The sequence below is a fragment of the Pseudomonas sp. ATCC 13867 genome (genome assembly GCF_000349845.1).
Lineage (GTDB): Bacteria > Pseudomonadota > Gammaproteobacteria > Pseudomonadales > Pseudomonadaceae > Pseudomonas.
This window is the reverse complement of sequence record NC_020829.1, coordinates 5,650,465-5,696,307: the sequence shown is the minus strand read 5'-3', so window position 1 is coordinate 5,696,307 and position 45,843 is coordinate 5,650,465. Positions and strand designations below refer to the sequence as shown.

46 protein-coding genes (1 of these 46 only partly in view) are annotated in these 45,843 nt (G+C 63.9%); 34 read left to right on the top strand and 12 right to left on the bottom strand.

Annotated features, from left to right (window positions below; all coding sequences use genetic code 11):
* Positions 1–521 precede the first annotated feature (521 nt).
* From rpmH to H681_RS25345, 21 genes are all read left to right on the top strand, one after another.
* Positions 522–656 carry a 50S ribosomal protein L34 gene (gene rpmH, locus H681_RS25445; RefSeq protein WP_003100258.1) on the top strand — a complete coding sequence of 45 codons (135 nt, stop codon included), beginning with the start codon at positions 522–524 and terminating at the stop codon, positions 654–656.
* Between the two features lie 14 nt (positions 657–670).
* Positions 671–1,078: a ribonuclease P protein component gene (rnpA, locus tag H681_RS25440; protein ID WP_015479780.1), complete on the top strand. Its 408-nt coding sequence runs from the start codon at positions 671–673 to the stop codon at positions 1,076–1,078.
* The gene (gene yidD, locus H681_RS25435; RefSeq protein ID WP_015479779.1) at positions 1,071–1,319 is read left to right on the top strand and encodes a membrane protein insertion efficiency factor YidD; all 249 of its coding nucleotides are present in this window, start codon (positions 1,071–1,073) and stop codon (positions 1,317–1,319) included. Before rnpA ends, yidD begins: the two co-directional genes overlap by 8 nt.
* A gap of 2 nt (positions 1,320–1,321) precedes the next feature.
* The gene (gene yidC, locus H681_RS25430) at positions 1,322–3,070 is read left to right on the top strand and encodes a membrane protein insertase YidC (protein WP_015479778.1); all 1,749 of its coding nucleotides are present in this window, start codon (positions 1,322–1,324) and stop codon (positions 3,068–3,070) included.
* A 106-nt stretch (positions 3,071–3,176) separates the two neighbouring features.
* Positions 3,177–4,544 (top strand): tRNA uridine-5-carboxymethylaminomethyl(34) synthesis GTPase MnmE, encoded by a 1,368-nt coding sequence (mnmE, locus tag H681_RS25425; RefSeq protein WP_015479777.1) that lies wholly within the window; start codon positions 3,177–3,179, stop codon positions 4,542–4,544.
* A gap of 549 nt (positions 4,545–5,093) precedes the next feature.
* Entirely contained in the window at positions 5,094–6,986 is a 1,893-nt protein-coding gene (mnmG, locus tag H681_RS25420; RefSeq protein ID WP_015479776.1) for a tRNA uridine-5-carboxymethylaminomethyl(34) synthesis enzyme MnmG, read from the top strand.
* Positions 6,986–7,636, top strand: a complete 651-nt coding sequence (rsmG, locus tag H681_RS25415) for a 16S rRNA (guanine(527)-N(7))-methyltransferase RsmG (RefSeq protein ID WP_015479775.1) — start codon at positions 6,986–6,988, stop codon at positions 7,634–7,636. The genes mnmG and rsmG overlap by 1 nt, the downstream gene beginning before the upstream one ends.
* An 18-nt stretch (positions 7,637–7,654) precedes the next feature.
* Entirely contained in the window at positions 7,655–8,443 is a 789-nt protein-coding gene (locus H681_RS25410) for a ParA family protein (protein WP_015479774.1), read from the top strand.
* 15 nt (positions 8,444–8,458) lie between these two features.
* Entirely contained in the window at positions 8,459–9,331 is an 873-nt protein-coding gene (locus tag H681_RS25405) for a ParB/RepB/Spo0J family partition protein (RefSeq protein ID WP_015479773.1), read from the top strand.
* A 150-nt stretch (positions 9,332–9,481) separates the two neighbouring features.
* On the top strand, positions 9,482–9,889 hold the full coding sequence (locus tag H681_RS25400) for a F0F1 ATP synthase subunit I (protein WP_015479772.1): 408 nt from the start codon (positions 9,482–9,484) through the stop codon (positions 9,887–9,889).
* Positions 9,890–9,905: 16 nt separating this feature from the next.
* On the top strand, positions 9,906–10,775 hold the full coding sequence (gene atpB, locus H681_RS25395) for a F0F1 ATP synthase subunit A (protein ID WP_015479771.1): 870 nt from the start codon (positions 9,906–9,908) through the stop codon (positions 10,773–10,775).
* 107 nt (positions 10,776–10,882) lie between these two features.
* Positions 10,883–11,140 carry a F0F1 ATP synthase subunit C gene (gene atpE, locus H681_RS25390; RefSeq protein ID WP_003457994.1) on the top strand — a complete coding sequence of 86 codons (258 nt, stop codon included), beginning with the start codon at positions 10,883–10,885 and terminating at the stop codon, positions 11,138–11,140.
* A 52-nt stretch (positions 11,141–11,192) separates the two neighbouring features.
* Entirely contained in the window at positions 11,193–11,663 is a 471-nt protein-coding gene (locus tag H681_RS25385) for a F0F1 ATP synthase subunit B (RefSeq protein ID WP_015479770.1), read from the top strand.
* A 12-nt stretch (positions 11,664–11,675) separates the two neighbouring features.
* Positions 11,676–12,212 carry a F0F1 ATP synthase subunit delta gene (locus tag H681_RS25380; protein ID WP_015479769.1) on the top strand — a complete coding sequence of 179 codons (537 nt, stop codon included), beginning with the start codon at positions 11,676–11,678 and terminating at the stop codon, positions 12,210–12,212.
* A gap of 18 nt (positions 12,213–12,230) precedes the next feature.
* Positions 12,231–13,775, top strand: coding sequence for a F0F1 ATP synthase subunit alpha (gene atpA / locus H681_RS25375; RefSeq protein ID WP_015479768.1), 1,545 nt, complete (start codon positions 12,231–12,233; stop codon positions 13,773–13,775).
* A gap of 52 nt (positions 13,776–13,827) precedes the next feature.
* Positions 13,828–14,688, top strand: coding sequence for a F0F1 ATP synthase subunit gamma (atpG, locus tag H681_RS25370; protein WP_015479767.1), 861 nt, complete (start codon positions 13,828–13,830; stop codon positions 14,686–14,688).
* Between the two features lie 30 nt (positions 14,689–14,718).
* Positions 14,719–16,095 carry a F0F1 ATP synthase subunit beta gene (gene atpD / locus H681_RS25365; protein ID WP_015479766.1) on the top strand — a complete coding sequence of 459 codons (1,377 nt, stop codon included), beginning with the start codon at positions 14,719–14,721 and terminating at the stop codon, positions 16,093–16,095.
* 182 nt (positions 16,096–16,277) lie between these two features.
* Entirely contained in the window at positions 16,278–16,703 is a 426-nt protein-coding gene (locus H681_RS25360; protein ID WP_015479765.1) for a F0F1 ATP synthase subunit epsilon, read from the top strand.
* A 117-nt stretch (positions 16,704–16,820) separates the two neighbouring features.
* Positions 16,821–18,188, top strand: coding sequence for a bifunctional UDP-N-acetylglucosamine diphosphorylase/glucosamine-1-phosphate N-acetyltransferase GlmU (gene glmU, locus H681_RS25355; RefSeq protein WP_015479764.1), 1,368 nt, complete (start codon positions 16,821–16,823; stop codon positions 18,186–18,188).
* Positions 18,189–18,319: 131 nt separating this feature from the next.
* Positions 18,320–18,907, top strand: a complete 588-nt coding sequence (locus H681_RS25350; RefSeq protein WP_015479763.1) for a MarC family protein — start codon at positions 18,320–18,322, stop codon at positions 18,905–18,907.
* An 8-nt stretch (positions 18,908–18,915) separates the two neighbouring features.
* Positions 18,916–19,698: an N-acetylmuramoyl-L-alanine amidase gene (locus H681_RS25345; RefSeq protein WP_015479762.1), complete on the top strand. Its 783-nt coding sequence runs from the start codon at positions 18,916–18,918 to the stop codon at positions 19,696–19,698.
* On the opposite strand, the gene H681_RS25340 is transcribed toward H681_RS25345, so the two are convergent.
* Complete coding sequence (locus tag H681_RS25340) at positions 19,695–21,488, bottom strand: KinB sensor domain-containing domain (protein ID WP_015479761.1); 1,794 nt, start codon at positions 21,486–21,488, stop codon at positions 19,695–19,697. The two genes, H681_RS25345 and H681_RS25340, sit on opposite strands and share 4 nt — an antisense overlap.
* Complete coding sequence (algB, locus tag H681_RS25335) at positions 21,485–22,831, bottom strand: sigma-54-dependent response regulator transcription factor AlgB (RefSeq protein ID WP_015479760.1); 1,347 nt, start codon at positions 22,829–22,831, stop codon at positions 21,485–21,487. Before algB ends, H681_RS25340 begins: the two co-directional genes overlap by 4 nt.
* Before the next feature lie 220 nt (positions 22,832–23,051).
* Between algB and H681_RS25330 the strand changes: the two genes are divergently transcribed.
* The 5 genes from H681_RS25330 to H681_RS25310 all read left to right on the top strand — a co-directional run bounded on the left by H681_RS25330 (position 23,052) and on the right by H681_RS25310 (position 25,579).
* Complete coding sequence (locus H681_RS25330; protein ID WP_015479759.1) at positions 23,052–23,891, top strand: BON domain-containing protein; 840 nt, start codon at positions 23,052–23,054, stop codon at positions 23,889–23,891.
* Positions 23,888–24,322 carry a PA2169 family four-helix-bundle protein gene (locus H681_RS25325; RefSeq protein WP_015479758.1) on the top strand — a complete coding sequence of 145 codons (435 nt, stop codon included), beginning with the start codon at positions 23,888–23,890 and terminating at the stop codon, positions 24,320–24,322. Before H681_RS25330 ends, H681_RS25325 begins: the two co-directional genes overlap by 4 nt.
* A gap of 208 nt (positions 24,323–24,530) precedes the next feature.
* On the top strand, positions 24,531–24,800 hold the full coding sequence (locus tag H681_RS25320) for a hypothetical protein (protein WP_015479757.1): 270 nt from the start codon (positions 24,531–24,533) through the stop codon (positions 24,798–24,800).
* 109 nt (positions 24,801–24,909) lie between these two features.
* Positions 24,910–25,071: a DUF1328 domain-containing protein gene (locus tag H681_RS26190; protein WP_015479756.1), complete on the top strand. Its 162-nt coding sequence runs from the start codon at positions 24,910–24,912 to the stop codon at positions 25,069–25,071.
* Between the two features lie 34 nt (positions 25,072–25,105).
* Positions 25,106–25,579, top strand: a complete 474-nt coding sequence (locus H681_RS25310) for an inhibitor of vertebrate lysozyme family protein (RefSeq protein WP_015479755.1) — start codon at positions 25,106–25,108, stop codon at positions 25,577–25,579.
* A 192-nt stretch (positions 25,580–25,771) separates the two neighbouring features.
* Here the strand turns inward: H681_RS25310 and H681_RS25305 are convergent, their stop codons facing one another.
* Positions 25,772–26,431, bottom strand: a complete 660-nt coding sequence (locus H681_RS25305; protein ID WP_015479754.1) for a DUF3313 domain-containing protein — start codon at positions 26,429–26,431, stop codon at positions 25,772–25,774.
* Between the two features lie 639 nt (positions 26,432–27,070).
* Here H681_RS25305 and gltP point away from each other — a divergent pair.
* From gltP to H681_RS25275, 6 genes are all read left to right on the top strand, one after another.
* A complete protein-coding gene (gene gltP / locus H681_RS25300; protein WP_015479753.1) occupies positions 27,071–28,420 on the top strand; it encodes a glutamate/aspartate:proton symporter GltP in 1,350 nt (449 codons plus the stop codon).
* A gap of 108 nt (positions 28,421–28,528) precedes the next feature.
* Complete coding sequence (locus H681_RS25295) at positions 28,529–29,758, top strand: nucleoside recognition domain-containing protein (protein WP_015479752.1); 1,230 nt, start codon at positions 28,529–28,531, stop codon at positions 29,756–29,758.
* Positions 29,759–30,021: 263 nt separating this feature from the next.
* Positions 30,022–30,765, top strand: coding sequence for a CsgG/HfaB family protein (locus H681_RS25290; protein WP_442961247.1), 744 nt, complete (start codon positions 30,022–30,024; stop codon positions 30,763–30,765).
* A 40-nt stretch (positions 30,766–30,805) separates the two neighbouring features.
* A complete protein-coding gene (locus H681_RS25285) occupies positions 30,806–31,159 on the top strand; it encodes a DUF4810 domain-containing protein (RefSeq protein ID WP_370600376.1) in 354 nt (117 codons plus the stop codon).
* Positions 31,160–31,163: 4 nt separating this feature from the next.
* On the top strand, positions 31,164–31,817 hold the full coding sequence (locus tag H681_RS25280; protein WP_015479749.1) for a DUF799 domain-containing protein: 654 nt from the start codon (positions 31,164–31,166) through the stop codon (positions 31,815–31,817).
* Positions 31,818–32,039: 222 nt separating this feature from the next.
* On the top strand, positions 32,040–32,594 hold the full coding sequence (locus tag H681_RS25275; RefSeq protein ID WP_015479748.1) for a GNAT family N-acetyltransferase: 555 nt from the start codon (positions 32,040–32,042) through the stop codon (positions 32,592–32,594).
* Between the two features lie 21 nt (positions 32,595–32,615).
* On the opposite strand, the gene H681_RS25270 is transcribed toward H681_RS25275, so the two are convergent.
* Positions 32,616–33,989 carry a M16 family metallopeptidase gene (locus tag H681_RS25270; protein WP_015479747.1) on the bottom strand — a complete coding sequence of 458 codons (1,374 nt, stop codon included), beginning with the start codon at positions 33,987–33,989 and terminating at the stop codon, positions 32,616–32,618.
* 196 nt (positions 33,990–34,185) lie between these two features.
* On the opposite strand from H681_RS25270, the gene H681_RS25265 reads away from it, so the two are divergent.
* Positions 34,186–35,142 (top strand): NAD-dependent epimerase/dehydratase family protein, encoded by a 957-nt coding sequence (locus H681_RS25265; protein WP_015479746.1) that lies wholly within the window; start codon positions 34,186–34,188, stop codon positions 35,140–35,142.
* 73 nt (positions 35,143–35,215) lie between these two features.
* Here the strand turns inward: H681_RS25265 and H681_RS25260 are convergent, their stop codons facing one another.
* Positions 35,216–36,253: an AraC family transcriptional regulator gene (locus tag H681_RS25260; RefSeq protein WP_041712282.1), complete on the bottom strand. Its 1,038-nt coding sequence runs from the start codon at positions 36,251–36,253 to the stop codon at positions 35,216–35,218.
* A gap of 97 nt (positions 36,254–36,350) precedes the next feature.
* The gene (locus H681_RS25255) at positions 36,351–38,063 is read right to left on the bottom strand and encodes a Na/Pi cotransporter family protein (RefSeq protein WP_015479744.1); all 1,713 of its coding nucleotides are present in this window, start codon (positions 38,061–38,063) and stop codon (positions 36,351–36,353) included.
* Between the two features lie 373 nt (positions 38,064–38,436).
* On the opposite strand from H681_RS25255, the gene H681_RS25250 reads away from it, so the two are divergent.
* Positions 38,437–38,922: an LEA type 2 family protein gene (locus H681_RS25250; protein WP_015479743.1), complete on the top strand. Its 486-nt coding sequence runs from the start codon at positions 38,437–38,439 to the stop codon at positions 38,920–38,922.
* Between the two features lie 93 nt (positions 38,923–39,015).
* Here the strand turns inward: H681_RS25250 and H681_RS25245 are convergent, their stop codons facing one another.
* From H681_RS25245 to H681_RS25220, 6 genes are all read right to left on the bottom strand, one after another.
* Positions 39,016–39,774, bottom strand: a complete 759-nt coding sequence (locus H681_RS25245) for a TerC family protein (protein ID WP_015479742.1) — start codon at positions 39,772–39,774, stop codon at positions 39,016–39,018.
* Positions 39,775–39,789: 15 nt separating this feature from the next.
* Positions 39,790–41,094: a CitMHS family transporter gene (locus tag H681_RS25240; protein WP_015479741.1), complete on the bottom strand. Its 1,305-nt coding sequence runs from the start codon at positions 41,092–41,094 to the stop codon at positions 39,790–39,792.
* Positions 41,095–41,357: 263 nt separating this feature from the next.
* The gene (locus tag H681_RS25235) at positions 41,358–42,332 is read right to left on the bottom strand and encodes an AEC family transporter (protein WP_177324591.1); all 975 of its coding nucleotides are present in this window, start codon (positions 42,330–42,332) and stop codon (positions 41,358–41,360) included.
* 79 nt (positions 42,333–42,411) lie between these two features.
* The gene (locus tag H681_RS25230) at positions 42,412–44,805 is read right to left on the bottom strand and encodes a carbohydrate-binding family V/XII protein (RefSeq protein WP_015479739.1); all 2,394 of its coding nucleotides are present in this window, start codon (positions 44,803–44,805) and stop codon (positions 42,412–42,414) included.
* Between the two features lie 178 nt (positions 44,806–44,983).
* Positions 44,984–45,454 (bottom strand): nuclear transport factor 2 family protein, encoded by a 471-nt coding sequence (locus H681_RS25225; protein ID WP_015479738.1) that lies wholly within the window; start codon positions 45,452–45,454, stop codon positions 44,984–44,986.
* 268 nt (positions 45,455–45,722) lie between these two features.
* Positions 45,723–45,843 carry the 3' portion of a GlxA family transcriptional regulator gene (locus tag H681_RS25220; protein WP_015479737.1) on the bottom strand. The gene runs 890 nt beyond the window's last position, so only the last 121 of its 1,011 coding nucleotides appear in the window; its start codon lies off the right edge, out of view; it ends in the stop codon at positions 45,723–45,725.

The following is a 45,843-nucleotide window of genomic DNA, read 5'->3' as shown; positions in this document are numbered from 1 at the left end:
GGATATCCCCCAAAGAAGGCGCAAAGCGAAATAGGCCGATATTGTAGCCGCGCCTGAACAACTTATCCACATGAGATGCGGCTACGGACACAAGCAAAATCAAGATGTTAATGACTGTGCCGATTGTCGGATAAGCGCGCCGCGAGCCTTGTGGATAACAGCTGGATGACCCAGGGGATGAGCCTGGTGATCAGCCTGTGGAAAAATCGGCTGTGGAAAAACAACCATCCTGTCCCCAGCTTTCCAACCGTCGGGACACAAGCCACCCACCAGTTCCAGACAGGGTTTTCATTCTCCAGGAACCTGATAGCCCGTGGCCTCCAGCAAGTTATTCACAGGCAACGCGCTCAACAGTCATAATCAAAGCATCTATCTTTCAAAAGAGAATTTCGCCTTTTCTCTATTCAATTTGTATCCGGTGCTGGTTGGAAATTGACCTGACCGCCTGATTTCACTAGAATCGCCGGTCTCTTTAAACGGGGTCACTGCGACCTCATGTCGTCAAACCCAGGTACCGAATCATGAAACGTACTTTCCAACCCAGCACCCTCAAGCGCGCTCGCGTCCACGGTTTCCGCGCTCGCATGGCCACCAAGAACGGTCGTCAGGTTCTGTCGCGTCGCCGCGCCAAGGGCCGCAAGCGTCTGACCGTCTGATTTGTCCGACACAGGTGGTGAGTCAAGGCTTCGACCGGGATAAGCGTCTTCTGACAGCCCGGCAATTCACCGCAGTCTTCGACTCCCCCACCTCCAAGGTTCCCGGCAAGCACATCCTGCTGCTGGCGCGCGAAAACGGTCTCGATCATCCCCGCCTCGGCCTGGTGATCGGCAAGAAGAACGTCAAGCTCGCCGTCGAGCGTAACCGCCTCAAACGCCTTCTCCGCGAATCCTTCCGCCATCACCAGCAGAAGCTGGCCGGCCTGGATATCGTGGTCATCGCGCGCAAGGGCCTCGGCGATCTGGAGAATCCGGAACTGCACCAGCAGTTCGGTAAGCTCTGGAAGCGCCTGTTACGCAATCGGCCCAGCCCGGAACCCACGACAGAATCTCCGGGAGTGGCCGACAGTTCCCATGCGTAGACTGGCGCTGTTACTGATCCAGTTTTACCGCTACGCCATCAGTCCCATGATGGGCAGGCACTGTCGTTTCTACCCCAGCTGTTCCTGCTACGCGCAGGAAGCCATCGAAACCCATGGCTTCCTGCGTGGTGGCTGGCTGGCCGCTCGTCGCCTCGGCCGCTGCCACCCCTGGCACCCCGGTGGTTATGATCCGGTACCGCCAGACCCATCCAAGCCCGCCCCTTCCTCGACGGCCGAGTAACCATGGACATCAAACGTTCAATCCTATTCGTCGCCCTGGCAATCGTGTCCTACGCGCTGGTCCTCCAGTGGAACAAGGACTACGGCCAGCCTGAACTGCCAGCGCAGACCGCGACCTTCAACCAGACCGAAGGCCTGCCGGACACGTCAGTACCTGCCGGCGGCGCGACCAATGCCGACGTACCGACCGCCCAGAATGCCCAGGCGACCCTGCCCACCGAGCAGAAACCGGCGGCCGTCAGCGACCAGCTGATCCGCGTGAAGACCGACGTGCTGGACCTGGCCATCGACCCGCGCGGCGGTGATGTGGTGAAACTGGGCCTGACCCAGTACCCGTTGCGCCAGGACCGCCCGGACGTGCCGTTCCCGCTGTTCGAGCGTGATCAGCAACGCACCTACCTGGCCCAGAGCGGGCTGACCGGCGCCAATGGCCCGGATGCCGCCGCCGGTGGCCGCCCGCTCTACGCCTCTGCCAAGCCCGTCTACGAACTGGCCGACGGCCAGGAGCAGATGGTGGTCGACCTGACTTATGCACAGGACGGCATCAGCTACATCAAGCGCTTTACCTTCCATCGCGGCCTGAAAGGCGACTGCACCGAGAAGGAAAAAGCCCAGAAGAAGCTCGAGTGCATCAACCCCGATGCCTATCAGGTCGGCGTGAGCTACCTGATCGACAACCAGAGCGACAAGCCGTGGAACGCTTCGCTGTTCGCCCAGCTCAAGCGTGACGCCAGCGTCGATCCGTCCTCCACCACTGCCACCGGTGTGTCGACCTACCTTGGCGCCGCGGTCTGGACTCCTGAAAAGCCCTACGTGAAAGTGTCCATGAAGGACATGGACAAGGAGCAGTTCAAGGAATCCGTCCAGGGCGGCTGGGTTGCTTGGCTGCAGCACTACTTCGTGACCGCCTGGGTGCCCGCCAAGGGCGACACCCACAACGTGATGACCCGCAAGGACGCCCAGGGCAACTATATCGTCGGCTACACCGGTCCCAACCTGACCGTTGCCCCCGGTGCCAAGGGCGAAACCAGCATGACCCTGTATGCCGGTCCCAAGCTGCAGAAGTACCTGGGCGAGCTGTCCCCGGGCCTGGAGCTGACCGTCGATTACGGCCCGCTGTGGTTCATTGCCCAACCGATCTTCTGGCTGCTGCAACATATCCACAACCTGGTCGGTAACTGGGGCTGGTCGATCATCCTGCTGACCGTCGTCATCAAGCTGGCCTTCTTCCCGTTGTCCGCCGCCAGCTACCGCTCGATGGCCCGCATGCGTGCCGTGTCGCCGAAGATGCAGGCACTGAAGGAACAGCACGGCGACGATCGCCAGAAGATGTCCCAGGCGATGATGGAGCTGTACAAGAAGGAGAAGATCAATCCGCTGGGCGGCTGCCTGCCGATCCTGGTGCAGATGCCGGTCTTCCTGTCCCTCTACTGGGTACTGCTGGAAAGCGTCGAGATGCGCCAGGCGCCGTGGCTGGGCTGGATCGTCGACCTCTCGGTGAAGGATCCGTTCTTCATCCTGCCGATCATCATGGGCGCCACCATGCTGGTCCAGCAGATGCTCAACCCGACGCCTCCGGACCCCATGCAGGCGAAGGTCATGAAGCTGATGCCGATCATCTTCACCTTCTTCTTCCTGTGGTTCCCGGCCGGTCTGGTGCTGTACTGGGTTGTGAACAACTGCCTGTCCATTGCACAGCAGTGGTACATTACCCGCCGGATCGAAGCTGCGACAAAGAAGGCTTCCGCCTGATACCGCGACCGTAGACGATCGACAAGACGCCCCCTCGTGGGGCGTTTTGCTATGTGGATAACTTTGCTTTCCCGCGAGCCACGAACACAACCGCGAGACCGCCGACATGAATGCAGCCCGTGAAACCATCGCCGCCGTCGCCACCGCCCAGGGCCGTGGTGGGGTCGGCATCGTCCGCGTCTCCGGTCCCCGCGCCCGTGCTATGGCCATCACCCTGAGCGGCCGCGAACCACAGCCACGCTACGCCCACTACGGACCGTTCCACGCAGACGATGGCGATGTCATCGACGAAGGGCTGCTGCTGTTCTTCCCTGGGCCGAACTCTTTTACCGGCGAAGACGTGCTGGAACTGCAGGGCCACGGCGGCCCGGTGGTAATGGACATGCTCCTGCAGCGCTGCCTGGAACTGGGCGCCCGCCAGGCCCGCCCTGGCGAGTTCAGCGAACGCGCCTTCCTCAACGACAAGCTCGACCTGGCCCAGGCCGAGGCCATCGCCGACCTGATCGAGGCCAGTTCGGCCCAGGCTGCACGCAACGCCGTGCGTTCGCTGCAGGGCGAGTTCTCGCGCCGCGTACACCACCTGACCGACCAACTCATCCAGCTGCGCATGTACGTCGAGGCAGCCATCGACTTCCCCGAGGAAGAGATCGACTTCCTCGCCGACGGCCACGTTCTTTCGCAACTGGATGGCGTACGTGCCGAACTGGCGACCGTGCTGCGCGAAGCCGGCCAGGGCGCGCTGCTGCGCGATGGCATGAGCGTGGTGATCGCCGGACGTCCCAACGCCGGCAAATCGAGCCTGCTGAACGCCCTGGCGGGCCGTGAAGCGGCCATCGTCACCGATATCGCCGGTACCACCCGCGATGTATTGCGCGAACATATCCACATCGACGGCATGCCGCTGCACATCATCGATACCGCCGGCCTGCGCAGTACCGACGACCATGTGGAAAAAATCGGTGTGGAACGCGCGTTGAAGGCCATCAACGAGGCAGATCGCGTTCTACTGGTGGTGGACTCCACCGCCCCCGAGGCCTGCGATCCCTTCGCACTCTGGCCGGAGTTCCTCGACAGCCGGCCTGATCCCGCCCACGTGACCCTGATCCGTAACAAGGCTGATTTATCCACAGAGAGCATCGGCCTCGAGGAGAGCGCCGATGGCCACGTCACCATCACCCTGTCCGCCCGCTCGGGCAATGGCCTGGACCTGCTGCGCGAGCACCTGAAAGCCTGCATGGGCTTCGAACAGACCGCGGAAAGCAGCTTCAGCGCCCGTCGGCGCCATCTGGAAGCCCTGCGCCAGGCCGGTAGCAGCCTCGAACACGGTCGCGCCCAGCTCACCCTGAGCGGCGCCGGCGAACTGCTGGCTGAGGACCTGCGCCAGGCTCAACAGGCCCTGGGGGAAATCACCGGAGCCTTCACACCTGACGATCTGCTGGGCCGCATCTTCTCCAGTTTCTGCATCGGCAAGTAATCCACAGCACAGACTTTCGACACCGGTGACGGATTCATTCCGTCGCCGCGACTGCTCCTGCCCGATGACTTTCTTCCAGAACGGCTATCCACAGCCATGAAATGCGGGCAAGCCCCTTCATTGCTAGCTTTCAAAGCATTCCAGATGTATTTCACAGGCATCCGCGAACCCTGTGGAAAACTAACGTACAGCTACGTTGAAAACCCCCCTCTCAAGCCGTGGATAAATCCACCTGTTGATAACGTGATGCTTAATCCACAGGCTAGAAACCGGAGATCCCCCGTCGCCTGACAGCATCGACACAGGGTTGTTATGCCGTGAAAGACTGATGGAACATGGCCTCAAGATGGTTATCCACAGAAATCGGCTTCACCATACATAAACACAAGCTCTAAAAAGATTTAAAAAAGTTCCTCTCTTTTATTTTCTATAGAAGCCTTCAGTACCGATTGGCTATTTTTTGTTCAGGTGCCTTCAATCGAAAGCCCTTAACCCCTATACTGTCCGGCTCTCTCTATTTCTCCTTGATCGACAGGCACGAGGTGCGTGGTGGATTTCCCTTCCCGTTTTGACGTGATCGTGATCGGCGGCGGCCATGCCGGCACTGAGGCCGCACTCGCGGCCGCACGCATGGGCGTGAAGACGCTGCTGCTCACCCACAATGTGGAAACCCTTGGCCAGATGAGCTGCAACCCCGCCATCGGTGGGATCGGCAAAAGCCATCTGGTCAAGGAAATCGATGCGCTGGGCGGTGCCATGGCACTGGCCACCGATAAAGGCGGCATCCAGTTCCGCGTGTTGAACAGCCGCAAGGGCCCGGCAGTCCGTGCCACTCGCGCCCAGGCTGACCGCGTTCTCTACAAGGCCGCCGTGCGTGAGATCCTGGAGAACCAGCCGAACCTGTGGATATTCCAGCAGGCCTGCGATGACCTGATCGTCGAACAGGATCAGGTGCGCGGCGTCGTGACCCAGATGGGTCTGAAATTCCATGCGGATAACGTCGTCCTCACCGCCGGCACTTTCCTTGGCGGACTTATCCACATCGGTCTGGAGAACTACTCCGGTGGCCGTGCCGGTGATCCGCCCTCGATCGCCCTGGCGCGCCGCCTGCGCGAGCTGCCACTGCGTGTCGGCCGTCTGAAGACCGGTACTCCGCCGCGTATCGACGGCCGCAGTGTCGATTTCAGCGTGATGACCGAGCAGCCCGGCGATACGCCGATCCCGGTGATGTCCTTCCTGGGCAACAAGGAAATGCATCCGCGCCAGGTCAGCTGCTGGATCACCCATACCAACTCGCGGACCCACGAGATCATCGCCTCCAACCTCGATCGCTCGCCGATGTATTCCGGCGTGATCGAAGGGGTCGGCCCGCGCTACTGCCCATCGATCGAAGACAAGATCCATCGCTTCGCCGACAAGGACAGCCATCAGGTCTTCCTCGAGCCGGAAGGCCTGACCACCCATGAGCTGTACCCGAACGGCATCTCCACTTCGCTGCCCTTCGACGTGCAGCTGGATATCGTCCGTTCCATTCGGGGCATGGAGAACGCCCATATCGTTCGCCCCGGCTACGCCATCGAGTACGACTACTTCGATCCGCGCGATCTGAAGTACAGCCTGGAGACCAAGGTCATCGGCGGCCTGTTCTTCGCCGGCCAGATCAACGGCACCACCGGCTACGAAGAAGCCGGCGCCCAGGGCCTGCTCGCCGGTACCAACGCCGCATTGCGCTCGCAAGGCCGTGACAACTGGTGCCCGCGCCGCGACGAGGCCTACATCGGCGTGCTGGTCGACGACCTGATTACCCTCGGCACCCAGGAGCCGTACCGCATGTTCACGTCGCGCGCCGAATATCGGCTGATTCTGCGCGAAGACAACGCGGACCTTCGCCTGACCGAGAAGGGCCGCGAGCTGGGCCTGATCGACGATGCCCGCTGGGCGGTGTTCGAAGCCAAACGCGAAGGCATCGAGCGTGAAGAACAGCGCCTGAAGAGCACCTGGGTTCGCCCGAACACGCCCCAGGGCGACGCCATCGCCGAGCGCTTCGGTACTCCGCTGGCCCATGAATACAACCTGCTGAACCTGCTGGCCCGCCCGGAAATCGACTACCTCAGCCTGGCCGAAGTGATCGGTGCTGGCGCGGAAGATCCGCAGGTCGCCGAGCAAGTGGAAATCCGCACCAAGTACGCCGGCTACATCGACCGCCAGCAGGAAGAGATCGCTCGCCTGCGTGCCAGCGAAGACACCCAGTTGCCTGTGGATATCGATTACCAGACCATTTCCGGTCTCTCCAAGGAGATCCAGCTGAAGCTGGGCAATGCCCGTCCGCAAACCCTGGGACAGGCCGGGCGCATCCCCGGCGTCACGCCGGCGGCGATCTCCCTGCTGCTGATCCATCTGAAGAAGCGCTCCTCCGGTCGTCAACTGGAGCAAAGCGCCTGATGTCCCTGGTCACTGCCCGCCATGCCGACGAACTCGCGCGTGGCATCCAGACGCTCGGCCTGGATATCGACGCTGCCGCCCAGCAGCGCCTGCTGGATTACCTGGCCCTGCTGGCCAAATGGAACAAGGCCTACAACCTCACTGCCGTGCGCGATGTGGATGAAATGGTTTCCCGCCACCTGCTCGACAGCCTGAGCATCGTTCCGCAGTTCGAAGCGGCCGGCGGCGAGCGCTGGCTGGACGTAGGCAGCGGCGGCGGCATGCCCGGCATCCCGCTGGCCATCCTGTTCCCCGGCAAATCCCTGACCCTGCTGGACAGCAACGGCAAGAAGACCCGCTTCCTCACCCAGGTGAAGCTGGAGCTCAAGCTCGACAACCTGCAGGTTATCCACAGTCGGGTGGAAGCCTTCCAGCCCGAGCAGCCGTTCAACGGTATCGTCTCCCGGGCTTTCAGCAGCCTCGAAGACTTCACCAACTGGACACGTCACCTCGGCGACACCCAGACCAACTGGCTGGCCATGAAAGGCGTACACCCCAGCGACGAGCTCGCGGCACTCCCGGAAGATTTCCGGGTCGAAGCCGAACACGCTCTGGCGGTGCCGGGTTGCCAAGGCCAGCGCCATCTGCTGATACTGCGCCGCATTGCATGACGGGGAGTGGGGAAAACCATGGCTAAGGTATTCGCGATCGCCAACCAGAAAGGCGGCGTCGGCAAGACCACGACCTGCATCAACCTCGCCGCATCGCTGGTAGCCACCAAGCGCCGCGTGTTGCTGCTCGACCTCGATCCACAGGGCAACGCCACCACCGGCAGCGGTGTGGATAAGTTGTCATTGGAGCATTCCATCTATGACGTGCTGACCGGCGAATGCGATCTGGCCCAGGCCATGCAGTTCTCCGAGCACGGCGGCTACCAGCTGCTGCCCGCCAACCGCGACCTCACCGCTGCGGAAGTGGTACTGCTGGAGATGGACATGAAGGAGCATCGCCTGCGCCAGGCGCTGGCGCCGATCCGCGAGAACTACGATTACATCCTCATCGACTGTCCGCCGTCGCTGTCGATGCTGACCGTCAACGCCCTGTCCGCCGCGGATGGCGTGATCATTCCGATGCAGTGCGAGTACTACGCGCTGGAAGGTCTGACCGACCTGATGAACAGTATCCAGCGCATCGCCGAGCGGCTGAACCCGGCGCTGAAGATCGAAGGCCTGCTGCGGACCATGTACGACCCGCGCATCAGCCTGACCAACGATGTCAGCGCGCAACTGCAGGAACACTTCGGCGACAAGCTCTATACCACCGTGATCCCGCGCAACGTGCGACTGGCCGAGGCACCCAGCTTCGGCATGCCGGCGCTGGTCTACGACAAGCAATCCCGCGGTGCCCTCGCCTACCTGGCGCTGGCCGGCGAGCTGGTGCGTCGCCAGCGCGCCGCCCGCACCACCGCCCCCGCCTAAGATTAAGGAACCCGCATGGCCGCCAAGAAACGAGGTCTCGGACGCGGGCTGGACGCCCTGCTCAGTGGCTCCAGCGCCGCTACCCTGCAGGAAGAAGCCGTTCAGGTCGACGACAAGGAACTCCAGCACCTGCCGCTGGACCTGATCCAGCGTGGCAAGTACCAGCCGCGCCGCGACATGGATCCCCAGGCCCTGGAAGAACTCGCCCAGTCCATCAAGGCCCAGGGCGTGATGCAACCGATCGTGGTGCGCCCGATCGACAAGGGCCGCTACGAGATCATCGCCGGCGAGCGCCGCTGGCGTGCCAGCCAGCAGGCCGGCCTGGACAAGATCCCGGCGATGGTTCGCGAAGTGCCGGACGAAGCCGCCATCGCCATGGCGCTGATCGAGAACATCCAGCGCGAGGACCTCAACCCCATCGAGGAAGCCGCCGCGCTGCAACGGCTGCAGCAGGAGTTCCAGCTGACCCAGCAGCAAGTCGCCGACGCCGTGGGCAAATCCCGCGTGACCGTGGCCAACCTGCTGCGCCTGATCGCCCTGCCGGACGAGATCAAGACCCTGCTGTCCCACGGCGACCTGGAAATGGGCCATGCCCGCGCCCTGCTCGGATTGCCCGAGAATCAGCAGGTCGAGGGTGCGCGACATGTTGTCGCACGCGGCCTCACCGTGCGCCAGACCGAAGCCCTGGTGCGCCAATGGCTCAACGCCCCGACGGAACCTGTCAAACCGGTCAAGAGCGACCCGGACATCAGCCGTCTGGAACAGCGCCTGGCCGAGCGCCTGGGCGCTCCGGTGCAGATTCGCCACGGACAGAAGGGCAAGGGCCAGTTGGTGATCCGCTACAACTCCCTCGATGAACTCCAGGGTGTTCTCGCCCACATACGCTGATACGAACGTAGCATGTAGGGGTCGTCGGAAATCACTACCTGACGGTTGAACGGGTATGCCGCGCCCCCTATACTCTGCGCGCAATTTTGTCGGCACAAAGTATGCCAAGTTGTTGATTTGCGAAGCCGACGCCAGAGGACTGTGAGACAGATGGAACCCCGCAAGCCCGATCGCCTGCCCTTCCATCAACAACCGGCTTTTCGCCTGTTGCTCGTCCAACTGGTGGTGCTGCTGCTCGGTGCAGCGACCCTGTGGTTCGTCCAGGGATCGGTCGCAGGCTATTCCGGCCTGTTGGGTGGCCTGATTGCGTGGTTGCCGAATCTGTACTTTGCTCGCAAGGCGTTCCGTTACAGCGGCGCCCGCTCTGCCCAGCTGATCGTCCGGTCTTTCTATGCCGGTGAAGCCGGGAAACTGATTCTGACGGCAGTGCTCTTTGCACTGGCGTTCGCAGGTGTGAAGCCGCTGGCGCCCCTGGCGCTGTTCGGCCTCTACCTGCTGACCCTCGCGGTCAGCTGGTTTGCACCCCTGCTGATGCGAAACACATTTACAAGACCTTAGAGCGATTGAGGCAAACATGGCAGCAGAAAGCGCTTCGGGTTACATCCAGCACCACTTGCAGAACCTGACCCTGGGTCGTCTGCCGGATGGTTCCTGGGGGTTCGCCCACACCGCCGAACAAGCCAAGGAAATGGGCTTTTGGGCATTCCACGTTGATACCCTGGGTTGGTCCGTATTCCTCGGCCTGGTGTTCATCCTTATCTTCCGCATGGCGGCCAAGAAGGCTACCAGCGGTCAACCCGGCGGCCTGCAGAACTTCGTTGAAGTTATGGTGGAGTTCGTCGACGGCAGCGTGAAGGACACCTTCCACGGCCGTAACCCGCTCATCGCACCGCTGGCGTTGACCGTGTTCGTCTGGATCTTCCTGATGAACCTGATCGACCTGGTGCCCGTGGACTTCCTGCCGCTGGCGGCCCAGGCGGTCACCGGCAACGAGCACCTGTTCTTCCGCGCCGTGGCCACCACCGACCCGAATGCCACCTTCGGCATGTCGATCGCGGTGTTCGCGCTGATCATCTTCTACAGCATCAAGGTCAAGGGTATCGGCGGCTTCCTCGGCGAACTGACCCTGCACCCGTTCCACAGCAGCAACATGGTGGTCCAGATCATCCTGATCCCGGTGAACTTCCTGCTCGAGTTCGTGACCCTGATCGCCAAGCCGGTATCCCTGGCACTGCGTCTGTTCGGCAACATGTACGCCGGCGAGCTGATCTTCATCCTGATCGCCGTGATGTTCGGTTCCGGCATCCTCTGGCTGGGCGGCATGGGCGTCGTGCTGAACTGGGCGTGGGCCGTGTTCCACATCCTGATCATCACCCTGCAGGCCTTCATCTTCATGATGCTGACCATCGTCTACCTGTCGATGGCCCACGAAGACAGCCACTGATCCAAAAGATTCTGTACGCCCCCTCTCCTGGTGGGAGGGGGTGAAAGAAGTTTCACCACTTAACTTGCTTCACCTTTAACCAACACGACAAAAAGTCGGGAGGAAAAATGGAAACTGTAGTTGGACTCACTGCTATCGCCGTTGCTCTGCTGATCGGTCTGGGCGCTCTGGGTACCGCCATCGGCTTCGGCCTGCTGGGCGGCAAGTTCCTGGAAGGCGCTGCTCGCCAGCCGGAAATGGTTCCGATGCTGCAGGTGAAAATGTTCATCGTCGCCGGTCTGCTCGACGCCGTGACCATGATCGGTGTTGGTATCGCTCTGTTCTTCACCTTCGCTAACCCGTTCATTGCTCAGGTTGCCCAGTAATTTCCGCAGTGCGGAAATCTGTGACTGAACAACGAACGAGCGAGGTATTGGCGTGAACATTAATGCAACTCTGATCGGCCAGGCCATCGCGTTCGCCATCTTCGTCATCTTCTGCATGAAGTTCGTATGGCCGCCGGTCATCGCGGCTCTGCACGAGCGTCAGAAGAAGATCGCCGACGGCCTGGACGCTGCCAACCGCGCGGCTCGTGACCTGGAACTGGCCCACGAGAAAGCGGGTCAGCAACTGCGCGAAGCCAAGGCTCAGGCAGCCGAAATCATCGAGCAGGCGAAGAAGAGCGCTAACCAGATCGTTGACGAAGCCCGTGATCAGGCCCGTGCCGAAGGTGATCGCATGATTACCCAGGCCAAGGCTCAGATCGAGCAGGAACTCAACAGCGTCAAGGACGCCCTGCGTGCCCAAGTGGGTGCCCTGGCTGTCTCCGGCGCCGAGAAGATCCTGGGTGCTTCGATCGATGCCAACGCGCAAAAGCAGCTGGTTGATCAACTGGCCGCCGAGATCTAAGCAGAGGGCGATATGGCAGAACTGACCACATTGGCTCGTCCATACGCGAAGGCGGCTTTCGAGTACGCCCAGGCTCATCAGCAACTGGCCGACTGGTCCGCTGCTCTGGGTGTGCTGGCTGCAGTGTCGCGGGACGACACCGTGCGCCAGCTGCTCAAGGAGCCCCAGCTGACCGCGGCAGCCAAGGCTGACGCGCTGATCGACGTGTGTGGCGACAAGCTCAATGCTCCGGCCCAGAACTTCGTCCGGACTGTGGCTGAAAACAAGCGGCTCGACCTGCTGCCGACCATCTTCGTGATGTTCGAGCAACTCAAGGCCGAGCAGGAAAAGCTGGTCGAGGTCGAGGTCACCAGTGCCTTCGTCCTGGACCAGGAACAGCAGGACAAACTCGCCAAGGCTCTCAGCGCCCGGCTCAGTCGCGAAGTGCGACTTCATGCGTCGGAAGACGCGAGCCTGATCGGCGGCGTGGTGATCCGCGCCGGTGACTTGGTAATCGATGGCTCGGTGCGCGGCAAGCTCGCGAAACTGGCCGAAGCGTTGAAATCTTGAGTTTGAAGGGGCAGCGGCATGCAGCAACTCAATCCTTCCGAAATTAGTGAAATCATCAAGGGGCGCATCGAGAAACTCGACGTCGCCTCGCAAGCGCGCAACGAAGGCACCATCGTCAGTGTTTCCGATGGCATCGTGCGCATCTTCGGTCTGGCCGACGTCATGTACGGCGAGATGATCGAATTCCCGGGCGGCGTCTACGGTATGGCGCTGAACCTGGAGCAAGACTCCGTCGGTGCTGTGGTACTGGGTGAATACCAGGACCTCAAAGAAGGCATGAACGCCAAGTGCACCGGCCGCATCCTGGAAGTACCGGTTGGTCCGGAACTGCTGGGTCGCGTCGTCGATGCCCTGGGTAACCCGATCGATGGCAAAGGCCCGATCGATGCCAAGCTGACCGACGCCGTCGAGAAAGTGGCGCCGGGCGTGATCTGGCGTAAGTCGGTAGACCAGCCGGTTCAGACCGGTTACAAGTCGGTCGACGCCATGATTCCGGTAGGCCGTGGCCAGCGCGAGCTGATCATCGGTGACCGTCAGATCGGTAAGACCGCCCTGGCCGTCGACGCCATCATCAACCAGAAAGACAGCGGCATCCGCTGCGTCTACGTTGCCATCGGTCAGAAGCAATCGACCATCGCCAATGTCGTACGCAAGCTGGAAGAGAACGGTGCCCTGGCCAACACCATCGTGGTCGTTGCCAGCGCCTCCGAATCCGCTGCTCTGCAGTACCTGGCGCCGTACTCCGGCTGCACCATGGGCGAATACTTCCGCGACCGCGGTGAAGACGCCCTGATCGTGTACGACGACCTGTCCAAGCAGGCCGTTGCCTACCGCCAGATCTCCCTGCTGCTGCGCCGTCCGCCGGGCCGTGAAGCCTACCCGGGCGACGTGTTCTATCTCCACAGCCGTCTGCTGGAGCGCGCTTCCCGCGTTTCCGAAGAGTACGTCGAGAAGTTCACCAACGGCGAAGTGAAAGGCAAGACCGGTTCCCTGACCGCCCTGCCGATCATCGAAACCCAGGCCGGTGACGTTTCCGCGTTCGTACCGACCAACGTGATCTCCATCACCGACGGTCAGATCTTCCTGGAAACCTCCATGTTCAACTCGGGTATCCGTCCGGCCGTCAACGCCGGTATCTCGGTATCCCGTGTGGGCGGCGCGGCCCAGACCAAGATCATCAAGAAGCTGTCCGGCGGCATCCGTACCGCGCTGGCCCAGTACCGTGAACTGGCGGCCTTCGCCCAGTTCGCCTCGGACCTGGACGACGCGACCCGCAAGCAGCTCGAGCATGGTCAGCGCGTTACCGAGCTGATGAAGCAGAAGCAGTACGCGCCGATGTCCATCGCCGAGATGTCGCTGTCCCTGTATGCCGCCGAGCGTGGCTTCCTGCAGGACATCGAGATCGCCAAAGTGGGCGCCTTCGAACAGGCGTTGATCGCCTTCTTCCAGCGCGAGCATGCTGCTCTGCTGGCGAAGATCAACGAGAAGGGTGACTTCAACGACGAAATCGACGCAGGCATCAAGGCCGGCATCGAGAAGTTCAAGGCCACCCAAACCTGGTAAGCCGCAGCGGGGGTCGGTAACGACCCCCGCCTGCTAACCCGATAGGTGTGAAATGGCAGGCGCAAAAGAGATTCGCAGCAAGATTGCGAGCATCAAAAGCACGCAAAAAATCACCAATGCCATGGAAAAGGTGGCGGTGAGCAAAATGCGCAAGGCACAACTGCGCATGGCGGCCGGCCGTCCCTACGCGGAGCGCATTCGCCAGGTGATCGGCCATCTGGCCAACGCCAACCCCGAGTACCGTCATCCGTTCATGGTCGAGCGTGAAGTCAAGCGCGTCGGCTACATCGTGGTGAGCTCCGACCGTGGTCTGGCCGGCGGCCTGAACATCAACCTGTTCAAGGCGCTCGTCAAGGACATGGCAGCCCAGCGCGATCGTGGCGCGGAGATCGACCTCTGCGTGATCGGTGCCAAGGGCGCATCCTTCTTCAAGAACTATGGCGGCAACGTGGTTGCAGCCATCAGTCACCTGGGCGAAGAGCCGTCGATCAACGATCTGATCGGCAGCGTCAAGGTCATGCTGGATGCCTACCTGGAAGGGCGTATCGATCGCCTGTACGTGGTTTCCAACAAGTTCGTCAACACCATGACCCAGAAGCCGACCGTGGAGCAGATGATTCCGCTGGTGGCCGAGGACAACGCAGACCTGAAACACCACTGGGACTACCTCTACGAGCCCGACGCCAAGGCCCTTCTCGATGGCCTGCTGGTGCGCTACGTGGAATCCCAGGTGTATCAGGCGGTGGTTGAGAACAACGCCTGTGAGCAGGCGGCCCGGATGATTGCAATGAAGAACGCTACCGACAACGCCGGTGATCTGATCAGCGAACTCCAGCTGGTCTACAACAAGGCGCGTCAGGCGGCGATCACCCAGGAAATCTCGGAAATCGTCGGCGGCGCTGCCGCGGTGTAAGAACAGGTTCAAAATTCAGAGGAACCAGACATGAGTAGCGGACGTATCGTTCAAATCATCGGCGCCGTGATCGACGTGGAATTCCCGCGCGATGCCGTGCCGAGCATCTACGAGGCCCTGAAGGTTCAGGGCGTCGAAACCACCCTCGAAGTTCAGCAGCAGCTGGGCGACGGCGTGGTTCGTTCCATTGCAATGGGTTCCACCGAAGGCCTCAAGCGTGGCCTGAACGTGGAAAGCACCGGCGCAGCCATCTCCGTCCCGGTCGGTAAAGCGACCCTGGGCCGGATCATGGACGTACTGGGCAACCCGATCGACGAAGCCGGTCCCATCGGCGAAGAAGAGCGTTGGGGTATCCACCGCGAAGCTCCCTCCTATGCCGATCAGGCCGGCGGCAACGAGCTGCTGGAAACCGGCATCAAGGTAATCGACCTGGTCTGCCCGTTCGCCAAGGGTGGTAAGGTCGGTCTGTTCGGTGGCGCCGGTGTAGGCAAGACCGTAAACATGATGGAGCTGATCCGTAACATCGCCATCGAGCACAGCGGTTATTCCGTGTTCGCTGGTGTGGGCGAGCGTACCCGTGAGGGTAACGACTTCTACCACGAGATGAAGGACTCCAACGTTCTGGACAAAGTGGCCCTGGTATACGGCCAGATGAACGAGCCGCCGGGCAACCGTCTGCGCGTTGCACTGACCGGCCTGACCATGGCCGAGAAGTTCCGTGACGAAGGCCGTGACGTACTGCTGTTCATCGACAACATCTACCGTTACACCCTTGCCGGTACCGAAGTGTCCGCACTGCTGGGCCGTATGCCGTCCGCGGTAGGTTATCAGCCGACCCTGGCCGAAGAGATGGGCGTTCTGCAGGAGCGCATCACCTCCACCAAGCAAGGCTCGATCACCTCGATCCAGGCCGTATACGTTCCCGCGGACGACCTGACCGACCCGAGCCCGGCGACCACCTTCGCCCACCTCGACGCTACCGTGGTACTGTCCCGTGACATCGCCTCGCTGGGTATCTACCCGGCCGTGGACCCGCTGGACTCCACCTCCCGTCAGTTGGACCCGCTGGTCATCGGCCAGGATCACTACGACACCGCTCGTGGCGTGCAGTACATCCTGCAGCGCTACAAGGAGCTGAAGGACATCATCGCGATCCTCGGCATGGACGAACTGTCCGAGTCCGACAAGCTGCTGGTGGCCCGTGCTCGTAAGATCCAGCGCTTCCTGTCCCAGCCGTTCTTCGTGGCAGAAGTCTTCACCGGTTCGCCGGGCAAGTACGTCTCCCTGAAGGAAACCATCGCTGGCTTCAAAGGCATCCTCAACGGCGACTACGACCACCTGCCCGAGCAGGCGTTCTACATGGTCGGCGGCATCGAAGAAGCCATCGAGAAAGCGAAGAAGCTGTAATCCGTGCGCCCGGCAACGGGCGCGCCAAGGCCGTCGAGGAGCGTCGCGAGTGACGGCCAGGCAAGGCGGAATCGATCGAAGAAGCGTAGTTTACGTTGGTAAACGAGCATTCTGAGATCGATTCCAACGCCGCCTGGTCTGGCGCAGCAGTTCATCGGCAGCCTATTACGTGAGGCAAGGGTATGGCTATTACAGTCCACTGCGACATCGTCAGCGCCGAAGCGGAGATCTTCTCCGGTCTGGTCGAGCTGGTCGTTGCGCACGGCTCCCTGGGTGATCTGGGTATCGCTCCGGGCCACGCGCCGCTGATCACCGAGCTCAAGCCGGGTCCGATCCGCCTGGTGAAGCAGGGTGGCGAGCAGGAGGTGTACTACATCTCCGGCGGCTTCCTCGAAGTGCAGCCGAGCATGGTAAAGGTTCTCGCCGACACCGTGATTCGCGCCGGCGACCTCGACGAAGCGGCTGCCCAGACCGCACTGAAGGAAGCTGAGAAGGCTCTGCACAGCAAAGGTGCCGAGTTCGACTACAGCTCCGCCGCAGCCCGCCTGGCCGAAGCCGCAGCGCAACTGCGCACGGTCCAGCAGGTTCGCAAGAAGTTCGGCGGCTGAGCCGCGCGAAGCTCCCCTAGGGGCTTCAGCGATAAAATGGAAAAGGGTAGCCTTGGCTACCCTTTTTCTTTTTCTACATTCGGGGCCTGCCCCGCTCACCAGGACGGTCTGTCATCCATGTCCCTCGAAATCGTCATTCTCGCCGCTGGCCAGGGCACGCGCATGCGTTCGGCCCTGCCGAAGGTCCTGCATCCGGTCGCTGGCAAGCCCATGCTTGCCCACGTAATCGATACCGCTCGCACGCTCAGCCCTTCCCGCATCCATGTGGTGATCGGGCACGGCGCGGAACTCGTGCGTGAACGGTTGCAGGCGGATGACCTGAATTTCGTGATCCAGGAACAGCAACTGGGTACCGGCCACGCCGTGGCCCAGGCCGCGCCGTTCCTGAGCGCGGACAAGGTGCTGATCCTCTACGGCGACGTCCCGCTGATCGAACAGCCGACCCTGGAGCGCCTGATGGCCCAGGCCACTGCCGAACAACTGGCGCTGCTCACTGTCGAGCTGGATGATCCGACCGGTTACGGCCGTATCATCCGTGACGCGGCCGACGAGGTTCAGGCCATCGTCGAGCAGAAGGATGCGTCCTCCGAACAGCGCGCCATCCGTGAAGGCAACACCGGCATTCTCGCCGTGCCGCGCGAACGCCTGGCTGGTTGGCTATCGCGCCTGTCCAATTCCAACGCCCAGGGCGAGTACTACCTCACCGACGTGATCGCCATGGCCGTGGCCGATGGCCTGCGCGTTGCCACCGCACAGCCGCAGGCGGCGATGGAAGTTCAGGGGGCCAACGACCGCCTGCAGCTCTCCGAGCTGGAGCGCTTCTTCCAGCAGCGCGTGGCGCGCCGTCTGATGGCCCAGGGTGTGACCCTGATCGATCCGGCACGCTTCGACGTGCGCGGCGAGGTCAGCGTCGGCCGCGACGTGACCATCGACATCAACGTCATCCTCGAAGGCCAGGTGGAGATCGAGGACGATGTGCAGATCGGCCCGAACTGCTACATCAAGGACAGTACCCTGCGCCGTGGCGCCATCATCAAGGCCAATTCGCACCTGGAAGGCGCCCACGTCGGCCCGGACAGCGACGTCGGCCCGTTTGCCCGCCTGCGTCCGGGCAGCGTGCTGGAGCGCAAGGTGCATGTGGGTAACTTCGTCGAACTGAAGAACGCCCATCTGCAGGATGGCGTGAAGGTTGGCCACCTCACCTACCTGGGCGACAGCGAAGTCGGTGCGCGCACCAACATCGGCGCCGGCACCATCACCTGCAACTACGATGGCGCCAACAAGTGGCGCACCAGCATTGGCGAAGACGTCTTCATCGGCTCCAACAACTCCCTGGTGGCGCCTGTGGATATCGGCGCGGGTGCCACGACTGGCGCGGGCTCCACCATCACCACCGAGGTTCCGTCCGGCACCCTGGCGGTCGGTCGCGCCAAGCAGCGGGTGATCGAAGGCTGGAAGCGCCCGGAAAAGATCAAGAAATCCTGATGCTGTTTTCTCCCGCCTGTGGGTAAGTTGTTATTCACAGGTGGGAGCTATGCTTGTCGTTATCCACAGACGCTTCCTGACCCACGCTGCCATCCAGCCAGGGGCGTTCTTCCTGCCGGAGTCTCTCGATCATGCTCGGCGTCGCCGTCCTGATCTTTCTGATCACCGACCCGTTTGGCAACATCGCGGTGTTTCTCGCCGCCCTGAAATCCGTTCCGGCCGAGCGCCGGCTCAAGGTCGCCCTGCGTGAGCTGCTGCTCGCGCTCGGCCTGTTGCTAATCTTCCTCACGCTCGGCGAGCACATCCTCACCGGCCTTGGCCTGTCGAAGGAAGCCACCGGGATCGCCGGCGGTATCATTCTCTTCGTGGTCGCCATGCGCCTGATTTTCCCGACTCCGCAGGGCGTGCTGGGCGACATGCCGGACAGCGAGCCGCTGCTGGTGCCGCTGGCGACGCCGGCGGTGGCCGGCCCTTCGGCGCTGGCCATGCTGATTACCCTGCGCACCACCTACACGGGGCCGTTGTGGGAGTTGTACCTGGCGGTGATTCTGGCCTGGGCGGCGACGGCACTGATCCTGCTGCAGGCCTCGTTCCTGCAGCGCTTCCTCGGCCCTCGCGGGCTGACCGCGGTGGAGCGCCTGGCCGGTATGCTGCTGATCATGCTCAGCGTGAACATGCTCCTGCAGAACCTACGCAGCGTGCTGCACATCGCAGCGTGAGTGACCTCATGACCCTCCGCGCACTCAGCCTTGTCCTGTCCGCCCTGTTGCTCGCCGGCTGCGCCGAAAAAGGGCTGCAGATCGACCATGAGCATGTCTCGCGCAACCAGGACAGCCGCATCCAGTACGTCATCATCCACTACACGTCGGAGAACCTGCCGCGTTCGCTGGAGATACTGACCCGCGGCGAGGTCAGCGCCCATTACCTGATCGGCGACCAGCCACCGACCATCTACCAGTTGGTGGACGAAAACCGCCGCGCCTGGCATGCCGGGCAGAGCGAATGGCAGGGCCGCACCTGGCTGAACTCCACGTCGATCGGTATCGAACTGGTCAATCCCGGTTACCGCGAAACTCCCAGCGGCAAGATCTGGTACCCCTACCCGGACGGGCAGATCGACGCGCTGATCGCCCTGCTCAAGGACATCGGCAAGCGCCAGGGCATCACGCCCGAACACATCCTCGGCCACAGCGACATCGCCCCGCAGCGCAAGGTCGATCCGGGCCCGCTGTTCCCCTGGAAGAAACTCGCCGATGCCGGCCTGATTCCCTGGCCCAAGCCGGGCGAGATGGCCCGCCGCCTGGGCGAGCTGAACGGCCAACTGCCGGCGCCGGGCTGGTTCCAGCAGCAGCTGGCGCGCCACGGTTACGCGGTGCCGCTCAACGGGGTGATGGACGAGGAAACCCGCAATGTGATCGCGGCCTTCCAGATGCGCTTCCGTCCGCAGCGTTTCGATGGCGAGCCGGATCTGGAGACCGCGGCGCTGCTGCTGGCCGTACCGACCAGCTAAAGGGGCAGCAGCAGGTAGAAGCGCGACCCCTTGCCCGCCTGCGAGTGCAGGACGATGCGCCCGCCGTGCAACTGAACGATCTCCTTGCACAGGGCCAGGCCCAGGCCGGCGCCACCCTTCTTGTGCCCGACCTGGACGAAGGGCTCGAAGATGCGGCTTTGCTGGCTGAAGGGAACCCCGTCTCCGTTGTCTTCCACGGCGATGGCGACCCGTTCTTCATGGCAACGCGCCTGCAGCCGTATCACCCCGCCATCGGGGGTGTGGCGCAAGGCGTTGCTGATCAGGTTGTCGATGACCCGCTCGATCTGCAGGCGATCGAGGTTGATGGGGGGGACGTCGGCGGCGGTTTCCAGTTCGATGGCGATGTTCTGGCTGCGCGCCTGCCCTTCGAAGCGTTGCCTGGCCTGCGCCAGGATCTCGACGATGTCGCAGGGCTGCAGGTCGAGTTTCTGCGTGCCGCTCTGGTAGCGGGAGAAATTCAGCAGGTCGCCGATCAGCAGCACCAGGCGGCGCATCTCTTCGTCGACCGTGGTGATCAGGTCGTGCTCGCGGGAACCTTCGGGGAAGGCCAGGCGCTCGGATAGCAGCCCGAAGGCCATGTGCATGCCGGTCACCGGGGTGCGCAGCTCATGGGAGGCGCGCAGGACGAAATCGTTGCGCACCCGTTCGAAGGCGCGCTGCTCGGTGACATCGCGGACAACCATCACTGCACCGATGTTGCGTCCGTCGTCGTGAGTGACCGGGGACATGCCCCAGGTCAGCAGCCGGCTCTCCCCGCCCACCTCCACCACCAGGTCCTGGGGCGTTTCTTCCAGGAGGTTTCCCGCCAGCACCCTCCGGGTGGCCTGGGTCAGCTCCGGGTTATCCAGCAACGTGCCCAGTTCCTTGCCGTGGGGATCGCTGCTGGAGAACAGCTGGCGGCTGGCGACGGGATTGGCGTGTTCGACACGGCCATCGCGGTCGAGGATCACCAGGCCGTCATCGATGCTGTCGAGCACCGCCTGCAAGCGCCGGCGCCCGTAGCCGATGGCCTCGGTGTTGGTTTCCCTGTACACGCGCAGGGCTTCCGCCATCAGGCCGAAGCGGCGGCTCAGGGAGGCCATCTCGGTTACGGGAGAAATGGGCAGGGTGAGGTCGAAGTCACCGCGTCCGATCTTGTCCGCGGCCTTGGTCAGCGCTTCGATGGGTGCGCCGAAACGTCGGGCGATGCTGTGGGCGGTGATGAATCCGATCAGCAGAATCGCTACGCCCACCAGCCCGAGCAACCCGCTGATCAGCAGCGTCCGGGTGCGGGCGTCGCTTTCCTGCGTGTCGATGTTGCGCATGGCAAATTCATGCAGGGCGAGCAACTGCTGCCGAAGCTCGTCCAGGTTCCGGCTGAGGTCGTTGTCGTCGAGCAGCTCGGGGCGCCCGGGGCCCGGACTCTCCGAGGCATTGACGAATTGCCGGTGGGCGTCGGCGATCTGCCGCAGCAACTGCTGTTCCGTATCGCTGGCGGCACGTCCCTGGCCACGCTCCAGTGCGTCGCGGAAGTGTCGGCGCGCGGCTTCCAGGCGTTCGTTGTCCGGTTCCGCGCTGAGTATCTGGACCAACTGGTCGCCCAGGGCCTGGCGCAATTCCTGGCTGACTTCGATGGTGTCGAAATTGCGTTGGATGAGTTCCGCCTGTTCGCGCCCGGTGAGCACCACGCTGAACAGCCCCAGCAGCAACCCCAGCAGGGCCACCGTCATGAGCGCCGAGATGCTCAGGAAGAGCTGCGTGCGCAATGTCAGCGGCAGGTGCAGTTTCACAGGCTGTATTGCTTGCGCTTGCGATACAGCGTGGAGGCGTCGATACCCAGGGTCTTGGCCGCCTGGTCGAGGGTTGCGCTGGAGGCCATCACGGCGGCGATATGGGCTTTTTCCAGCTCTTCCAGGCTGAGTGCTTCGCCGATACGGGGCGTGGCGTTCGTCGAGTGCTCGCCGGGTGCGAGGTGTTCGATGCCGATCATCTCCTGATTGCAGATGATGCTCGCGCGTTCGATTACGTTTCTCAGCTCGCGAACATTGCCGGGCCAGCTGTAGCGGCGCAGCAGGTCGCGGGCTTCGTCGGTGAAGCCACGGGCCGGGCGACCGTAATCCTTGACGAAGCGGGCGAGGAAGGGTTCGGCGAGGCTGAGGATGTCCTCGGCGCGCTCGCGCAATGGCGGCAGGTTCAGCACGATGACGTTCAGGCGGTACAGCAGGTCCTCGCGAAAGCTGCCCTGGGTGACCATGCCGGCCAGATCGCGGTTGGTCGCGGCGAGGATGCGTACGTCGGCATTGCGCGTCACCGGGTCGCCGACTCGCTCGTACTCCTTGTCCTGAATGAAGCGCAGCAGCTTGGGCTGCAGGAGCAGGGGGAAGTCGCCGATCTCGTCGAGGAACAGCGTGCCGCCATCGGCCTGGCTGATCCGCCCGAGGGTATTTTCGGTCGCGCCGGTGAATGCGCCACGGCTGTGCCCGAACAGTTCGCTTTCGGTCAGTTCGGCGTTCAGCGACGGACAGTTGATGGTCACGCAGGATTTCTTCGCCCGTTTGCTCCAGCCGTGGATGGCCCGCGCCAGCTCTCCCTTGCCGGAGCCGGATTCCCCCAGGATAAGGATGTTGGCGTCGGTGGCGGCCACCTGGCGGGCGGTTTCCAGTACGGCGGCCATTGCCGGGCTCTGCGATTCGAGTACATCGCCCTGCCTGCGCATCTCGCCTTCCAGCGCCTCGATGCGGGCCGTGAGCTGATGGACTTCCAACTGCTTGGCCGCGGCCAGGCGCAGCTGGTCGGGGCTGCAGGGTTTGACCAGATAGTCGGCGGCGCCGGCCTGCATGGCGTTCACCGCGGTGTCCACGGCGGAATGCGCGGTGACGATCACCACCCGCATCCAGGGCGCCTGCACGCGCATCTGGGCGAGCACGTCCAGGCCGTTGTCCTCGCCCAGGCGCAGGTCGAGGAAACACAGGTCGAACACCTGGTGTTGCAGCAGCGTTTCGGCCTGGGAGGCGCTGCTGGCGGTCGCCACGCCATAGCCTTCGTCCTCCAGGCAATAGCGGAACGAGCGCAGGATCGCGGGCTCGTCATCGACCAGAAGGATGCGGCCTTGTTGTTCAGGCGGAGCGTCCATTCGGGGTGTTCCTCATAATCTGTCTCAGGTTATTTCTTAGTCCCGGAAATTTCGTGCAAGTTGCAAAGGCTCTGCCCGGGACATCGGGCAGGGTGCATGGACAGTGTTATCCACAGAACGTGTAACGCATTGAAATAAAAGGGTTTATCAACAGGATGGCACTGATGGGGATATTCTGCTGTCTCTACTGGCAGTACAGAAAAACGCCAAGGAGCGCACCATGCCCATTCCGAAGCTGCTTGTCCTGGCCCTCGGCAGCGTGTTGCTGGCCACTCAACCGTTGGTCGGCCAGGCTGAAGAATCCAGCCTTACCGAACAGTTGGCCGAGGCGCGCCAGGAGGGATCGATCTGGACCGCCATCAACCTCAACCGCGACCTGAAGCCCTTCAAGCTCAGCGTGGATGTGGAAAAGGGTCGTGCCGTGCTGGGCGGCAAGGTCGCCAGTGAGGAGCAGCGCGAACTGGCCGCGCAGGTCGCGATGAGCATTGAAGGCATCACGGCTGTGGATAACCAGATTACCGTCGATCCGGCGCTGGCCAGCGGCGAGGCGCTGGCCGCTCGGGTCAAGGCCAAGCTGCTGCTGGACAAGCCTGCCGAAGGGCTGGATATCAAGGTATCCAGCAAGGGGGATGCGGTCACCCTGGAAGGTACGGCGCCCAGCGAGGAGGCCAGTCAGCGGGCGTCTCACCTCGCCGCGCAGACCGAAGGGGTCGCCTCTGTGGATAACCGCCTGAAGGTGGTGCCGGAAGGCTCGTCGACCAAGAAGCTGGAAGACTCCGTGAACGATGCACAGGCGGCGGTCAGCGATGCCTGGATCACCAGCCAGATCAAGGCCGACGTGCTGGCGCGCCACGCGTTGGGCGGGCTGTCCATCGGTGTGTCCACCCGCGATGGCGTGGTCAGCCTCAGTGGCGTGGTGCCCAGCGACGCCGAGCGCCAGCAACTGATCGAAAGCGCGCGCAAGACCCGTGGCGTACGGGAGGTGGATGCCAGCGCGCTGAAAGTGGCCGGACAGGCCGCCAGTCGGTATCGAGCGTCCCCTGACGGGATCCGCGCATGAACCACACGACGCGCCAGCTCAATGAACTCATCGAGATCACCCGGGATGGCGAGCGCTTCTACCGGCATGCGATCCGCGAGGTGCGGGACGTTCGCCTGCAGCAACTGTTCGAGTCCATGCTCCAGGCCAAGATCGAGTTGATTGCCGATCTGTCCCGCCAGGTGGCGACCAACCACGACGAGCCAGCCGCCAGTGGAACCCTGCGGGGAAAGCTGATCCGGATGTATGCCGATGCGCGGGCGCGTCTTGCCAGCGATCCGGGCGCGACGTACGTGGCGCAGCTGGAGGAGGCCGAGGACCGCATCCTGCAAGCGTTCGAGGACGCCTTGCAGGACGCTGCGCCGGAAATCCAGGCCCTGCTGCGGGCGGAGTTGCCCAAGGTGCGGGCCTGCCACGACCAGATGAGTGCGCTCAAGCACTCGCTCGGGTGAGCGTTCGCCGAGGGTTGCAGAATGCACGGTGAAGGCCCGGCCATCGTGCAGGATGCGGGCGGAAGGGTTCGTTATTGATAATCCAACTGCTTGTTTTTAAAGGATAAAAATATAAGAAAAGCCCTGGCATGTGGCATGCAGGCTCCTTGGGAAACCAGCCCATGCCGCCTGTACTGGCAGGGAGGCCGCGACGGCCAGGAGAGTCGGGATGAACAGCCCTGAAATGCGTGTCGATGCCTGGAGCCGGGTCTTGCTGGCCATCGCGCTGCTGCTGTTACTGATCCACCAGATGCAACAGGTGTCGCCAATCTCGGTCGATCCCGACGTACTTATCCCCAGAGTATCCGGCGCGCTGCCGGATGCGTTGCGTTATCCACAGCCGCTTCCGGCCTGGGATCGGGATAACGCCAGCCGGCGCTGGGCCGCGCCGCCCCTGGAATCGCGGGCGATCCCCCGTCACGGTGGCTGGGTGTTCTGAATCCACGGTGTTCCTGCGGCGTGTCCATCCTGCGGGATCGGCGGAACGACCGTCACGACGATCGCTCCGAGCACGGCGCCGAATCGACAACGAGAAGAGGAGAAATCCCATGCTCAGTTGGGCCCTGACATTCCTGATCATCGCCATCATCGCCGGAGTCCTGGGTTTCGGCGGCATCGCCGGCGCGGCGACCAGTATTGCCAAGATCCTGTTCGTACTGTTCCTGGTGCTGTTCGTCGTGTCGTTCATCCTCGGACGCCGGCGAGGCTGACGCCTTTTCTCACAGTTGGAGAAGGAGCTTGGCGATGGACTTCATCCGCAACCTGCTGATCGGCGTCCTGTTGCTGGGCGGTATCGGGACCCAGGTCCTGGCGGCGGGGCCGGACACGATCGCCCGCTACCGGGTCGACCAGTTGATGGCCGCCGATCAGCGCTACCGGCAAGCCTGGTACTCGCTGGTGAAGGACGCCCCCCCGCTGCCCGACTGGGTGATGCATCTCACTGGCACGTCGATGCCGATGCACTCGGTGGACGAACTGAGCGGCAAGTACCTGGTGGGCGAGCTGTGCGAAGCGTACGACTGCTCCAAGCACCGGCTCTACGTGGCGTTTACCTGGGACAAGCAGAAAGCCTATGCCCTTTATGTGACGGTGCCCGAAGGGCTGCCGCCGGACCAGGCGTCGAGCCGGCACGCCAGCCTTCGCTGGCTGGGGGAACCGAACGACACGATGAAAGGCATTCTGGATGAGGAACTCAAGAGCGATCCGAATTGGTTCTAGTAGTGCGTGGCCGATGCTGGCCGGCGCATGACCAGGGGGCCGGGATGTTCGAGGCGATTCAGGCCTTGAGCGACCCAGGGGTACAGGGGGTACCTCCGCAACGGCGGACCGGGTCAGGGTGGAAAGGCTGCGGCGGAACCGGGGGTGAGGCGCCTGCCTCGTCCTCACACCGGTTCCGCAGAGCCGGAGCGGTTACGGCTTGAAGTTGGCGGCGTCGCGCGCCCAGCCGTCGAGCACCGGTTTCAGGTCGTTGAGCGTCAGGTGCGTGCTGGCATTCTCCAGCGTCTCGCCAGCCCCCTTGCGCACCACCTTGGCCACCGGCTTGCTGGTGGCGCCGTCCAACGCTTCCATTTCCACATAGACCTCGGTGTCCTGGTCCCGCGTGCCGATGGCGGTGGTGGTGGCTGCGACCACCAGGGCGATCGGAATCACCTCGTAGGCGTGCAGCCCCTCGGTGGAAACGTTCACGCCAGTGATCGCCGTCTTCAGCACCAGGGTGTCGCGGTCGGCCTGCTGGACTATCCGGTAGCGGCTGCTCAGTTGCTGCTCGATCTGCTGCTTCAGGTAATCGGGAATCGCATTCAGGGTCGTCTGATCGATGGTCTCGCTCGGTTTGGGTTGGGGGTAATACACCGGCCGTTCCACCAGCACCGAGCTGTAGTTGTTCAGTTTCAGATTCGGGTCCACCCAGCGCAGCACCGGTTGCCCGCTGGGCGAGGTTGCGGGTTTGAGCTGGGAGTAGTCGTCCAGGAAGCCGGAGTACTGCGAGGCATCGGGTTTCTGGCTGGAGCAACCGCCCAGCGCCAGGGCGCCGGCCAACAGCAGGGTGGGTACTACCGAGAGTCGTGTCATAGAGGGTCCTGTATCTGAAGGTTTACCGCGTCGTTCACTGGTTCGGCTGGCGCGGTCCCAGCGGCGGCAGGGTAGCCGTACGCTGTTTCGAACCCGCTCGAACTTCACTGATATCGATCAATCCGAAGTGGTTGGGAAACGTCCTACAATGCCCCGCCGATTCCCGTCGGCGAATCTACCGCAACAATGAAGAGCGGATTCCGGCGACTTATCCACAAGCGCCCGCGATCCTGCCAGCCTCGTAATCCATCGGCCTTCTTCCACGGCCGTAGCCCTCCGTGACGGTCCTTCGACGTGACCGTACATCCGGTAACAGGAAAAACCGGGTGTCTCGCTTCCGGATGGCTCATCCGTTCAATCCGCGCCATTGATGGCATGAATGCAACAAGCCTAGCCGGCTTTGCAGACCGCTGCGTGACAGGTGTTGAGGAACCTGCCTCATGCAATAAATCAAGGGTCGAAAGACCTGGAACCAAGGTTTCAGATGCATTTTCCTATGCCGATTGTGCATGGGGTAGGCATCTCCGGCATTAGACGGAGGAGGGGTGGCTCGGAATCATGCGCCCCTTTTTTCGCTGGCCGTCGGCATCCCGATGGCTCGGCGACCCCGACTTCCACAAGAATCAAGGGTGACTCACTATGGGCAAAGCCAAGCTCAGCCTCGCCTGGCAGATCCTCATCGGCCTGGTACTCGGAATTGCACTGGGCGCCGCGCTCAATCATTTCAGCGCGGACAAGGCCTGGTGGATCAGCAACATCCTCCAGCCGGCCGGTGACATCTTCATCCGGCTGATCAAGATGATCGTCGTACCGATCGTGATTTCCTCGCTCATCGTCGGCATTGCCGGCATGGGAGATGCGAAGAAACTCGGTCGGATCGGCCTGAAGACCATCGTCTACTTCGAAATCATCACCACCGTCGCCATCGTGGTCGGCCTGCTGCTGGCGAACGTGTTCCAGCCGGGCTCCGGCATCGACATGAGTACCCTGGGCACTGTGGATATCTCCCAGTACACGCAGACCGCCAAGGAAGTCGAGCATCACCACGCATTCATCGAGACGATCCTCAACCTGATCCCGTCGAACATCTTCGCGGCGATGGCCCGTGGCGAGATGCTGCCGATCATCTTCTTCTCGGTGATGTTCGGCCTGGGGCTTTCCTCCCTGCCGGCGCCGACCCGCGAGCCGCTGGTGAAGATGTTCCAGGGCGTGGCCGAGGCCATGTTCCGCGTCACCCACATGATCATGCGCTACGCCCCTGTCGGCGTGTTCGCGCTGATCGCGGTGACGGTCGCCAACTTCGGCTTCGCCTCCCTGCTGCCGCTGGCCAAGCTGGTGGTGCTGGTGTACTTCGCCATCGCCTTCTTCGCCTTCATGGTGCTGGGCCTGGTCGCGCGCCTGTTCGGCTTCTCCGTCGTCAAGCTGATGCGCATCTTCAAGGACGAGCTGATCCTGGCGTACTCCACCGCCAGCTCGGAAACCGTGCTGCCGCGCATCATCGAGAAGATGGAAGCCTACGGCGCACCCAAGGCGGTCAGCAGCTTCGTGGTGCCCACCGGCTATTCCTTCAACCTCGATGGCTCGACCCTGTACCAGAGCATCGCGGCGATCTTCATCGCCCAGCTCTACGGCATCGACCTGTCCATCGGCCAGCAACTGATGCTGGTGTTGACCCTGATGGTCACCTCCAAGGGCATCGCCGGCGTACCGGGCGTTTCCTTCGTGGTGTTGCTGGCGACCCTGGGCAGCGTGGGCATCCCGCTGGAAGGCCTGGCCTTCATCGCCGGCGTCGACCGCATCATGGACATGGCGCGCACCGCGCTGAACGTGATCGGCAACGCCCTCGCGGTACTGGTGATCTCCAGGTGGGAAGGCGTCTACGACGCGCAGAAGGGCGCCCGCTACTGGGATGCGATGCAGAACGGCCGTGTCGAGGCCTTCCTCGAAGGGAAGGGGCTCGACGGCAAGGAAAGCCCCGCCACCCGCTGACCCACAAGGGTTATCCACAAGGCCCCGGCAGTGTCCGGGGCCTTGTCGTTTCTGGCGCCGGGTGCGCCGGTGCCGCTATCATCCCGGCCATTCCAAGGGGGACTTTCCATGCTCAACGGCCTGTGGCTGGGCTTTTTCATCGTCGCGGCGATCACCGCGCTTTCCCGCTGGCTGCTCGGAGGCGAGGCGACGGTCTTCGCCGCTATGGTGGAAAGCCTGTTCGCGATGGCCAAGCTATCGGTGGACGTGATGGTGCTCCTGTTCGGCACCCTGACCCTCTGGCTGGGCTTCCTGCGCATCGCCGAGAAAGCCGGCCTGGTGGAAAAGCTGGCGGTAGTGCTCGGTCCGCTGTTCCGCCGCCTGATGCCGGACGTGCCCGCCGGCCATCCGGCCATCGGCCTGATTACCCTGAACTTCGCCGCCAACGGCCTGGGCCTGGACAACGCCGCCACGCCCATTGGCCTGAAGGCCATGAAGGCCTTGCAGGAGCTCAACCCCAGCAGTACCACCGCGAGCAACGCGCAGATCCTTTTCCTGGTGCTCAACGCCTCGTCCCTGACCCTGCTGCCGGTGACCATCTTCATGTACCGCGCGCAGCAGGGCGCGGTGGACCCGACCCTGGTATTCCTGCCGGTCCTGCTGGCCACCAGCGCATCGACCCTGGTCGGCCTGCTCAGCGTCGCGGTGATGCAGCGCCTGCGCCTGTGGGACCCGGTGGTGCTGGCCTACCTGATTCCCGGCGCGCTGGCGCTGGGCGCCTTCATGGCCCTGCTGGCGGGGCTGTCCGCCACCGCCCTGGCGCAGTTGTCCTCGCTGCTGGGCAACCTGACGCTGTTCGGCATCATCATGCTGTTCCTGGTCGTCGGCTGGCTGAAGAAGGTGCCGGTCTACGAAACCTTCGTCGAAGGCGCGAAGGAAGGATTCGATGTCGCCAAGAGCCTGCTGCCCTACCTGGTGGCGATGCTTTGCGCGGTCGGCGTACTGCGGGCCTCCGGCGCGCTGGAAATGGCGCTGGACGGCATCCGCTGGGTGGTCGAAGGCGTGGGCTGGGATACCCGCTTCGTCGATGCGCTGCCCACCGCGCTGGTGAAACCCTTCTCCGGCAGCGCCGCGCGGGCCATGCTGCTGGAAACCATGCAGTCCCACGGCGTGGACAGCTTCCCCGCGCTGGTGGCAGCCACGGTGCAGGGCAGCACGGAAACCACCTTCTACGTGCTGGCGGTGTACTTCGGCGCAGTGGGTATCCAGCGGGCCCGCCATGCGGTGGGCTGCGCGCTGCTGGCCGACCTTGCCGGGGTGCTGGCGTCCATCGGTGTGTGCTACTGGTTCTTCGCCTGATGCGACCTCCGGACGCAGCCATGCCCCCGGAAATATGACGCCTGCTTTTTGTCATTGATGGCACATTGCCGTATCATCGCCGCCTGACTCTGGTATCACAGCGTTTTCGACCAGGGCCGCTGGAAGACCGAAGGGATGCGGTGCACGTGGCAACAGGATGCCAGGCTGTCTTCATTTCCCCTGTGTGATCGTTCGTTCCCCGAATCGTCCCGCCGCTGCGTGGAGACGCCAGGCGGGGACCACTCCTGATCGATTCCCTGGTCATGCCCGCCGGTTCTGGCACGGATTCAATTCGTCCAATTGACCGAACAGGGGAATCCCTCATGAACAAACTGCTGCAGGCATCCATGCTGGGCCTGGCGATCTCCGGTGCCCTGCTGTCCGGCGGCTGTGCCACGGAAAGCTCCCGCGCCATGCCGGTGGAACAGGTGGAAAGCGTCAGCCGGCCCTATTCCGGTCCGCGCGCGCCGATCGCCGTAGGCAAGTTCGACAACCGCTCCAGCTACATGCGCGGGGTGTTCTCCGATGGCGTCGATCGCCTCGGTGGCCAGGCCAAGACCATCCTCATCACCCACCTGCAGCAGACCAACCGCTTCAATGTGCTGGACCGCGACAACATGAGCGAGATCCAGCAGGAAGCCGCCATCAAGGGCCAGGCCCAGCGCCTGAAGGGCGCCGATTACGTGGTCACGGGCGACGTCACTGAGTTCGGCCGCAAGGAAGTCGGCGATCGCCAGCTGTTCGGCATCCTCGGCCGCGGAAAGACCCAGGTGGCCTACGCCAAGGTCGCGCTGAACATTGTCGATATCTCGACTTCCGAGGTGGTGTATTCCAGCCAGGGTGCCGGCGAGTACGCGCTCTCCAACCGCGAAATCATCGGTTTCGGCGGCACCGCGAGTTACGACTCCACCCTCAACGGCAAGGTACTCGACCTGGCCATGCGCGAGGCGGTCAACCGCCTGGTCAGCGCGGTGGAAAGCGGGGCCTGGATGCCCAGCAAACACTGAATCCTGAACTGCAAGGAACAATGCAAAGATGACGGAAGTGATGAGCACATCGCGTGTGCTGCGTGGCCTGGGCCTGTTCGCGGCGCTGCTGCTGGCCGGTTGCCAGACGCAGAAGCCGCTGTACCAGTGGGAAAGCTACCAGCCGCAGGTCCACGAATACCTCACCGGCGAGTCGAAGGAGGCGCAGCTGGAGGCGCTGGAGCGCGACCTGCAGAAGATCAAGGCTGACAACGGCGCCGTTCCGCCGGGCTATCACGCCCAGCTCGGCCTGCTCTACCTCAGCCTGGGCAAGGACGATCAGATGATGCAGCAGTTCCAGACGGAGAAAGCGCTGTTTCCCGAGTCGGCGACCTACATGGATTTCCTGATGAAGAACGCCCGGGGAGGCAAGTGAGATGATGCATAGGATCAAGGTTCTCGCCGGTCTGTTCGCCCTGGCCCTGCTCGCGGGTTGTGCACCGCAGAAGACCGTGGACTACTCCGCCTTCAAGCAGAGCCGCCCGAAGTCGATCCTGGTGCTGCCGCCGCTCAACGAGTCGCCGGACGTGAAGGCTTCCTACGGCATGCTTTCGCAGATCACCTACCCGCTGGCCGAGGCGGGTTACTACGTGCTGCCGGTTGCCCTTGTGGATGAAACCTTCCGCCAGAACGGCGTGAGCACTCCCGCTGACATCCACCAGTTGCCCGCCGGCAAACTGCGCGAAATCTTCGGCGCCGATGCCGGGCTCTACGTCACCGTCACCGAGTACGGCACCAGCTACATGGTGCTGAGCAGCGCAAGCATCGTTACCGCGAGCGCCCGCCTGGTCGACCTGCGTTCCGGAACCACCCTCTGGACCGGTACCGCCACCGCTTCCAGCGAGGAGGGCAGCCAGAACAGCGGCGGCCTGGTCGGCATGCTAATCAGCGCTGCAGTGAAGCAGATCATCTCCAGCGCCCAGGAAGACGCCAGCTACCCGATCGCCGGTATCACCGGTGCCCGCCTGTTGTCCGCCGGACACAACGGGGGACTGCTGTACGGTCCACGCTCGCCCAAGTACGGTACCGACTGACCGGAGGTGGCCGTGGTGTTTGCCGGCCTGCTCGCCACCCGGGTTCTGTTCAAGGGTGCCCGCGTGCGGGATGGCTCACTGGCGGCCGTCGGCAACGGACGCCACTGCGGCGTTCTGCCTCACGGCTGACCTGGATGACCTTGACTCAAGTCAGGCCCGCTCGGGAGGAGAGGGAGAAGGATAGGGTCAACCCAATCCCTCTTCGTCAGCGGAGACCGCGTCATGATTACCCACAGCAACCCTGCGGAGCTTGCAGCCCTCGCGGCTGTCGGCGCCGATCACTGGATAGAGACCCTCGATGACGGCAGCCATGTGCTGATCCGCCCGCTGCGCTCGGAGGACCGTGAGCGCGAGCGCCTGTTCCTCGAGCGCCTGTCGCCCATGACCCGCAAATTCCGCTTCCACGGCGAAGTGAAGATCGACGACAAGCTGCTCGATCGCCTGATGGATGTGGATTACCAGCGCACTATGGCGTTCATTGCGCTGACGCATGTGGACGGTGAACTGCGGGAAGTCGGCATCAGTCGTTATGCGGCGGTGGACGGTCAGTTGTGCGAGTGCGCGGTGACCATCGCCGACGAGTGGAAGCAAATGGGCCTGGATGTCGCGCTGATGCGCCACCTGATCGACGTCGCCAAGCGCAACGGCTTCCGCCAGATGTACTCGATCGACTCCTCTATGGATCGTGATATCCGTGACATGTCCCGTGAATTGGGCTTCCACGCCCAACTCGATCCAGACGATGCCTGCCAGGTGATTCGCCGCCTGGCCCTGTAAGTCCTCTGCTCCGGCGGGGCGTCAGCCTCGCCGGCGCCACAATGCCAGGCCCAGCAATACGGCGATCAGCAGCGCGGCCACGGCTGCCAGTGGATAGATCGCATCGTCGTCCAGCAGCGGTTTCTCGATGCGCAGGTAGCCGTCGTCCTTGAACAGCCGCTGCGCCAGGGTGTTCACCTGCGGCAGGCTGACTTTCGCCAGGCGTTTGTCCTCGTCGGGGAAGCGGCCGTCATCGAAGTCGCCCAGCGCGCCCCAGTAATAATCCGCCAGCGTCGCGTTGCCGGGTGTGCTCCAGGCCAACTGGGCTCGCGCCACGCGCTGGATGCGACTGAAACGCGCCGGGTCCAGCCCGTCGTGGCGAATCCTGTCCACCACCCCGTGCAACGCCTTGAGCGTGGCGTCCTGATCGTCACGCTCGATGTCCGCGTTGAGGCTGAGGAAACCCTGGTTGGCCCATGCACTGCGCTCGCTCCACGGACCGTACGACAGCTCGCGACGAACCCGCAGCTCGGTGTATAGCGCGTCGTTCAGGTAGGCCTGCAGGAGGTCCAGGGATGCGCCATCGGCATCCCCGGGTTCGGGGAATATCCAGTGCAGCACCATGCTCTCGCCGAACAGGCGGGTGGTCAGCGTACGCTGGCGCTCGGCCGACCCCTTCATCTCCGGCAGCTCGCGGCGCTCGGGGGTGTCGTGATCGACCAGGGCGCCGTAGGTGCGGCCCAGGTACACCGGCAGGCGCGGGTCGAGGTCGCCGACGATGATCAGCGTCATGTTGCTTGGCACGTACCAGTCCTTGCGCACCCGATCCAGCTGGGCCTGGTTCAGGTGCTCGAGCGGAGCGCGTTCGGCGCAGGCCAGCCCCAGCTCCACGGCAAGCTGTTCCTGGCCGGCGCGGCTGACGTTCTGGTGATCGAGCCAGCGCTGCAGGTGCGAATAGTGGCCGCCGTCCTCGCGCACCAGTACTTGCTTGGCCGATGCGATCTTGCGGGCGTCCAGTCGAGTGCGGGTGATGGCTTCCAGCAGCAGGTCGAGTACCTGGCGCTGGGTGGCGGCCGGCGACTCGACGACAAAGGCGGTATCGCCTTCACTGGTATAGGCATTCCACTGTCCGCCCAGGGCCTGCATGCGGGCTTCCAGATCGGCCTCGTCGCCGCCGTCCAGGCCGCTAAAGAACAGGTGTTCCATCAGGTGCGGCAACTGGCGGTCATGGCAGGAGAAATCGCTGAAACCGACGCCGACGATCAGCCGGATGGAGACGTGACCCTTCTCGCGGGTGGGCTTGAACAGCACGCCCATGCCGTTTTCCAGCTGATAGGCCTCGACCGTCTGGCGCTGGTCGGCGGATGACCAGCCAGCAAGCAGCAGGGACAGCAGGGGGAACAACAACCAACGCATGGGCGGGAGCCTGGACGCAAAGCGACGAGAATAGCGGATTGACTGGCTCGAACCCACCCGTAATCCGCCCTACGGCTGGCCTCTTGCATCATCGCCCACGGCTTCTATCGTCACTGAGGGCGTTCGCGAGGCGGAATTACCCTCTGGCGACGGCGGAACAGGCCGTTCGTAGTGGCAGCAGCGATTCGGAGGCTCCATGCGTGTCCTGATTACCGGTGCGGCCGGTTTCCTTGGTCAGAGCCTGCTCAATGAGCTGGCCGTGCAGCATCTCGACTGGACGCTGATCGCCGCCGATGTCCGTTGCCTGAGCTCGCAGGGCCTGCGCCCGAACATCGAACCGCTGCAACTGGACGTCAGCGTGCCCGCCAAAGTGCGGTACTGCATGGAGAAATGGCGTCCCGAGGCCATCGTGCATCTTGCCGCGGTGATCAATCCGCCGCGGGAGATGTCCGAGGCGCAGCGGTATGCCGTCGAGGTTGGCGGCACCAAGGCGTTGATCGAAGCCGCCTGCGAGGCCGGCGTACAACAACTGATCGTTACCAGTTCCGGCGCCGCTTACGGCTATCACCCCGACAACGCCGAATGGATTGACGAGAGCCAGCCGCTGCGGGGCCATCCGCGCTTCCTCCATGTCCGCCACAAGCAGGAGATCGAGCAGTTGCTGGCCGATATGCGGCAACGTTATCCACAGCTCAAGCAACTGATCCTGAGGCCGGGCACCATTCTCGGCCGGCGTGTGCATAACCCGCTCATCGAGCTGTTCGACCAGCGCAAGCTGCTGGGCGTCACCGGCCATTCCAGCCGTTTCGTATTCATCTGGGACCAGGATGTGGTGAACGTCATCCGCCAGGGCCTGGAGCAGGGCAGCGAGGGCATCTACAACCTGGCGGGCGATGGCGCGCTGTCGCTGCGCGAGATCGCCGAACTGCTCGGCAAGCCCTACCGATCCTGGCCGGCACCGCTGCTGCGCGCCGGGCTTGGGCTGCTCAAGCCGCTGGGACTGTCGAGCTACGGCCCGGAACAGGTGGACTTCCTGCGCTACCGGCCGGTGCTGGACAACCGGCGGCTAAAGGAGGTGTTCGGGTACCAGCCGCGCTATTCCAGCCGGGAGGCGTTCCTGGCCTTCCTCGATGCCCGTGGGATGAAAGGCTGACCCCCAGCCTATCCGGAAAAGCCTGTGGATAGGCTGTAGACAAGCCTGTGGAAAGCCAGTCCTGGAGAAGGTCTCAGCTGTTGTCCGAGCGGCGGCGGAGCTGGCGGTACTCGCCCGGGGTCAGCCTCGTCCAATTGCGGAAGGCGCGGAAGAACACGCTGGGTTCGGAGTAGCCGAGCAACGCGGCGATATCGGTGGCCGGCAGGTTGCCTTCGCTGAGATAACGCTCCGCCAGTTGCCGGCGAGTGTCGGCGAGCAGTTGTTGATAACTGCTGCCTTCCTCGGCCAGGCGCCGTTGCAGGGTGCGTTCGCTCAGGCCCAGTTCGCTGGCCACCGCCGCGCGGCCCGGTTCGCCTCGGGTGAGTTGTTCGCCGAGCAGCGCCACCACCCGGCCGCTGACGCTGGCGCTGGGCAGGCGGGCCAGCAGCCCTTCGGCGTGCTGGCGCAGCAGGTCGCGCAGTGAGGCATTGGCCTGCGGCAGGGCGACGCCGGCCATCGCCTTGGGCAGGCCTAGGGCATAGTCCTGGGTATCGAAGTGCAGCGGACAGGCGAAGGCCGTTGCGTAGTCATCCAGGTGCTCCGGCTGGCGGTGCATGAAACGGCAGCCGGCGAGCTGCAGGCCGGGCAGCAACGCCTTGAGCTGGCGCGCCCAGAAACTCAGCAGGGCCAGCGCCCGGGCGCGAGTGGCCGGTTGCTCGGGATTGAGCGGGCGATAGGCAACCCAGATGACTTCGGCTTGCGGCTCGATCGTTACCTGGCCGCCTTCGCCGACCAGACGCTGATAGCGCAGCCCCGACTCGAGGGCTTCGCCCAGGGTCGTGCTGCTCTGCAGCAGATAGCCCAACGCGCTGAAGGAGGCCGACGACAGTGCGCGGCCCAGCGCCAGGCCTGGTTCGTGGCTGGGCAGGCGGGACTGGATCGCTCCCCAGAGCGATTCCTGGCGGGGAAAGTCGATGCGCGCGTCGGGGTCGCCGAGCTGGGCTTCCTGCAGGCCGCTGGCGGCGAGCAGGGATTCGCGGTCGAGTCCGAGACGGACCGCGGCGAGCAGCACTGCCTGGGTCAGGCTGACGCTGACCGAGGGCGTACGTTGTGTTTGAGAGCATGCGTCCATGACGGCGGATTCTGCCCTAACCCTGGGCTTGGGGGGTAACCTGTTGTGCGCGGCGCCCGATGAGCGCCGCGCATAACGATCCGGGTGTCGGCGGGTTTCAACTCGCCGCGCGGGAGCCCGGTGTCGAGGGCTGCTGCTCCTGTGCCGGCGCGCCGTCGCGCAGGGCGAGGTCCTCGTCTTCGCCGGCATTGCCGGTGCTGGCGTCCGGGTTGTCCAGCACAGCGTAGGCGATGGCGCAGAACAGCGAGTTCAGGCGCTTCATGTCGCTGATCAGGTCCAGGTGCAGCGAGCTGGTCTCGATACTCTGCACCACCTGCTGGCGCAGGCGGTCGACATGGGCGTGGGCGTAGTGGCGCTCCTGCAGGCGGAAGCGCTGCTTGGCGCGCCGCAGGCGCCGGGCGCCTTCCTGGTCGCCGTTGAGGAACACCGACAGGGAAAGGCGCAGGTTGCTGACCAGTTGTCCATGCAGCGTGGTGATCTCTTCCAGGCCGTTGTCGGAGAACGAGCGACTGCGCGACGTCTTCTTGTCCTGCACGGCGCCGAGCATGTGCTCGATGATGTCGCCGGCCTGCTCCAGATTGATCGCCAGTTCGATGATCTCGGCCCAGCGGCGACTGTCCGGCTCGCTCAGGTCTTCGCGGGGCATGCGCGCCAGGTACAGCTTGATCGCGGTGTAGAGCGCGTCGACGTCGTCATCCTGCTTGCGGATCTGCTTGGCCAGCAGCGGATCGCCGCTGTGGATAACCTGCATCAGGTGGTTCAGCATCTGTTCGACGATGTCGCCCATGCGCAGGGTCTCGCGCACCGCGTTGATCAGCGCCAGGCTCGGCGTGTCCAGTGCCGCCGGGTCGAGGTGGCGGGGGCGCACGGTGTCTTCGGGTGACTGCCGGTCGGGCATCAGCCGGGTGCACAACTGTGCCATCTGCTCGGTGAGCGGCAGGCAGGCCAGGCAGCGGGTAGCGTTGTAGAGCACATGGAAGGCGATCACCAGCTCCTGGGTGCGGAACGGCCAATCGTCCATCCAGTGGGCCACCGGCCCCACCAGCGGCAGCGCCAGCAGGCAGCCGGCGAACTTGAACAGCAGGCTGCCCAGGGCCACGCGCCGGCCGGCGGCATTCTGCGAGGCCGAGCTGATCAGGGCGAGGATGCCGCTGCCAAGGTTGGCGCCGACCACCAGGCACAGCGCGACCTGCAGCGAGATCACCTTGGAGGTGGCGAGGGTTGCGGCGAGCAGCACGGCGGCCAGGCTGGAATAGGAAATCATGGCGAACAGCGCGCCGGTCAGCGCATCGAGCATCACATCGCCGGTCAGGCTGGAGAACAGCACCTTCACGCCCTTGGCCTGGGTCATGGGCTCGGCGGCGGCGACGATCAGTTGCAGCGCCAGGATGATCAGCCCCAGGCCGATGAACACCCGACCGAGCTGGCCGGCGCGGGTCTGCTTGCGGCTGAGGAAAAGGATCACCCCGAAGAAGATCAGCAGCGGCGAGAGCCACGACAGGTCCAGCGTCAGCACCCGCGCCATCAGCGCCGTACCGACGTCCGCGCCGAGCATGATCGCCAGGGCCGGAGCCAGTGCCATCAGGCCGGTGGCGACGAACGAGGTTGCCAACAGCGCAGTGGCGTTGCTGCTCTGCACCAGCGCCGTCACGCCGATGCCGGCGGCGAAGGCCAGCGGCCGTTTCTGTACGCTGTGGCTCAGCACGCGGCGCAGATGGGTGCCGTAGACCCTGAGGATGCCGGTGCGGACGATATGTGTGCCCCACACCAACAGGGCGACGGCGGAGAGCAGATCGAGCAGTTTGAGCATGTCGGGCCCCCTCGCACATTCCGGGGCCGCTGACCTCAACAGCCCCTGACGACCTCGCCCGCAACCCGATAGTGCGGAAGGCCGATAAGGACACGGCAGCATTCAGGCGTTGTCATCCAACTGTCTGGGTAGACCCCCGTTTTTCCCTGAGGGTTCGCCAAATGCCTGATTCGCTGGGGTTCCTGTGCTTGAGTAAAGCTGATCCGGCGCCATCGTGCGGCATGATGTGAGAGGTAGGCGGTGAACTGTCCACAGCGCGTGGTCTGACCTGGAACAGAAGGAATGCCGCGCCCTGTGGATAAGATGACCGGGAGCGCAAGCGCTGTCGGGCATCCGCCCCGGCGGGTAGGGCATTCATCAGCGAGGAGTGGGCATGCGAGGTATTCGAGAGATCGTTCGGCGGGGCAGCCTGATCGCCCTGCTGCTGGCGCTGGGGGCGTGCAGCAGCCTGTTCGGTCTGCGCGATCCGCTGCGGGTCGAGCTAGTCGGCCTGGAGCCCATCGCCGGACAGGGCATGGAGGCGCGTTTCGCCGTGAAGCTGCGGGTGCAGAACCCCAACGACGATGCCATCGACTACAACGGCATCGCCCTGGACCTGGCGGTCAACGGCCAGCCGCTGGCCAGCGGGGTGAGCGATGCCAGCGGGCAGGTGCCGCGCTTTGGCGAAAAAGTGATCAGCGTGCCGGTGAGCATCTCGGCCTTCTCCGCCTTCCGCCAGGCCTGGGGCCTGTCCGGCGGGCCGCCGCGCCAGGGCATGCCCTACGAGATCAACGGCAAGCTGGCCGGCGGTCTGTTCGGTACGGTGCGCTTCAACGACAAGGGCGTGCTGAACTGGCCGGAGCCGGTCGCACGCCCTTGAGGCGGGCCTACGTGTCGTGGATAAACCGGGCTGTGGATAGCCCGGTTTTTATTGCCTGGCTGTTATTCACTGCCGGTGGATAGCACTTGTGAATTACTGCCCCGGAATGTCCTTGCGCAGTTTCACCGGATCTTCCTTCTTGCCGCGCGCGGTGCGCATGCGGATGTTCAGCGCTTCCACCGCCAGCGAGAAGGCCATCGCGAAGTAGACGTAGCCCTTGGGCACGTGGACTTCGAAGGCTTCGGCGATCAGCACGGTGCCGACCACGATGAGGAACGACAGCGCGAGCATCTTCAGCGACGGGTGCTTGTCGATGAAATCGCTGATGGCGCCGGCCGCCAGCATCATCACCAGTACGGCGACGACGATCGCGGCGACCATCACCGGCACGTTGGAGACCATGCCCACGGCGGTGATCACCGAGTCCAGGGAGAACACGATGTCGATGATGGCGATCTGGATGATGGTGCCGATGAAGCCGCCCATCATGCTCTTGGGTTCGCCCTCGGTTTCGTCTTCGCCTTCCAGGCCGTGGTAGATCTCGCTGCTGCTTTTCCACAGGAGGAACAGGCCGCCGAAGAACAGGATCAGATCGCGCCCGGAAATGCCCTGGCCGAGCACCTGGAAGAGGTCGGCGGTCAGGCGCATCACCCAGGTGATCGACAGCAGCAGCAGGATGCGCGTGACCATCGCCAGCGCCAGCCCGAAGAAGCGCGTGCGCGGCTGCATGTGCTTGGGCATGCGGCCGACCAGGATGGAAATCATGATGATGTTGTCGATGCCCAGGACGATCTCCAGGGCGGTCAGGGTGAAGAACGCAATCCAGATTTCAGGGCTCGTCAGCCATTCCATTACGGGTTACTCGAATCAGTCGTTGAACAGGGGAAACAGGCCCAGAACCAGCGCGGCAGCCAGGATTGCCAGGCAGACCAGCACGGCCCACTTGAGGGTGAAGCGCTGATGGTCGCCGAAGTCCACCTTGGCCAGGCCTACCAGCAGGTAGGTCGAGGGCACCAGTGGGCTGAGCAAGTGTACCGGCTGGCCGACGATGGAGGCGCGGGCCATTTCCACCGGGGTGATGCCGTACTGCGCGGCGGCCTGGGAGAGTACCGGGAGCACGCCGTAGTAGAAAGCGTCATTCGACATGAAGAAGGTGAACGGCATGCTCACCAGTGCCGTGATGGTCGCCAGATACGGCCCCAGCGACGGCGGAATCACCGCCAGCAGGCCCTTGGACATCGCTTCGACCATGCCGGTGCCCTGCAGGATGCCGGTGAACACCCCGGCGGCGAAGATCAGCGAAACCACCGCCAGGACGTTTTCGGCGTGGGCGCCGATGCGCTTTTTCTGCTCCATGATGCAGGGATAGTTCACGATCATCGCGATACCGAAGGCGATCATGAACAGAACCGGCATCGGCAGCAGGCCGGCGATCAGCGTGGCCATCAGCACCAGCGTGAGGGCGCCGTTGAACCACAGCAGCTTCGGCCGGCGCGCCTCGGGGTACTGCGAGACGCTGACGTCGGCCAGCGACTCATGGTCGGTCGGCAGGTGCAGCTCGCCCAGGCGTGCGCGCTCGCGTTTGCCATAGACCCAGGCGATGGCGAAGATCGCGACGATGCCGGCGAGCATGGCCGGAATCATCGGCACGAAGATGTCCGCCGGGTCCACGTGCAGGGCGCTGGCGGCGCGGGCCGTGGGGCCGCCCCAGGGCGTCATGTTCAGCACGCCGCTGGAAAGCATGATCAGGCACGCCATCAGCAGCGGGCTCATGCCCAGCCGGCCGTACAGCGGCAGCACGGCGGCCACGCAGATCATGTAGGTGGTCGAACCGTCGCCGTCCAGCGAGACGATCATCGCCAGCGCGGCGGTGCCCATCGAGACCTTCAGCGGGTCGCCCTTCACCAGCTTGAGGATCTTGCGTACCGCCGGATCGAACAGACCCGAGTCGATCATGATGGCGAAGTAGAGGATGGCGAACATCAGCATCACGCCGGTGGGCGCCAGGGTGCGGATGCCGTCCAGCATCATCGGCCCCAGGCCCGCGGCGAAGCCACCGAGCAGGGCGAAGGAGATCGGGACCAGGATCAGCGCGATCAGCGCCGACAACCGCTTGGTCATGATCAGGAACATGAAGGTCGCCACCATGGCGAAGGCGAGGAAAGTCAGCATGGGGATAACTCCGTATCGGCGCGGATGTCAGCGATGGCTGCGAAGGAATGGGCGCGGCGCGAGCGGAGCGGGGGAGGACAGGGAACGGAACATGGCAATCACCGATTGTTGTTTTTGTGCGAAACCTGGCCGGGGGGCCGAGGAGGCGATGCTAGGGGGTCAAGCTTTCAGCAGGCTTTCGCCGGAGGATGCCGTTGATCGGAGCAGATTTTCGTAGGAACGGTGCGTCATGTGGATAAGTTTTCGGCCTTTGCGGGAGCGGGTCAGCCGAGCGCCTGGATCACCCCCATCACCAGCAGCAGGCTGGCGCCCGCCAGCAGCGTCTGCAGGGTGATGATCCCCGCCATCAGGTGGCTCTCGCCGCCCAGTTGGCGGGTGAGCACATAGGCCGTCGGCGCGGTAGGCAGGGCGAAGAACAGCACCAGCAGCGCGCTTTCCAGCGTCGGCAGGGCGAGCAGGCGGGCGATGGCGAAAGCCAGCAGCGGCATGGCCAGCAGGCGGATCGCGCAGTTCCAGCCCAGCGCCGGGACCTCCGCGCGCAGCTCCTGCGGCTGCAACGCCGCACCCACGCAGAGCAGGCCCAGCGGCAGGCTGGCCACCGCCAGCAGGTTGAACAGCCGGTCGCTGCCGCCGGGCAGCCCGATACCCGTCACATTGAGCAGCGCGCCGGCCACGCAGGCGAGGATCAACGGATTCTTCGCGATCGGCAGCAGCAGCGCGCGCAGGCTGATGCCGCGCTCGGCGGTCAGCGCCCACACCGACATCACGTTCACCGTCGGCACCATCAGCGCCAGCATCAGCGCGGCCAGGGTCAGGCCCGGCTTGCCGTACAGGCTGCCCACCGCAGCCAGCCCCAGGTAGGTGTTGAAGCGCAGCACGCCCTGGGCGATGGCGCCGAAGCGCGCCGCATGCCAGCCGCGCAGGCGTTTGGCGATCAGCAGGACGGCCCAGGCGCTGCCCAGGCCGAGCATCACCGCCAGCGCCTGGCGGGCCAGGCCCGGATCGCTCAGCGGCGCATTGGCCAGGCTGCTGGCCAGTAGCGCGGGGAAGAGGATGAAATAGTTGAGTCGCTCGGCGGCGGGCCAGAACGCCTCGCCGGGGAACCCCTTGCGACGCAGTACGTAGCCGCCGACGATCAGTGCGAACAATGGCCAGAGGGCCTGGAACAGAGCGGTCACGGCGACCCCGCAAGATGGCTGTAAGCGGGCATCTTGCCGAGCTGCCGAGGGAGAGGGCAAGGCGTGTGGATAAGTTTTTCAGCCCTGCCCGGCGGATTTTCCACAGCCCGTCGCGCTGTGGAAAACCTTGTCCACAGCGTCAGCGGCGGAATCCTCCTCCACCGAAGTGACCACCGCCGAAATGTCCGCCACCGAACCCGCCACTGCCCCATTGGCGCTGGGTCTGGCCGAAACGCTGCTGGCCCAGTTGGCGGGACTGCCATTGCTGGTCGAGCTGGCTGCGCACGGTGCCCTGGCTCGGTTGGACGGGTTGCCAGCCCGTATCGGTGTGCTTCTGCCAGCCTCCGCCCTGGGTGTGCTGGTAGACGTTGCCGTCGTGGCCGGCGTAGACGTCGCCATTCTTCCAGGCCACGGCGTTGCCGGTGCGGCGGTTGTAGGTGATGCCCTGGTTCTGGCGGTCGTAGCTGCCGCGACCGTCGTCCACGTCCCCGGAGATGCCGCGTTCGGCGATGGTGGTCCGGCCGGTCTGGGCGTTGTGCTTGATGCCCTGCTGGCCCGCCTCGAAGTCGCCCGAGTCGCGGTCATAGGCGACACCGCTGCGGCCCGCGCCGGATATGCCGGTGGAAGCATTGGCGTAAGCGCCGCGGCGGCCGGCGGCGCCCCGGTCGGTGTAGGGGTTGAAGGCCGCGCCCTGGGCACCCTGGAAGCGCGTGCCGGTGCGCGGGTTGTAGCCGATGGCCGAGCTGCCCTGCCACTGGGTGCCGGTCCAGCCGTTATAGCCGTAGGCGTGGGTGACGGAGCCCTGGCCCCAGCGGCCGTAGAAGTTCGCCTGGTTGATGTTGGTGTAGCTCCAGCCGCCGGCCGGGTAGGGGCCCCAGTACGGTCCCCAGTAGGGCTCGGGCGCCCCCCACCAGGCGCCGGCGGCGAAGCCGAAGGCGAACCCGGTCAGCGCGCCCACGGCAAAGCCGGCGCCGTAGCCGTAGGTCGGCGGGTAGCCGTAGTACACGGTGCTGCTGACGTACGCCGGGTAGGTGTAGCCGGTGCCGTAGACCACCGTACCGTCGCTGTTCACCACCACGCCCAGGTAACCGGGCGTGTAGCCCACCACCACGGTCTGCGGGGTCACCGAGTAGATGTGCACGTAGGTCACGTAGTACACCGGTGAGCTGGGCGGGATGCCGTAGATCACAGTCGGCACCTCGGTCGCCACCTGCCAGGCGCCGGTGGCACTGGGGGCGACGAACCAGACGCCATTGCTCACCGCGTAGAACTGGTTGGGCGCCACTTCGATCACGGGCGTCGGGGTGTTGACCGCATAACTCAGGCTGGTGCCGGAGATCGGCTGGAAGTTCGGCGCGCCGTCGTAGTGCACCTGCAGCGTCGTCTTGCTGCGCGACACGCTGGCGGTCTGCGGGATGCTCGCGGCAATGGCGGCTTCCTTGGCCTGCGGCGTACCGGGCACCGAAACCAGCACGTTGGCCTTCGGATCCCTGGGTGAAATCTTCGCGAAGTCCGCAGGCAGGTCCTTGCCTTCGACGAACTGCCACGGACCTTGTTCGCCGGGGCCGCTGAACCAGCGGCCGGACACCAGCACGTACCAGGTGTTGTGGGTGGGATCGACGAACACCGCGTGGTCGGCGTTCTGCATCGTCAGCAGGCTGACGCCGTCCACCGGTGCCATCTGCGCGGTGCCATTGCTGACGATCAGTTCGGTGGGCTGGGTGGCGACCCGTATCGCCGGCGCCTTCGCCGGCTTCTTGCCGTCCTTGGGCAGCAGCGCGTCCACCGGACCGTTCTTGCTGGCGACCTGCTCGGCGTTGACCAGCGCCTGGGGCGGCCGGCTCAGCACCAGCCAGTTGCCGTCCAGCGCCTGGGCCGTGTACCAACTGCCCGCCGCCTGCAGGTAATGGTTGCCCTGGGCGTCACGCAGGATCAGCACGCGGCTGTTGATCACGCGCTCGAAGTCGCTGCTCGGCAGCGATTGCCAGTTCGGCTGGCCATCGATCATCACCAGCAGTGTCGGGGTGGTGGCGAAGACGATCTGCGGCGCGTCGTTCTTCACCTCGACGTGGCGTAGCTTGTCCAACTGCTGGTTCACCGCGTAGCTGGCCTGCAGCTCGTCCAGGGAGACGGTCAGGCCGTCCTTGGGCAGGTGCGCGAGCAGGGCGTCGCGCACCTTGCCGGCGCTGTCCGGCGCGGTAGGGACTTCCACCTTGTCGATACGGATGTCGGTGAGCTGCACCAGGCCGCTGTCCTTTTCGATGGCGGCGGCGGCGGAGAACAGCGCCACGCCATAGGTCGGCGCGGCATCGGCGGTGCCCACGGCGATCGCCGCGCGGCCGCTCATGCGGGTGCCGTCCCAGCCTTCCACCTGGGGCTGGAAGATCTGTACGTGCTGCTCGCCCAGGGGGAAGTCGCGCGGCCACTTCAGCTCGGCGGCGGCTGGCGGGGCCTCGGCCGCCAGCGCGACGGGATGGCCGAGCGCCAGGCCGATGGCCAGTGCGAGGGACGACAGGAGCGGGCGTAGAAGCATGCTGGAAACCTTTTGCAGGGACGTTGCGCCGTTCAACGATAGTGCAGCGCCGTCGGGTATGCGCGGGAGCCGGACTCCGCGGCGCATCATGCTGACTCAATTTCGTGAGCAGGCTAACAAATCACGCACGGCAACCGTCGAGTTAGACGCTTTACGAGTCCCCTGCCGTCCCGCCGGACTACAGCCCCAGGTCGCTCAGCGACGGGTGACCGTCGGGCCGGCGCCCCTGTGGCCAGCGGAACAGGCGCTGGTCCTCGCGGATCGGCAGGTCGTTGATGCTGGCGTGGCGCTCGAACATCAGGCCGTTCTCATCGAACGCCCAGTTCTCGTTGCCGTAGGAGCGGAACCAGTTGCCCGAGTCGTCGTGCCATTCGTAAGCGAAGCGCACGGCGATGCGGTTGTCGGTGAAGGCCCAGAGTTCCTTGATCAGCCGGTACTGCTGCTCGCGGACCCATTTGCCGGTGAGAAATTCGACGATCTGCGCGCGGCCCTGGACGAAGGTCGCACGGTTGCGCCAGCGGCTGTCCGGGCTGTAGGCCAGCGAAACGCGCTGCGGATCGCGGCTGTTCCAGCCGTCCTCGGCGAGGCGGACTTTCTGGATGGCGGTTTCCCGGGTGAAGGGTGGGAGAGGGGGACGGGCTTCGTTCATGGTGGTCTCCAAGACAGTGAGGCTGGAAGCTGGTCTCCATACTCCGCCCGGCCCCGGTTGAGGTAAATGACGGCGATCCCACAGATATTGCCAATAGTGAAACGACGTTCTTGTTGTTCTGTAGGAGCGAGCTTGCTCGCGAACGGGGTTCGCAGAAAGCTCCGGTGCTGGGCGGTTCGCGAGCAAGCTCGCTCCTACAGTATCGGCCTCGGCAATTGAGCCCCATTAATAGGAGCTACTGTCCTTCTCTGAGCGTTCGTGGCTGAGATTACCCTCTCCCTTCAGGGGAGGGCTGGGGAGAGGGGCTCTTGGCCGCAACGTCATGACTGCCCGCCACCTTGCGCAATCCCGCCCGGTCCTGGCTCGGACATACCCCGAACTTCGCCCGG

What these genes read in the sequence shown, in the direction of transcription:
- gltP (WP_015479753.1), top strand. Translation starts at nt 27,071, where the DNA reads ATGGGCAAAGCCAAGCTCAGCCTCGCCTGGCAGATCCTCATCGGCCTG.
- H681_RS25405 (WP_015479773.1), top strand. Translation starts at nt 8,459, where the DNA reads ATGGCCGCCAAGAAACGAGGTCTCGGACGCGGGCTGGACGCCCTGCTC.
- atpA (WP_015479768.1), top strand. Translation starts at nt 12,231, where the DNA reads ATGCAGCAACTCAATCCTTCCGAAATTAGTGAAATCATCAAGGGGCGC.
- H681_RS25360 (WP_015479765.1), top strand. Translation starts at nt 16,278, where the DNA reads ATGGCTATTACAGTCCACTGCGACATCGTCAGCGCCGAAGCGGAGATC.
- H681_RS25380 (WP_015479769.1), top strand. Translation starts at nt 11,676, where the DNA reads ATGGCAGAACTGACCACATTGGCTCGTCCATACGCGAAGGCGGCTTTC.
- H681_RS25410 (WP_015479774.1), top strand. Translation starts at nt 7,655, where the DNA reads ATGGCTAAGGTATTCGCGATCGCCAACCAGAAAGGCGGCGTCGGCAAG.
- H681_RS25345 (WP_015479762.1), top strand. Translation starts at nt 18,916, where the DNA reads ATGACCCTCCGCGCACTCAGCCTTGTCCTGTCCGCCCTGTTGCTCGCC.
- H681_RS25310 (WP_015479755.1), top strand. Translation starts at nt 25,106, where the DNA reads ATGGACTTCATCCGCAACCTGCTGATCGGCGTCCTGTTGCTGGGCGGT.
- H681_RS25285 (WP_370600376.1), top strand. Translation starts at nt 30,806, where the DNA reads ATGAGCACATCGCGTGTGCTGCGTGGCCTGGGCCTGTTCGCGGCGCTG.
- rpmH (WP_003100258.1), top strand. Translation starts at nt 522, where the DNA reads ATGAAACGTACTTTCCAACCCAGCACCCTCAAGCGCGCTCGCGTCCAC.
- yidD (WP_015479779.1), top strand. Translation starts at nt 1,071, where the DNA reads ATGCGTAGACTGGCGCTGTTACTGATCCAGTTTTACCGCTACGCCATC.
- rsmG (WP_015479775.1), top strand. Translation starts at nt 6,986, where the DNA reads ATGTCCCTGGTCACTGCCCGCCATGCCGACGAACTCGCGCGTGGCATC.
- H681_RS26190 (WP_015479756.1), top strand. Translation starts at nt 24,910, where the DNA reads ATGCTCAGTTGGGCCCTGACATTCCTGATCATCGCCATCATCGCCGGA.
- atpE (WP_003457994.1), top strand. Translation starts at nt 10,883, where the DNA reads ATGGAAACTGTAGTTGGACTCACTGCTATCGCCGTTGCTCTGCTGATC.
- H681_RS25245 (WP_015479742.1), bottom strand. Translation starts at nt 39,774, where the DNA reads ATGGAATGGCTGACGAGCCCTGAAATCTGGATTGCGTTCTTCACCCTG.
- atpB (WP_015479771.1), top strand. Translation starts at nt 9,906, where the DNA reads ATGGCAGCAGAAAGCGCTTCGGGTTACATCCAGCACCACTTGCAGAAC.
- H681_RS25290 (WP_442961247.1), top strand. Translation starts at nt 30,022, where the DNA reads ATGCCCGCCGGTTCTGGCACGGATTCAATTCGTCCAATTGACCGAACA.
- H681_RS25320 (WP_015479757.1), top strand. Translation starts at nt 24,531, where the DNA reads ATGAACAGCCCTGAAATGCGTGTCGATGCCTGGAGCCGGGTCTTGCTG.
- H681_RS25350 (WP_015479763.1), top strand. Translation starts at nt 18,320, where the DNA reads ATGCTCGGCGTCGCCGTCCTGATCTTTCTGATCACCGACCCGTTTGGC.
- yidC (WP_015479778.1), top strand. Translation starts at nt 1,322, where the DNA reads ATGGACATCAAACGTTCAATCCTATTCGTCGCCCTGGCAATCGTGTCC.
- H681_RS25305 (WP_015479754.1), bottom strand. Translation starts at nt 26,431, where the DNA reads ATGACACGACTCTCGGTAGTACCCACCCTGCTGTTGGCCGGCGCCCTG.
- H681_RS25330 (WP_015479759.1), top strand. Translation starts at nt 23,052, where the DNA reads ATGCCCATTCCGAAGCTGCTTGTCCTGGCCCTCGGCAGCGTGTTGCTG.
- mnmE (WP_015479777.1), top strand. Translation starts at nt 3,177, where the DNA reads ATGAATGCAGCCCGTGAAACCATCGCCGCCGTCGCCACCGCCCAGGGC.
- glmU (WP_015479764.1), top strand. Translation starts at nt 16,821, where the DNA reads ATGTCCCTCGAAATCGTCATTCTCGCCGCTGGCCAGGGCACGCGCATG.
- atpD (WP_015479766.1), top strand. Translation starts at nt 14,719, where the DNA reads ATGAGTAGCGGACGTATCGTTCAAATCATCGGCGCCGTGATCGACGTG.
- H681_RS25255 (WP_015479744.1), bottom strand. Translation starts at nt 38,063, where the DNA reads ATGCTCAAACTGCTCGATCTGCTCTCCGCCGTCGCCCTGTTGGTGTGG.
- H681_RS25265 (WP_015479746.1), top strand. Translation starts at nt 34,186, where the DNA reads ATGCGTGTCCTGATTACCGGTGCGGCCGGTTTCCTTGGTCAGAGCCTG.
- H681_RS25225 (WP_015479738.1), bottom strand. Translation starts at nt 45,454, where the DNA reads ATGAACGAAGCCCGTCCCCCTCTCCCACCCTTCACCCGGGAAACCGCC.
- H681_RS25260 (WP_041712282.1), bottom strand. Translation starts at nt 36,253, where the DNA reads ATGGACGCATGCTCTCAAACACAACGTACGCCCTCGGTCAGCGTCAGC.
- H681_RS25230 (WP_015479739.1), bottom strand. Translation starts at nt 44,805, where the DNA reads ATGCTTCTACGCCCGCTCCTGTCGTCCCTCGCACTGGCCATCGGCCTG.
- H681_RS25270 (WP_015479747.1), bottom strand. Translation starts at nt 33,989, where the DNA reads ATGCGTTGGTTGTTGTTCCCCCTGCTGTCCCTGCTGCTTGCTGGCTGG.
- H681_RS25250 (WP_015479743.1), top strand. Translation starts at nt 38,437, where the DNA reads ATGCGAGGTATTCGAGAGATCGTTCGGCGGGGCAGCCTGATCGCCCTG.
- H681_RS25325 (WP_015479758.1), top strand. Translation starts at nt 23,888, where the DNA reads ATGAACCACACGACGCGCCAGCTCAATGAACTCATCGAGATCACCCGG.
- H681_RS25400 (WP_015479772.1), top strand. Translation starts at nt 9,482, where the DNA reads ATGGAACCCCGCAAGCCCGATCGCCTGCCCTTCCATCAACAACCGGCT.
- atpG (WP_015479767.1), top strand. Translation starts at nt 13,828, where the DNA reads ATGGCAGGCGCAAAAGAGATTCGCAGCAAGATTGCGAGCATCAAAAGC.
- algB (WP_015479760.1), bottom strand. Translation starts at nt 22,831, where the DNA reads ATGGACGCTCCGCCTGAACAACAAGGCCGCATCCTTCTGGTCGATGAC.
- H681_RS25280 (WP_015479749.1), top strand. Translation starts at nt 31,164, where the DNA reads ATGCATAGGATCAAGGTTCTCGCCGGTCTGTTCGCCCTGGCCCTGCTC.
- H681_RS25295 (WP_015479752.1), top strand. Translation starts at nt 28,529, where the DNA reads ATGCTCAACGGCCTGTGGCTGGGCTTTTTCATCGTCGCGGCGATCACC.
- H681_RS25240 (WP_015479741.1), bottom strand. Translation starts at nt 41,094, where the DNA reads ATGCTGACTTTCCTCGCCTTCGCCATGGTGGCGACCTTCATGTTCCTG.
- H681_RS25275 (WP_015479748.1), top strand. Translation starts at nt 32,040, where the DNA reads ATGATTACCCACAGCAACCCTGCGGAGCTTGCAGCCCTCGCGGCTGTC.